This is a genomic window from Comamonas faecalis, from assembly GCF_039538025.1.
GTDB lineage: Bacteria > Pseudomonadota > Gammaproteobacteria > Burkholderiales > Burkholderiaceae_C > Comamonas_C > Comamonas_C faecalis.
The window spans coordinates 1-52573 of the sequence record NZ_BAABBP010000027.1; the positions used below are offsets into that span (position 1 = coordinate 1).

Here is a 52573-nt window from a genome sequence, read left to right on the forward strand (position 1 = left end):
GAAGACTTGCTTGCGCGTCTTGCGCGTGCTCAGGTTCAGGGCGAGGCTGGTTTGCTTCATGGATGAGGAGAATGCCAGCGGTGGCTGACAGCTACCAGACAGGCGGGGAGGTTTTGCAGGATTTCCCTAATGCATTGATTGTTAATGAATAAAGCCTCCCGCACCTTCGAATACCCAATTTCCCGGATGATCCGCAAGTGCTTGATTTACAAGACCCTGTGTCGCACCCTACAAAAAAGGGTCAAAACCACGGCACCGTCGCCTCATGCGCTAGCCCGTAGGCATTGAACGCTCCGGACACGTGCTGGGGCAACAGCGGCCCGTGCTCCACACATAGACAGAACGGCTGCCCGGTGCTGCTGCTGCGCAATTGCACGAACGGCAGATCCGGGCGGCGCTCCGCGCTGTCGGGAATCGCGGCTGCAGCCTGCTCGGCGGTTTCGTTTTTGCGTAGCATCCGGCGGCGACGCAGGCGGTTAGCGTTGGTCTTGAACTGGCGGCGGCGCACGGTGCGATGTAGGGCATCGGTGGGCACCGGACGCAGCGCAGTCACCCGGGTATGGTCACGCATGCCTTTGAGCCAGTCCCGCGCCATCAAGCGTTGCAGCACCTCGGGGGTACCGTGTAGACGCAGTACGGTTCCCAGGGTACGGCGGGCCAGCGGCTGGCTGATGTGCTGCGGGTAGCTCACGCCAATATCGGTGTGTTGCCCTTGTACCAAAGCCCGGTGCAGTTTAGCTACCAGCGCACCTAGCAGATGGGCCTGGCTGAACTCGGGGTCGGGCAGCAGGGTGATGTCGATGTAGTGCGTGGTCATGGTCATCAGCTCGCATCGCCAAATACGCCGCCACGGATGAGCACGGCCATTACGAAATGCTGCTGTTCGACGGGTGGCACTTGATCCTTGAGCAGCCAGTTGTCCAGCAAGGTGTAGAAGTCCAGCTTCTGCTTGGGCTGACGATAGGCTTTGCCCTGGGTGGTGACGGAGCCATAGGGCTCAACAGCAATCGGGCCTAGTTCGTCGGCGCCTTCGTACCAGGTGTCGATGGTGCGGATGGCATTGCCAATTTTTTGCGAGTGGATGGCCGCCACATCGTTCACGTGGTACAGCGTCTTGCTCTTGCCGGCGTTGCCCTTGTCCAGGATTAGTTCTTGCGATGGAAACACCTCTTGCCCTGCACCCTGGCGCACAAAAGCCGTTACCCGGAGCAGCACATGCTCTGCGCCGCCCAACCCAGTGGCGATGGTCTGTCCCAGTTTTGCCAAGTCATTGGATTCACTATTGATAGCGCCTATCGCCCGTGTATTGAGCGCCAGGGCATCAAAAGACCAGGAATGCACGGCCTTGCCGCCCTGCATTTGTTCGATGGTCACCTCCACGCTTTCAGCCCCCACGCGGTTGCGCCAGAGGAAGCGGCCATTGGCCAGGTTGGCGGCGTAGCGCCGGGCCAGTTCGGCAAAGCCGTGCTGCTGCACATAACCCTGCACGGTGGCCAGCAGCTTGGCCTGGTAGGCCGCGCTGTTGCAGGCCGACGGCGTGCCCGCGCCGCCCAGCACGCGCAGCGTGAACTGCACCTTGAGTGTGTCGGCCTGCGGCGGCAGCGCGGCCACGTCGACGGTTTGCAGATTGGGGTTCTCGATAGCAGCGTCGAGCTTGGCCGGATCCTGGTCTTTGGCCTTGAGCCGGTTGCTGATGGTGCCGCGCACGGACTTCGGCTGGATGCTCACGGGCAGCCAGGCATGCGACTGGGCGCGGTCTTCCCAGTGGCCGGCGTGGAACACGGCGTCAGAGGGATCGAGCTTGCGCTCGAAGGCCAGGACGGAAGCGGTGGTGAGTTTGTCGGTCATGGTGTCAATCCTTGAAAAATAGGGCACGAAACAGGTAGGAGGTGTCAGGTGTAGTCATAGGCATCGGCGTCATCCCAGTCGTCGGCGGTGTCGCTATCGCTGCCTGACTGTGGGCTGGATCGGTAGCCATTGCGGCAGCGGTACAGGCCCTGGGTTTCATTGGTTTCGGCTTGCCACAGCAGCTCGGTCAGGTTGTTCAGCCGGTGCGGGCTGACCCATTCGCCCAGCGAATAGACCGATTCCACGAAGCGCAGTGGCACAGAGGCATCGCGGGCGTTGCGCACCGTGCCTGCGGGATGGGCCTGCGGGGTCAGAGCCGCGTAACCCACCGGAATGGGCACGACCCAACCGCTGCCCTTGGGGCGCAGCGGGTCGCCCCAGGCCACCTTGCCATCGGGCGCGGGGGTATCGTTTGCGCTGGGCAGGGGCTGGTGGTTGAACCGGGCGGCATCCAGCCAGGCATCGAGCAGCGTGGCGTCGGGCGGGGTGGTGCGCAGGTGACGCAGGCGCTCGGCCAGCAGGTCATCGCGCCCCACCAGCACAAAGCCCGGAAGCCATTGCCGGCGCCATTGGCGGAATTCTGCGGCAGCAGCCTCGGCGTCGTTGGGCACGATGGCCATCCACGGCCGCACCCGCTTGCCCGGTATGGAGCGCGAGGGCAGCACGCTGCCGCCGGCCACGCGCATACCGGCCAGCGTGTCGCCTGCGATCTGCGCCCAACTAGCCAGCTGGGCATCGTTGCCCTGCACCAGAGTCGCCGGTGTGTCTGGGCGGCGCTTTTCCGACACGGCCAGCACCAGGGTGATTTCCAGGTGCATACGGCCTTCTTCGACGATGGCGGCAGTGCTGCCGTTCTTGTCCACCGGGTTGCGCGTCAGGTTGAAGCTGCGCACATAGCCTTGCGTGACCTGCTCCTGGTGGTGGTGGCACACCACGCCCACGGCCTGCAGCCGCAGAGGGACACCTGCTTGGGTCAGCTTGCGCTCCAGCGCCCACATCAATCCGGTGAAGGCGGTGATGGACGGAAAACCGTGCGTGAGTGGGCTGGCGATGGCGTTGGCGTTCTGGATACGCAGGCGAGGCAGTACAAGGATGGCTTGAGGATGTTGCTGGTTCATGGGTTCTCCTCGCGCAGTGCGGCCAACTCCGCATGGGTTTTGCGTATGGGGATGTAGTGCGGTGCATCCAGCTTGTCACGCAGTTCGCATAGCTGTTGCTTGAAGCCGTCCTCGTCGGTCAGCAGCACTTTTTTCCACTCACGGGCTTCGGCATCGCCCACGGGCAGCTTGCCACGTAGCTGTTCGTTGAGCCAGCGGGCGAAGGCCTTGCCGATTTCTACGGGCCAGTCCATTTGAAGCCATAGCCCTGCAAACTCGAATTCTTCCGGCAATTCCGCACGCAAAGGGTCTAGCCAGAGTTTTTGGTCAGGGTCGAGCTTTTCAAACCGTTCGTCGTCGCGGCTCCATCCTGGAGGCAGCAACTGCTGCAACTCGGCGGCCAGCGACACCAGTTCGTCCAACAGCGTATCCAGCAGGGCTTCGCGGCGCTGGCGCGTGGCCAGGTTCGGCTCGGGATCCGATTCCAGAAATTGCCGCAACATCTGCACCGTGCGGCGCACTTCGGGGCGGGCGATGAACAGGCGGTCAAATACCGACGTGGCGTGCACCGGCAGGCGTACCGCGCTGGTTCGCCATTGCGGCGGCAGCGATGAGAGCAGGTAATTCATACCCCGGCGCTCACTGTTGAGCTGGCTGATGTTTTGCGGCTTCGTTCCACCCATTTGCTGAACAGCCAGGTTCGGGTAGTGATGAAACACGCCGTCATGCGCCTTGCGCTCACGCCGGGCCTGGCGGGCCGCCTTGTTGGTATCGCCAAAGCGGTCTTCCTGCACCTGCGCATGTACCGCATGGGCCAGCGATGTGGCGTACAAGGGGGCCAGCAGGGTGTAGTCCGCATCTGCGCAAGCGTCGTCGCCGGTCAGCCAGTACAACTGTTTGGCCAGGGTGTGGCTGCTGGGTTCGCCCGCACGTGGCTGGGTCAGCGAAACAAAAGCATCTCGTAGCGCCCGGGCTTGCGCCGGATCGGTGTGCAGCGCGGCCAGGGCATCGGCATCCTGCGCCAGCAGGGCTGCAAGCAGGCTGCGTCCGTTCACCTCCAGCTTCAGGAATTTGTATACATCCAGCGCGGCGGCGTTGCCCACCACATCGCCCACGAATTGCTCGCCCAGTGCGTGGCTGCCCAGTTCGGTCAGCACCGGCTGGCTGGCGGGTTCCACGTAGAGGTTGGTGCCTCGTGCGTCAGGGTGAATGGGTTTGAGAGAGTGGGTGACGGCCTGGATTTGGGTCACTCGACGGGATGCGTCGGCAATCCATGTGACCGGATCGTGCTGCGCGAGGAGTTCAGGACGTTTGGGGTCGTCATCCTTGAGCTTTTCGAGCTTCGCTTTCAAGCGCTCGTTGATGAAAGTCGCAATTACGTCTTTCCAGGAAATTTCGATTTCAAGTGATGATGCCATTGCTCCTCCTTTGTGTACTTGATAATAACGTGCCATGATATGCGTAGCTGGGAATGCCTTATGTCGAATAGACAGCTCAGAAGATGATGTGCGTCGCTGATTCGTGCACATTCCATGGACTGCCGCACAGGCAGCATACCGAATATCGGTAAACGCTATACAATCTCCCTTATCCCATGGCGATCGCTTCTTTCAAGTGCCAGGAAACGCAGCGTTTGTTTACCAGCGGCAAGAGTCGGCGCTTTGCCAACATCCTCAGTGTGGCGGAGCGCAAGCTGGCGCAGCTGGATGCAGCGGCCACCCTGGATTTCTTACGCAGCCCGCCGGGCAACCGGCTGGAGTTGCTCAGCGGAGATCGCCAGGGCCAGCACAGCATCCGCATCAACGCTCAATGGCGCGTGTGCTTTGTCTGGACGGAAAAAGGCGTGGCTGACGTGGAAATCGTGGATTACCACTGAGGCGTTCAGGCTTTGCTGGCTGCCGTACAGGCAGCTCAAAGTAAGGAGAAAGAGATGTTTAAAAGTGGCATGCGCCCCGTCCATCCCGGCGAGGTGCTGCGCGAGGACTACCTCAAACCCATGGACATGAGCGCCAACGCCCTGGCCCGGCAGTTGCACGTGCCGGCCTCGCGCATCAACGACATCGTGCTGGAGCGGCGCGGCGTCACGGCCGATACTGCCTTGCGCCTGAGCCGCTTCTTCGGCGGCGATGCGCAGTCGTGGCTGAACCTGCAAACGGCCTACGACCTGCGCGTGGCGGAGTTGGACGAGGCGTTGCAGACGGCAGTGATGGCGGTGCATCCCATGGCGCTGCAACCAGCCTGACAGACTTACTTCTTGACGGTGAAGCCCAACGATTCGTGGAACAGCCAGCCATCACGGTGGGAGGGCAGGCTGGCGATGGCATAGCGTTGGGCGCATTGCTGCAGCGATAGCCCCTGCGCTTGCGCCAGGGTGAGCAATTCATCCATCAGGCTCACGGGTGGCCAGGGCGAAACACTTGGTGATTTCAGCCGCGCCTCGGGTATTGCGTGGCACAGGCTTTCGTGCACGGACACATACAGCTTGTCGCCACGGCGTGTCCCGTCCTCTACGCGGTGCAGCCGCAGCGTTTCTTCATCTTCGTCAGGCAGTACCACCACATCTTCGCGCGGCATGTCGTCGTGGCGGAAGCGCTGGTATTGCGGCAGCAGGCCGGTGAGCCACAGAGCTCGAGGGTGATCAGGATCCGGCTCATACCAATGCAGGGTTGCATTACGTTTGACAGTGGTGATGAAAGTCCCTTGCTTGGTTCTCACCAGCATGGCGTCTTGCATGCGTGCCAACTCCAAGTCCAGTAGATAGTGCTCCGGCTTTAGGGGAGCTTTTGATCCGATACGTGGGCGGGCATCTATCGGTGTTGAGCCACGTCCCAACTCTGGAAAAAGGAGGGAGACCTGATGTGTTTCCAGGCCAAAACGCCATCCGTAGTCATGGGGGCCAGGATCGGAGGGTTTGGGTTTTACGCCGAGAAGTTTTTCCTCAAACCCCGGCTTGCAAAACGCCGCCTTGCCGGGGTGTTCATAGTGCCGCAAATTACTGTCCAGCACCACCATGTTGACCCCGTCCACCGCCCCGGGCCGATGCCGTCGCACGCGCCCGGCGAGCTGGATGAGCGAGCGCATGGACGAAGGTTCGACCACGGCCCAGTCGTAGTCGTGGTCGCGGCCCACTTCGGTGACGGGGCTGCCCAGCACGATGAACAGATGGTGGGGTTCGGGGTGGGCGTCGATCAGCGCACGCAAGGCCGGGCGCTGCAGCGCCGGGTCATGGTTGTCTTTGCTGCGACGATTGAGCAGGGTGTCGAGCTGCTGTTCGATGGCCGAGCGCAGCAGCAGCGGGTATTGCGAGTGGTACACGCACAGGTGAATGCGCACGCCGGGCGCAGGTGCTCCCTGCTGGTAGATGGCCAGCGCCACATCGAACAGCGGCGCGATATTGGCCATGCGGATAAGGCCCAGGCTGACGTGCTTGCCGCTGGCGGAGTCGGTGCTGTGGTTTTGCGGCTGCTGGTGCAGTTGCCATGCCTGTTCCAGCACCACGCGGGCAAAATCCTGGCGCCGCTCGGTTTCTTTCATGCCGTGCCAGGTGTCGGGCAAGGTGGCAATCCGGGCCAGTCGGCGCACTTCGGCCTGTGCCAGCCGGGTGACGCGCTTTTGCACGTACTGCGTGTGGGCGGTGCGAAAGGTAGGGCCATCGGCACAGTCCTGCGCGGTTTGGTGAAACTCGTCTACCCATAGGCAGCAGATGTTGACGGGTTCGTTGGGCCGTTCGCTGCGGTGCTGCTGGCACACGGCCCGCCCGGCGCGGTAGGCGAGGAACAGGCCTTCCACCAGCGCGGGCGGCAAGGTGGCCGACGAGAGCAGGACGCGGCTGCCCAGCAGGCCGGCCCAATGCACCAGCCGGGTGAGGGCGGGCAGGTCGGCCATGCCGAAGTCGTCCGGTTCGTCCAGCACCAGGTCACCGCTCAAGAGGCGCAGCATGGGTGCAATCTGGCGGCCACCGCGCAGGCTTTCGGTGGCGGGCGTGAGGTGATCCACGGTGCAGACCAGCAGGGGCGCGGCGATCAGGGCGCGGGCCTTGGCATCCTGCGTCAGGCGCTGCAGCAGCGGGTGCTGGTCGTTGCCTTCGTAGAGCACGGTGCCTGCTTCGTCCAGCAGTTCCTGGCGCGAGGCGGAGCCGGTGGCTTCGGCCTGCTGCTCCCAATACTCGAACAATGCACGGCTGGCGGCGCCACCGACCTGGATGGCAAGCTGGTCTTCGCCCAGACCCAGATCGCTCTGAAAGCTGCGCCCGGTTTGCAGCGTCAGCGTGCGCAGGCCGATGGCAAACGCGCAGCGCATTCCCGTGGCCGGGTCGGCCAGCGCGTTCATCACGCGGGCGTTGGCCAGCGTCTTGCCGCAGCCGGTGGAGGCCATGTTGACGATGAAGGCCCCCTGCGTGGCGGCCCGGGGGCGCAGGCTGGTGGCCAGGTCAGCCGCCTTGTCCTGCCAGGCAAAGCGGGTGTCAAAGCTGCGCTTCTTGAGAGGCTTGTGGTTTTTCAGGGCGGGCAGGCTTTGCGCCAGGCTGGGCAGGGAATGCGCCACCAGCGTGGCGTGGGCCTGTACGCCCAGCAGGTGTTCGTCCAGGGTTTGGTTAAAAATCGGGCCTTGGCGCTTTTCAGGAAAGCGCTGGTAGCTATCGTTTTTGATAGTGTTGGCAGCCAGTGGATAGCCTGCGTTGAGAAAAGGCTGGCGGCGTGCCTTGTCCGTGATGCTGGAATAGTGGTGGTCGGCCAGCATCAGGCACAGGCGCGAGACGTGCATGGCAAACGGGTCATGCAGCACTGATTCTTGGCCTGGGGCTTGGGACAGTTCCAGCAGTTTGCGGGCGTAGCGGGCGGCCTGTTTGCGCCACGCGGGCATGGCGACGGGCAGGCCGTGGGGGAAGTGCCAGTGCGCTTGTACCGTAGCGGGGTCTGCGCGCTCGCGCGGTTCGTTCCAGTCGGCGCTGATGCGGGCCAGAACGCCATCCAGCTCGTTGGCATTGACGAAGCGGGGATGGGCGCCAAAGCGTCGCCACTGTGCGCGGGATTCGTCCATGTCTTCGTCGCAACTGCCATCCGGCCGCTGGACGGGCAGGCAGGGCAGGCGGTGGTGGGTGAACACCAGCCAGGCCACGGCCTGGGCCAGCGGCGGCAGTCGGGCAAACGGCAGGTGCCGTGCGGCCCGGGGTTCATCCAGCCCGTCACGCAGCAGGCGCCCGTTTGCATGATCCAGCCACAGCGCTTCAAAGGCTTGTGCATCCGTGCCCGGTTCGGCACAGGCGGCCAGCCGTTGCAGCCAGCCTGCATCGTCGTCACTGCCCACAAAGGCCTGGAACAGCCGCACCGACACCCATTCATGTCGATAGTGGTTGCGTTCGCGCAGGCCGGGGTTGCGCAGCCGGTTCTGGAATGCCTGGGTGGCCTTGCCCAGGTCGTGCAGCAAGGCGGCCAGCGCGGCCAGGGCCGTCATCAGCGGCAGGCGGTGCCAGGCGTTTTCATCTTCCGTGCGCAGCACGTTGCGGGCAGTGGTGTTGGTGGGGACGGCGCCCTGGTCGTTGAACTGGCGGGCATCGCCCACCACCCACAGCAGCTCGCTGTGGTCGCGTCCGCGAATCCAGTGGCAGGCCACCGCCGTGTTCTTGCGGGCGCTTTGGCGCAGCAGGCGGCGCACGGTGTCCAGCCCGGCCTGGGTGATGGGCGTTTGCCAGGTGCGCTCGCCCCGGCGTTCGGCAAACTGGTCGAGGGTGCGGCGCGTTTCGGTCAGCGCATTCTTGGTGCATTGGGCAACGAACAGCACGTTCATGCGCCGCCCTCCTGCGATGGCGGCGGCTGTTGCGCCAGCCGGGCGGTCTGCACGGCGATGTCCTTGAGCGTGTCGATCATGAAGTCCAGCGATTCACTTTGCGTCAATGCCTCGATGCACTGGCGGCGAAACTGCTGCTCGTCATCGCCGCGCATGGCCGACAGGAAAGCCTGCGGCAGGATGGCCGCGTCCTTGACCAGATCGGCCGCATCGAACACCAGCCCGCCGCGCCGCGTTTTGCCGTGCAGCACCGCCAGACCGTGCGGCAGGCCCAGCACCCAGGTGGCTGTGGCGCCCAGGCCGTAGGCCAGGTAGTTGCCGTGGTCGAGAAAGCGGTTGGCGTCATCGGTGCCCGTGCCGCGCTTGGCGCGGGTGAATTCGCCGTAGCCCACGGTATCGACGGCCAGCTTGAACAGCGCCTTGGTGAGCTGCGCCTCGTCGGTCAGCAGCGCCGTCACATCGGGGGCGCTGGCGATGCGTGGCGTGAACTGTTGCACCAGCGCCTGCAGGCGGGCCGGATCGACGGCGAAACCGGCCTCGCGCAGGGCTCGGGTGTTCCATGCAGCCAGCAGGCGTTGCAGCCGCCGGGTTTGTAGCTGTCGGGCAGCGTGCAGGCGCAGTGCGTCGTCAAACCAGAACTGCACCCAGGCCTGCAGATATTCGGTAGGGCGGTACTCACTTTGCGGCGCAAGCCAGGCGACTTCCACGTCCACTTCGTTGGCAGCAAACAGCGGCGTGCCGCCCCCGCCGCAAAAGCCCACCAGCACCCCCGCCCTGGCCAGTTCGCGCATGGCCGCCTGGGTGATGGAAGTGCCCGTGCCCAGCAGAATGCTGGCGGTGTTGGCGATGGGGATGTTCCAGTACAGGCTTTTCTTGCCCGCATCGGTCACGTACTCGACGCGGCCGCCATTGACGAGCACGCGACAGTGCTCCAGGTAATAAATGTTGGCCCGCTTGGAGTGGAGAATACTTTTGAGATCGTTGTTGTCTATGCTTCTCGACCGGGCCATTGCCATCCCTTTGAGCCGTGCGTGAACACTGATGAGATCATTGAGGCTTGTGATGGTCTCAGTCTGAGATCTGCAATGCAACTCTTGGCGTGTGGCCGGCGGCAATGACGGCGACGATTGTCGGCTTGGGGATGTCGCGTCTACGAGGCCGATTGGCTATGCTTGTGCCGCGCGGATGGCAGTGAGCGAATATGAAAAAGCCCTGAAATCTTGCGATTTCAGGGCTTGTCATATGGCGCGGCTGGCAGGAATCGAACCCACGACCCCTTGGTTCGTAGCCAAGTACTCTATCCATCTGAGCTACAGCCGCGAAGCTTTGAATTGTAGCATGAAAAAATGGTGCAATTCAAAAAACTTCGATTTGTTTTGCTGGTTGTACACCGCGCTGCAAATCGAAGTTGCGCATTGTACTTTATGTCTGGCGCAGTTTTGAGAATTATTTTTGATGATCAGCGGGTGTAGCCGCGGCACACGCCTGCATTGGGCAGGCCCTTGCATTCGCGCAGCAGGCGGCGCTCGCGCTGGGCTGGCGTTTCTTCGGAACTACTGCCCTCGCGGCGGATTTTGACGGTCTTGGGTTTGGTGGCGGTGCTTTGTGTGCTGGCTTTGGGTGTCTTGCTTTTGCTGGGGGTGGCTGCGGCCTGGGCGGGGAGAGCGAACACCAGGCAGAGCGCTGCTGCGATGAGCCAGGTTGTTGTGTAGTGCGGTGGTGGCATGGCGCGCGGTGTGATGGGGGTTTTGGAGTGAACCATCCTGGTTGGTGGCGGGCTCGGCCGCAATCCATGAACGTACGCCTGGGGTTTTTCGAGGCAGTCCGCTATAATTGCGCGGTTTTGCATGGTGCAGGACGCACGCCGCGGGTCGTTCCAGCCGGTGGCGCAAGTAACCAGGGGCTGCCGGTGCATTGGCCGCAAGGCTTGACAGGCACCTGTTCGCAAGCTCCTATTTTTCAGGAAAAAACATGATCGCATCTTCCGTCAAGGCCGAGGTTGTCAAGGCCAACCAGCGCGCCGCCAATGATACTGGCAGCCCTGAAGTGCAGGTGGCTTTGCTCACCGCGCGCATCAACGAACTGACTCCCCACTTCAAGCAGCATGCCAAGGATCACCATGGTCGTCGCGGCCTGCTGCGCATGGTGAGCCGTCGCCGCAAGCTGCTGGACTACCTCAAGGCCAAGGACGCCGATCGCTACACCGCGCTGATCGCCAAGCTGGGTCTGCGCAAATAAGCGTAGGGCACGCCCGCAACGCCTGAGTTAGCCCGCTAGCTCAGGCGTTTTTTACTTCAACCACTGGAGGAGAACAGAGCGAAGCTGTGTCATTCCAGGCACGCGTTGGCATGCCGCTGCGGCGGCCGTCAGCGCTGGGCTGGAATGGCATCGCGATCTGTTGCGCCTCCGATCCGGGCCGCCGTAGTACGGGCGGCCGATGTTTCAGGAGCACACAATGACGATGTTCAACAAAGTCACCAAGACCTTCCAATGGGGTCAGCACACCGTGACCATGGAAACCGGCGAAGTCGCCCGCCAGGCTGGCGGCGCCGTGCTGGTCAATATCGATGACACCGTGGTGCTTGCCACCGTGGTGGCAAGCAAGAACGCCAAGCCGGGTCAGGACTTCTTCCCGCTGACGGTGGACTACATCGAGAAGACTTACGCCGCCGGCAAGATCCCCGGCAGCTTCTTCAAGCGCGAGGCCAAGCCCAGCGAATTGGAGACGCTGACGTCCCGCTTGATCGACCGTCCGATCCGCCCGCTGTTCCCCGAGGGCTTCTACAACGAAGTGCACGTGGTCATCCACACCATCTCGCTGAACCCCGAGGTGGACGCCGACATCGCAGCCATGATCGGCGTCTCCGCCGCGCTGTCCGTTTCCGGCATCCCGTTCAACGGCCCGATCGGCGCCGCGCGCGTGGGTTACATCAACGGTGAATACGTGCTCAACCCGGGCCAGACCCAGCGCAAGAGCAGCCAGATGGATCTGGTCGTCGCCGGCACCGAGGCCGCCGTGCTGATGGTCGAATCCGAAGCGCAGCAGCTGCCCGAAGACGTGATGCTGGGCGCTGTGGTCTATGGCCACGAGCAAAGCCAGATCGCCATCAATGCCATCCATGAATTGGTGCGCGAAGCCGGCAAGCCGGTGTGGGACTGGCAGCCCGAAGTCAAGGATGAAGCCTTGATCGCCAAGGTCACCGAGCTGGGTGAAGAAAAACTGCGTGCTGCCTACCACAACCGCAACAAGCAAGTGCGCACCCAGGCCTGCCGCGAAGCCTACGCTTCTGTCAAGGCAGCGCTGGCCGAGCAAGGCGTGGCGTTCGACGGCGTGAAGGTGGACAACATGCTGTTCGACATCGAAGCGCGCATCGTGCGCTCGCAAATCCTCGCTGGCGAGCCGCGCATCGACGGCCGCGACACGCGCACCGTGCGCCCGATCGAAATCCGCAACAGCGTTCTGCCGCGTACTCATGGCTCGGCGCTGTTCACGCGCGGCGAGACGCAGGCGCTGGTCGTGTCGACGCTGGGCACCGAGCGCGACGCGCAGCGCATCGACGCGCTGGCCGGCGAGTTCGAGGATCGCTTCCTGTTCCACTACAACATGCCTCCCTTTGCCACCGGCGAAGTGGGCCGCATGGGCTCGACCAAGCGCCGCGAAGTCGGCCACGGCCGCCTGGCCAAGCGCGCGCTCATCGCCTGCCTGCCGAGCAAGGAAGAGTTCCCCTACACCATCCGCGTGGTGTCGGAGATCACCGAGTCCAACGGTTCCTCGTCGATGGCCTCCGTCTGCGGCGGCTGCCTGTCGATGATGGACGCCGGCGTGCCGATGAAGGCGCACGTGGCCGGTATCGCCATGGGCCTGATCAAGGAAGACAACAAGTTCGCCGTGCTGACCGACATCCTGGGTGATGAGGATCACCTGGGCGACATGGACTTCAAGGTCGCCGGCACGACGGCCGGTATCACCGCGTTGCAGATGGACATCAAGATCCAGGGCATCACCAAGGAAATCATGCAGGTGGCGCTGGCCCAGGCCAAGGAAGCGCGCATGCACATCCTCTCCAAGATGCAGGAAGCCATGGGCGAGGCCAAGGCCGAGATCTCCAGCTTCGCGCCCAAGCTGTTCACCATGAAGATCAACCCCGAGAAGATCCGCGACGTGATCGGCAAGGGCGGCGCCACCATCCGCGCGCTGACCGATGAAACCGGTTGCCAGATCAACATTGAGGAAGACGGCACCATCACCATCGCCGCGACTGAAGCCGCCAAGGCCGACGAGGCCCGCCGCCGCATCGAGGAGATCACCGCCGAGGCCGAGGTGGGCCATGTCTACGAAGGCCCGGTCACCAAGATTCTGGACTTTGGCGCACTGGTCAACGTGCTGCCCGGCAAGGACGGCCTGCTGCACATCAGCCAGATCGCCCACGAGCGTGTCGAGAAGGTGTCCGACTACCTGCAGGAAGGCCAGATCGTCCGCGTCAAGGTACTGGAGACCGACGACAAGGGCCGCATCAAGCTGTCGATGAAGGCGCTGACCGAGCGCCCCGCCGGCATGGAGCGCTTTGACCGTGGTGAGCGCAGCGAGCGTGGCGATCGCAGCGACCGTCGCGGCGAACGCCGTGGTGATCGCGAGCGCTCGCACGAAGCGCCGCGCGAGCAAGGCGGCAGTACCGATACCGGCGCCGACCTGGCGCAGGACTGAGGCAGCAGCAGCCGAGCGCGGGCGGCAGCAGCCTCAAGTGCGAGGGTGCCGCCCGGGGCTCGCGAACCCCATCAGGAGTGAAGCGAAGTGATGCAAGCCATTGAGATCACCGCCTTTGGCAAGCCGCGGGTGCTGCAACTGGGTCAGCGCCCGCGTCCCGAGCCGGGTGCGGGCGAACTGCTGATCCGCGTGACCGCCAGCGGCGTCAACCGCCCTGACGTGCTGCAGCGCAAGGGTCACTATGCGCCGCCGCCCGGCACCTCGGATCTGCCGGGCCTGGAGGTTGCGGGCACCATCGTCTCGGGTGACGCCCAGGCCATGGCGCAAACCGGCCTGCAGGTGAGCGACCGCGTGTGCGCGCTGCTCGCCGGTGGCGGTTATGCGCAGTATTGCGTGGCGCCGGTGGGGCAGTGCCTGCCCGTTCCCGAGGGCTTGAGCGACGTACAGGCAGCATCGCTGCCCGAGACCTTCTTCACTGTCTGGAGCAACGTCTTTGACCGCGCGCGCCTGCAGCCGGGCGAGACTCTGCTGATCCAGGGCGGCAGCAGCGGCATTGGCGTGGCTGCCATCCAGCTGGCCAAGGCCTTTGGTGCCCACGTCATCGTCACGGCAGGCAGCGACGACAAGTGCGCCGCCTGCCTGGCGCTGGGCGCCGACCACGCGATCAACTACCGTGAGCAGGACTTCGCCGAGGAGGTGGCGCGCATCACCGAGGGCAGGGGTGTCGACGTCATCCTGGACATGGTCGCCGGCAGCTATGTCGAGCGCGAAGTGCGCTGCCTGGCCGAGGACGGCCGGCTGGTCATCATCGCGGTGCAGGGCGGGCTGCAGTCGCAGTTCGACGCTGGCCTGGTGCTGCGCCGCCGCCTGGTGATTACCGGCTCGACGCTGCGCCCGCGCCCAGTGGCCTTCAAGGCGGCGATTGCGCAGGCGTTGCGCGACAAGGTCTGGCCGCTGCTGGCGGCAGGGCGCATTCGCCCCGTGTTGCACAGCCAGTTTGCCGCGGCCGACGCCGCGCAGGCCCACGCGCTGATGGAAAGCAACGCACACATTGGAAAAATTGTTCTGACATGGACGCCATGACGACACATAGAAAAAAAATCATTGCCGGCAACTGGAAGATGAACGGCAGCCTGCAGGCCAATGCAGCGTTGCTGCAGGCGCTGGCCGCCGGCTTGCAGGTTGCAGCGCCGGCGTGCGCGGTCATCGTGGCCGCACCCGCCGTCTATCTGGCGCAGATCCAGGCGCTGGTCGCGGGCACTCCCATTGCACTGGCTGCGCAGGACGTGTCGGCGCACGACGCGGGGGCGTATACCGGAGAGGTGTCGGCCGCGATGCTGGCCGAATTTGGCGCCAGCCACGCGCTGGCAGGGCACTCCGAGCGGCGCCAGTACCACGGCGAGACCGATGCGGCCGTGGCGGCCAAGGCGGCCGCGGCACTTGCCGGCGGCATCACGCCCATCGTTTGCGTGGGCGAGACGCTGCAAGAGCGCGAGCAGGGCCAGACCGCAGCCGTCGTGGCGCGCCAACTGGCGGCGGTCATCGACCTGCTGGGTGCGCGCACGCGCGACATCGTCGTCGCCTATGAGCCGGTCTGGGCCATTGGCACTGGCCGAACGGCCACGCCAGAGCAGGCGCAGCAAGTGCATGCGGCGCTGCGCGAGCAGTTGCAGCATGCGGACGCGCAAGACGTCTGCATCCTCTATGGCGGCAGCATGAATGCAGCCAACGCGGCGCAATTGCTGGCGCAGCCCGACATCGATGGCGGTCTGGTGGGCGGCGCGTCGCTGAAGGCGCAGGATTTTTTGCAGATTGTTGCGGCGGCACGCACCGCCTGAGCGCCTCCGGGCGACACAGACACTGGAGTAAAAATGAGTGGTTTCGTGAATATCATCCTGGCGGTTCAGATCCTGACCGCCATTGCCATGACCGTGCTGATCCTGGTTCAGCACGGCAAGGGGGCCGACATGGGCGCGGCGTTTGGCAGCGGCAGCGCCGGCAGCCTGTTTGGCTCCAGCGGCAGCGCCAACTTCCTGTCGCGCACCACCGCGGTGCTGGCCACCGTCTTCTTCGCGGCGACGCTGGCACTGGCTTATTTCGGCAACCAGCGCCCGTCCAGCGTGGGCAGCGTGCTGGAGACGCCGGCCGTGGTGGTTCCCGCGGCGCCGGATGCGGCCCCGCCCGCAGCGGGTGCCGATGGCGGCGCACCAGCTCCGGAGGCCGCGCCCGCGGACGACGCTGCGCAAATCCCGACCAAGTGAAGTCGGGCAAGGCCCGGTGGTCGGGAGCAGGCCGGGCGCTGGATAAAAAACACCCTGGCCACCGGTAACCAGGGTTTTCCAAGGTAGAATCCCCGTTTGTTCGGAAAGCCAGAACCTCATAGGCCCTCACGCCATCCGAACTGACACAACAGCCGTCGTGGTGGAATTGGTAGACACGCTATCTTGAGGGGGTAGTGGCGAAAGCTGTGCGAGTTCGAGTCTCGCCGACGGCACCATTCACGTCCTGCCGCCCGTCCAGCCCCTGGTGGGCGAACGCGGCGGCGCTTTGCAGTGAAGTGCACCCGCGATGAGCCTCGAACAATACCTCCCGGTTCTCTTGTTTTTGCTGGTGGGATTCGCCGTCGGCGTTCTCCCGCTGCTGCTGGGCTACGTCCTGGGGCCGAACCGGCCCGACCCCGAGAAGAACTCGCCGTATGAGTGCGGCTTCGAGGCGTTTGACGACGCGCGCATGAAATTCGACGTGCGCTACTACCTGATCGCCATCCTCTTCATTCTTTTCGATCTGGAGATCGCCTTCCTCTTCCCCTGGGCGGTCAGTCTGCAGGACGTTGGCATCACCGGCTTTGTTGCCGTGGTGGTCTTTCTGGCGATTCTCGTCGTGGGCTTTGCCTACGAATGGAAAAAGGGTGCGCTGGATTGGGAATGAGCGGCGCGTACAAGGCGCTGCAGAAGGAAGGACACGATGATTGAAGGCGTGATGAAGGAAGGCTTCATCACCACCAGCTATGACGCGGTGGTGAATTGGGCCAAAACGGGGTCGATCTGGCCCATGACCTTTGGCCTGGCCTGTTGTGCCGTGGAGATGATGCACGCGGCCGCTGCGCGCTACGACCTGGCGCGTTTTGGCGCGGAGGTGTTTCGTGCCTCGCCGCGCCAGTCCGACCTGATGATCGTGGCCGGAACGCTGTGCAACAAGATGGCGCCGGCGCTGCGCAAGGTCTACGACCAGATGGCCGAGCCGCGCTGGGTGATCTCCATGGGTTCATGCGCCAACGGTGGCGGCTATTACCACTACAGCTACTCGGTGGTGCGCGGCTGCGACCGCGTCGTGCCGGTCGACGTCTATGTGCCGGGATGTCCACCGACGGCCGAGGCGCTGATTTACGGGATCATTCAGCTGCAGCAGAAGATCCGCCGTACCAACACCATTGCGCGCGTGTGAGGCCGTTGTCATGAGTGATGTAGCAATCCACCCCGAAGCGCTGCGCGACGCCGTGGCACTGACCCTGGGCGACAAGGCGCTGAACGTGAGTCTGGCCAAGGATGAGCTGACCGTCGTGGTGGCCCCCGAGGTCTACCTGGAGGCCATGGAGCTGTTGCGCGATGCGCCGCAGTGCCGCTTCGAGCAACTGATCGACCTGTGCGGCGTGGACTACAGCACCTACCGCGAAGTGGGCACCGACGGCCCGCGCTATGCGGTGGTCTCGCACCTGCTGTCGGTGTCGCTGAACCAGCGCGTGCGCGTCAAGGTGTTCTGCGCCGACGACGACCTGCCGGTCGTGCCGTCGGTGACTGGTGTCTGGAGCGGTGCCAACTGGTTCGAGCGCGAGGCCTTCGACCTGTACGGCATCGTCTTCGACGGCCACAGCGACCTGCGCCGTATCCTGACCGACTACGGCTTCATCGGCCACCCGTTCCGCAAGGATTTCCCGCTGTCGGGCCATGTAGAGATGCGCTACGACCCCGAGTTGCGCCGCGTGGTCTACGAGCCGGTGACCATCGAGCCGCGCGAAATCACGCCGCGCATCATCCGCGAAGAAGACTACGGAGGCCTGCACGGGTGATCGACCATGGCTGAAATCAAGAACTATTCCCTGAACCTCGGGCCCCAGCACCCGGCGGCACACGGCGTGCTGCGCCTGGTGCTCGAGCTCGACGGCGAGGTCGTGCAGCGTGCCGACCCGCACGTGGGCCTGCTGCACCGCGCCACCGAGAAGCTGGCAGAGAGCAAGACCTACATCCAGTCGCTGCCCTACATGGATCGGCTGGACTATGTCTCGATGATGAGCAACGAGCACGCCTATTGCCTGGCCATCGAGAAGCTGCTGGGCATCGAGGTGCCGATCCGCGCGCAATACATCCGCGTACTGTTCTCCGAGATCACGCGCCTGCTCAACCACCTGATGTGGCTGGGCTCCAATGGCATGGATCTGGGCGCGTCGACGGTGCTGATGTACACCTTCCGCGAGCGCGAGACGCTGTTCGACATGTACGAAGCGGCCTCGGGCGCGCGCATGCATGCGGCCTACTTCCGCCCGGGCGGTGTCTACCGCGACCTGCCCGACACCATGGCGCAGTTCAAGCCCAACAAGCTGCGCAATGCCCGCGCCGTGGATGAGCTCAACCGTAATCGCCAGGGCTCGCTGCTGGACTTCATCGAGGACTTCATCAAGCGCTTCCCGACTTATGTCGACGAGTACGAGACGCTGTTGACCGACAACCGCATCTGGAAGCAGCGCACCGTGGGCATTGGCGTGGTCACGCCCGAGCGCGCGCTCAACCTGAGCATGACCGGCCCGATGCTGCGCGGCTCGGGCATTGCCTGGGATCTGCGCAAGAAGCAGCCCTACGAGGTGTACGACCGCCTGGACTTCGACATTCCGGTGGGCAAGAACGGCGACTGCTACGACCGCTACCTGGTGCGCGTGGCCGAGATGCGCCAGTCGGCGCGCATCATCGAGCAGTGCGTGCAGTGGCTGCGCGCCAACCCCGGGCCTGTCATCATCGACAATTACAAGGTGGCGCCGCCACCACGTGAGCGCATGAAGACCGGCATGGAGGACTTGATCCACCACTTCAAGCTGTTCACCGAGGGTTTCCGCGTGCCCGAGGGCGAGGCCTATGCAGCGGTGGAGCATCCCAAGGGCGAGTTCGGCATTTATCTGGTCAGCGACGGCGCCAACAAACCTTACCGCCTGAAGATCCGCGCTCCCGGCTTTGCCCACCTGGCGGCCTACGACGAGCTGACACGCGGCCACATGATTGCCGACGCCGTGGCCATTATTGGCACGATGGACATCGTGTTCGGGGAGATTGACCGATGATTAGCGAAGCGACCAAAGCGCGTTTTGCCCGCGAGGTGGCCAAGTATCCACCCGAGCGCAAGCAGTCTGCGGTGATGGCGTGTCTGGCCATCGTGCAGCAGGAGCAGGGCTGGATCAGCCAGCAGACCGAGGCCGAAGTGGCCGCCTACCTGGGCATGCCAGAGATTGCGGTGCATGAGGTCACGACCTTCTACAACATGTACAACCAGCACCCGGTCGGCAAGTACAAGCTGGCCGTGTGCACCAACCTGCCGTGCCAGCTGCGCGGCGGCAACGAAGCGCTGCACCGCCTGGAAGAAAAACTGGGCATCAAGATGGGCGACACGACGGCCGACGGCCTGTTCACCCTGCAGCAGTGCGAATGCCTGGGCGCCTGCGCCGACGCGCCGGTGATGCTGGTCAATGACCGCGACATGTGCAGCTTCATGGATGGCGAGCGCCTGGACCAGCTGGTCGACGGCCTGCGCACGGCAAAGGAGCAGGCATGAGCACGATTGCGCAAGTACTGCAGCAGTTCAAGGCCACGGGGCTTGAGAGCTGTTTTCACGACCGCCACATCAATCCGCAGATCTATGCCGACCTGAACGGCAGCAACTGGAGCCTGCAGGATTACGAGGCGCGCGGTGGCTACCAGGCGCTCAAGAAAATTCTGGGCAAGGACGGCGGCGAGGGTATGACCCAGGATCAGGTCATTGCCGCGGTCAAGGAGTCCGGCCTGCGCGGGCGCGGCGGTGCGGGTTTTCCGACGGGGCTGAAGTGGAGCTTCATGCCGCGCCAGTTCCCGGGTCAGAAGCACTTGGCGTGCAACTCGGACGAGGGCGAGCCGGGCACCTGCAAGGACCGCGACATCCTGATGTACAACCCCCACATCGTGATCGAGGGGATGATCATCGGCGCCTACGCGATGGGCATTTCACTGGGCTACAACTACATTCACGGCGAGATCTTCGAAGTCTACGAGCGCTTCGAGGTCGCGCTGCAACAGGCGCGCGACGCAGGCTACCTGGGCGACGACATTCTGGGCAGCGGCTTCAACTTCGAGCTGCACGCGCACCACGGCTTCGGCGCCTACATCTGCGGCGAGGAGACCGCGCTGCTCGAATCGCTCGAAGGCAAGAAGGGCCAGCCGCGCTTCAAGCCGCCGTTCCCGGCCAGCTTCGGCCTGTACGGCAAGCCGACGACGATCAACAACACCGAGACCTTCGCGGCCGTGCCCTGGATCATCCGAAACGGCGGAGCGGCCTACCTGGAGTGCGGCAAGCCCAACAACGGCGGCACCAAGATCTTCTCGGTCTCGGGCGACGTCGAGCGTCCGGGCAATTACGAGGTTCCAATGGGTACGCCCTTCACCACGCTGCTGGAACTGGCCGGCGGGGTGCGCAAGGGCCGCCAGCTCAAGGCGGTGATCCCGGGCGGTTCGTCGTCTCCGGTGCTGCCGGCGGACATCATGAACGAGTGCACGATGGACTACGACAGCATCTCCAAGGCCGGCTCCATGCTGGGCTCGGGGGCCGTGATCGTGATGGACGATTCGCGTGACATGGTCGAATCGCTTCAGCGCCTGTCGTACTTCTACATGCACGAGTCCTGCGGCCAGTGCACGCCCTGCCGCGAGGGCACGGGCTGGCTGTGGCGCATGGTGCACCGCATCCAGCATGGCCAGGGGCGCCCCGAGGACATCGAGAAGCTCGACCAGGTGGCCTTCAACATCATGGGGCGCACGATTTGTGCGCTGGGCGACGCGGCGGCCATGCCGGTGCGCGCCATGATCAAGCACTTCAGGCACGAGTTCGTGGCCAAGATCGAGGCCGCACAAGCTGCCAAGGCAGCCTGAGGCGGGACAAGCATATGGTTGAAATTGAACTGGACGGCAAGAAGGTGGAGATCGCCGAAGGCAGCATGCTGATGCATGCGGCCGAGGAGGCCGGCGTCTACATTCCGCACTTCTGCTATCACAAGAAACTCTCGATTGCCGCCAACTGCCGCATGTGCCTGGTGGACGTCGAGAAGATGCCCAAGCCCATGCCCGCCTGCGCCACGCCGGTGACGCAGGGCATGATCGTGCGCACCAAGACCGACAAGGCGATCAAGGCGCAGGAATCCGTCATGGAGTTCCTGCTGATCAACCATCCGCTGGACTGCCCGGTGTGCGACCAGGGCGGCGAGTGCCAGCTGCAGGATCTGGCCGTCGGCTATGGCGCCTCGGCCTCGCGCTATGGCGAGGAGAAGCGCGTCGTTCTGCGCAAGACCTTCGGCCCGCTGATCTCTGCCGAGGAGATGACGCGCTGCATCCATTGCACGCGCTGCGTCCGCTTTGGCGAGGAGATTGGCGGCATCATGGAGCTGGGCATGGTCAATCGCGGCGAGCATGCCGAGATCGACGTGGTGCATGGCGACTCGGTCGACTCCGAGCTGTCGGGGAACATGATCGACATCTGCCCGGTCGGCGCGCTCACCAGCAAGCCGTTTCGCTTCAGCGCCCGCACCTGGGAACTGTCGCGGCGCAAGAGCATCAGCCCGCACGACTCCACCGGCGCCAACCTCATCGTGCAGGTCAAGAACCACAAGGTCATGCGCGTCGTGCCGTTCGACAACGAGGACGTCAACGAGTGCTGGATCGCCGACCGCGACCGCTTCTCCTACGAGGCGCTCAACGGCCCCGAGCGCCTGACCCAGCCCATGCTCAAGCAGGGCGGCCAGTGGCAGGAAGTCGATTGGCAGACCGCGCTGGAATACGTGGCCAACGGACTCAAGTGCGTGCGCGAGAAGCACGGCAATAGCGCCATCGGCGCGCTGGTCAGCCCGCACAGCACGCTCGAAGAGCTGTACCTGGCCGGCAAGCTGGTGCGCGGCCTGGGCAGCGACAACATCGACCACCGCCTGCGCCACGCCGAGTTCGCCAAGGCGCAGGGCGTGCGCTGGCTGGGCACGACGATTGCATCGCTCACCAACTTGCAATCGGCGCTGGTCGTCGGCTCCAACATCCGCAAAGACCATCCGCTGTTCGCCCAGCGCATCCGCCAGGCCACACGCCATGGCGCGACTGTCGCAGCAATCAGCACCGTGGCTTACGACTGGGCCATGCCGGTGGCACACCAACTGCTCGCACCCGCCAATGGTTGGGCCGATGCGCTGGCCCAGGTTGCAGCCGCCGTGGCCGAGACCAAGGGCGTTGCCGCTCCCGCAGCGGTGGCGCAGGTCGGCGAGAAGGCGCGAGCCATCGCAGCCATGCTGCTGGCCGGCGAGCGCAAGGCCATACTGCTGGGCAACGCGGCCGCGCACCACGCGCACGCATCGACCCTGCTGGCGCTGGCCAACTGGATCGGCGAGCAGACGGGCGCCAGCGTCGGCTACCTGGGTGAGGCGGCCAACACCGTCGGCGCGCAGTACGTAGGCGCGCAGCCCCAGCAAGACGGCCTGCATGCGGCTCAGATGCTGGCCGGCGGCCTGAAGGCGGCGCTGCTGCTCAATACTGAGCCCGAGTTCGACTCGGCCGCTGGTGCCGCCGCGGCCCAGGGGCTGGGCGAGGTCGACATGGTGGTCACGCTCAGCCCGTTCAAGGCCAACATGGAATTCAGCGACGTGCTGCTGCCGATCGCGCCGTTCACCGAGACCTCGGGCAGCTTCGTCAACGCCGAAGGCCGCATCCAGAGCTTCCACGCCGTGGTCAAGCCGCTGGGCGAGACGCGCCCGGCCTGGAAGGTGCTGCGCGTGCTGGCCAATCTGATGCAGCTCGACGGCATGGATTTCGATGACTCGCAGCAGGTGCTTGCCGCCGCCACCGGCCAACCGGCCGAGGCGTTGGCCTGGCTGCCCGCACAGACGCTCAGCAACGCCAGCGGCGCCGCACTGACCGCCCAGCCCGGCGATTGCGCCGAGCCGGTGTCGGCCAGCATCTACCAGCTCGACGGCCTGGTGCGCCGCTCACCGGCATTGCAACTGACGGCCGACGCTCGCGCCGCACGTGAAGGAGGCGCTGCATGATCGACGCGCTGTACAACGGCGGCCTGGAACTGGTCGCCGCACCCTGGTGGGCGGGCGTGGCCTGGCCGGTCATCTGGAACCTGATCAAGATCATCTGCGTGGTCGCTCCGCTGATGCTGGCGATTGCCTATCTGACGCTGTGGGAGCGCAAGCTGCTGGGCTGGATGCAGGTGAGACCCGGCCCCAACCGCGTCGGCCCCTGGGGCCTGCTGCAGCCGATCGCCGATGGCCTGAAGCTGCTGACCAAGGAGCTGATCCAGCCGACGGCCGCGGCCAAGGGGCTGTTCATCCTCGGGCCGATCATGGCCATCATGCCGGCGCTGGCCGCCTGGGTGGTGATTCCATTCGGGCCGCAGGTGGCGGTGGCCGACATCAACGCCGGCCTGCTCTTGATCATGGCGATCGCGGGCATCGAGGTCTACGGCGTCATCATTGCCGGCTGGGCGTCCAACTCCAAGTACGCCTTCCTGGGCGCGCTGCGCGCCTCGGCGCAGATGGTCAGCTACGAAATCGCGATGGGCTTTTGCTTCCTGGTCGTCGTCATGGTCTCGGGCAGCCTGAACCTGACCGAGATCGTGATGGTGCAAAGCCGCGGCACCATGACCGACGTGGGCCTGGGCTTTCTGTCGTGGAACTGGCTGCCGCTGCTGCCCATCTTCATCGTCTACCTGGTTTCCGCGGTGGCCGAGGTCAACCGCCATCCGTTCGACATGGTCGAGGGCGAGTCCGAGATCGTCGCAGGCCACATGGTCGAATACTCGGGCATGGGCTTTGCCATCTTCTTCCTGGCCGAGTACGCCGCGATGTGGCTGGTCTCCATCCTGGCCGTGATCATGTTCCTGGGCGGCTGGCTGTCGCCGATCGGCGCCCTGGACTTCATCCCCGGCTGGATCTGGCTGGGTATCAAGACAGCCTTCGTGGTGTCCATGTTCATCTGGATCCGCGCTACCTTCCCGCGCTTTCGCTATGACCAGATCATGCGTCTGGGCTGGAAGATCTTCATCCCGGTCACGCTGGTGTGGCTCTTGATCGTGGGCGGCTGGCTGCTGTCGCCCCTGAACATCTGGAAATAAGCGGGGTCACCGATGTCTGTTGCTGCTCCTGCATCCTTTTCGCTGAAGGATTTCTTCAAAAGCTTTCTGCTCTGGGAACTGGCCAAGGGCATGGTGCTGACCGGGCGTTACGCCTTCGCGCGCCACGTCACGATCAACTACCCCGAGGAGAAGACCCCGCTGTCGCCGCGTTTTCGCGGCCTGCATGCGCTGCGCCGCTACGAGAACGGCGAGGAGCGCTGCATTGCCTGCAAGCTGTGCGAGGCCGTGTGCCCGGCGCAGGCGATCACGATCGAGTCGACCCAGCGCGAGGACGGCACGCGCCGCACCACGCGCTACGACATCGACCTGACCAAGTGCATCTTCTGCGGCTTCTGCGAGGAGAGCTGCCCGACCGACTCCATCGTCGAGACGCACATCTTCGAATACCACGGCGAGAAGCGCGGCGACCTGTACTTCACCAAGGACATGCTGCTGGCCGTGGGCGACCGCTACGAAGACGAGATCGCCAAGGCCCGGGCGGCCGACGCGAAATACCGCTGATCCGGCGATTGCCCGTTCCGATTTTTTGAAAAGACCCGCTCCATGGACGTCAAGACCGGTTTCTTCTACCTGTTCTCGGTGGTGCTGCTGTACGCGGCCTTCCGGGTCATCACGGCGCGCAATCCCGTGCACGCCGTGCTCCACCTGATCCTCGCCTTCACCCAGGCCTCGGGCCTGTGGCTGCTGCTGGAGGCGGAGTTTCTGGCCATCGTGCTGGCGCTCGTCTACCTGGGCGCGGTGATGGTGTTGTTCATGTTCGTCGTGATGATGCTGGACATTCGCATCGACACGATTCGCCAGGGTTTCTGGCGCCATTTCCCGCTGGCGGCGCTCATCGGCGCGGTGGTGGCGTTCGAGATGGCGGCGGTGCTGATGGCCGGCTTTCGCGGCATGGACGATCCCAAGGCGCTGGCGACCATGGTCGACGCAGCCGGACAGGTGATTCCCTATTCGAACACCCAGGCGCTGGGCCGGCTGATGTACACGCAGTACCTGTACCCGGTGGAGATCGCCGCGGTGATTCTGCTGGTGGCGATGATTGCGGCCATTGCGCTGACGCTGCGCAAGCGCAAGGACTCCAAGGCCATCGACGCCAGCGACGCGGTGCGCGTGCGCGCCGAGGAGCGTTTCGAGCTGGTCAGCATGAAAGCCACTCAGCGCGCCGAAGCGCCGCAGCAAGAGGCAGCCGCTGCCGAGGAGAAGAAAGCATGAGCCTGTCCCTGGGACATTATTTGTCGATCGGCGCGATGCTGTTCGCTCTGTCGGTCGTCGGCATTTTTCTGAACCGCAAGAACCTGATCGTCCTGCTGATGGCCATCGAGATGATGCTGCTGGCGGTGAACATCAACTTCGTCGCGTTCTCGCACTATCTGGGTGACATGCACGGCCAGGTCTTCGTGTTCTTCATCCTGACCGTTGCGGCGGCCGAGTCGGCCATTGGCCTGGCCATCCTGGTGCTGCTGTTCCGCAACAAGTCCAGCATCAACGCGCAAGACCTCAACACCCTCAAGGGGTGAGGGCCCACCGTTACTTGCAAGGTTCACAAGAATGAGTCAAACCCTTTCTGCTTCGACCCTGCTGGTGGTGCCGCTGGCGCCACTGGCGGGTTCCCTGCTGGCCGGCCTGTTCGGCACGGCCTTTGGCGGCAACTGGTTCGGCCGCCGCGCATCGCACACAGTGGCCATCCTGGGTGTGCTGGCGTCGTTCATCGTCTCTGCCATGGTGCTGTACGGCGTAGCCGTCGACGGCGCGCGCTTCAATGACACCATCTACGCCTGGATGACCGTCGGAAGCCTGAAGATGGAGATCGGCTTCCTGATCGACAGCCTGACCGCGATGATGATGTGCGTGGTGACCTTCGTGTCGCTGATGGTGCACATCTACACCATCGGCTACATGGAAGAGGACGAGGGGTACAACCGCTTCTTCTCCTACATTTCGCTATTCACCTTCTCGATGCTGATGCTCGTGATGAGCAACAACATGCTCCAGTTGTTCATCGGCTGGGAACTGGTGGGCCTGGTGTCCTATCTCTTGATCGGCTTCTGGTACAAAAAATCGACCGCCATTTTCGCCAACCTCAAGGCCTTTCTGGTCAACCGCGTGGGCGACTTCGGCTTCATCCTGGGCATCGGCCTGCTGGCGGCCTACGCTGGAAGTTTCGACTACGCCGAGATCTTTGCGCAGCGCGAAGGCCTGGCACAAATCCTCTTCCCCGGCACCGACTGGATGATGCTCACGGTGGCCTGCATCTGCCTGTTCATCGGCGCCATGGGCAAGAGCGCGCAGTTTCCGCTGCACGTGTGGCTACCCGACTCGATGGAAGGTCCGACGCCGATCTCCGCGCTGATCCACGCCGCGACGATGGTGACGGCCGGCATCTTCATGGTGGCGCGCATGTCGCCGGTGTTCGAGCTGACCGACGCGGCGCTAAACTTTGTGCTGGTCATCGGCGCGATCACCGCGCTGTTCATGGGCTTTCTGGGCATCATCCAGAACGACATCAAGCGCGTCATTGCCTACTCGACGCTGTCGCAGCTGGGCTACATGACGGTGGCGCTGGGCGCGTCGGCCTACTCGGTGGCGGTGTTCCACCTGATGACGCACGCTTTCTTCAAGGCGCTGCTGTTCCTGGGCGCGGGCTCGGTCATCATTGGCATGCACCACAACCAGGACATCCGCTGGATGGGCGGCCTGCGCAAATACATGCCAATCACCTGGATCACCACGCTGCTGGGTTCGATGGCGCTGATCGCCACGCCTTTCTTCTCGGGTTTTTATTCCAAGGACAGCATCATCGAGGCGGTGCACGCCAGCACGCTGCCGGCGGCCGGTTTTGCGCACTTCGCGGTGCTCGCCGGCGTGTTCGTCACGGCGCTGTACTCGTTCCGCATGTACTTCCTGGTGTTCCATGGCCCCGAGCGCTATGACCAGAACCCGGACGCCGGCCACGACGTGCAGGAAGAGCCTGACCCGCACCACCACCGCGGCGAGCACAGCAAGCCGCACGAGTCGCCCTGGGTGGTGACGGTGCCGCTCATCTTGCTGGCGATTCCTTCGGTCGTGATCGGTTTCATGTACGTCACGCCCATGCTGCATGGCGACTTCTTCAAGGACGTGATCTTCGTCGACCACGCCCGCCATGCCGCCATGACCTTCCTGGGCGAGGAGTTCCACGGCCCGCTGGCCATGGCGCTGCACAGTGTGCAGACCGCACCGTTCTGGCTGTCGCTGGCCGGCGTGCTGGTGGCCTACTACATGTACCTGGTCAACCCGGCGGTGCCGGCGGCGCTCAAGCGCATGTTCAGCCCCATCTACACCTTGCTGGACAACAAGTACTACATGGACTGGTTCAACGAGAACGTCGTGGCGCTGGGCGCGCGCGGCCTGGGCATTGCGCTGTGGAAGGGCGCCGACCAGGGCCTGATCGACGGCGCGGTGGTCAACGGCTCGTGGAAGCTGGTGGCGCGCATCTCGGCCGTGCTGCGCCGTGCGCAGTCAGGCCTGCTGTACCACTACGCGCTCTTGATGATTCTGGGCCTGTTCGCCCTGATGACGTATTTCGTGTGGCTCAACAAGTAGGAGTAAAAAACAAATGGGTTTGTTGAGTCTTGCCATTTGGACGCCCATCGTTTTTGGCGTCGCGCTGCTGGCTTTCGGCAGTGACAAGCACGCGGGTGCCGCGCGCTGGATCGCCCTGGTGGGCGCGCTGCTGGGCCTGCTGGTCACGCTGCCGGTCATCAGCGGTTTCGACACCAGCACCGCCGCGATGCAGTTCGTCGAGAAGGCGAGCTGGATCACGCGCTTCAACATGCACTACCACCTGGGGGTGGACGGCATCTCGATGTGGTTCGTGCCGCTGACCGCGTTCATCACCGTGGTCGTCGTGCTGGCCTCGTGGGAGTCGATCACCGAGCGCGTCTACCAGTACATGGCCGCGTTCCTGATCCTGTCGGGCCTGATGGTCGGCGTGTTCAGCGCGCTCGACGGCATGCTGTTCTACGTGTTCTTCGAGGCCACGCTGATCCCGATGTACCTGATCATCGGCATGTGGGGCGGGCCGCGAAAAATCTACGCTGCGTTCAAGTTCTTCCTGTACACGCTGCTCGGTTCGCTGCTGACGCTGATCGCCTTCATCTACCTGTACAACCAGGCGGGCGGCAGCTTCGACATCCAGGCCTGGCACCAGCTGCCGCTGCCGGGCACCGCGCAGACACTGCTGTTCTTCGCGCTGTTCGCCGCGTTTGCTGTGAAGGTGCCGATGTGGCCGGTGCACACCTGGCTGCCCGACGTGCACGTCGAGGCGCCCACCGGCGGCTCCGTCGTGCTGGCGGCCATCATGCTCAAGCTCGGCGCCTACGGCTTCGTGCGCTTCTCGCTGCCGATCGCGCCCGACGCGGCGCACGAGTGGGCCTGGCTGATGATCACTTTCTCTCTGATCGCGGTGATCTACGTCGGCCTGGTGGCCATCGTGCAGAAAGACATGAAGAAGCTGGTCGCCTACTCGTCGGTGGCGCACATGGGCTTCGTCACGCTGGGCTTCTTCATCTTCAACGACCTGGGCGTCTCCGGCGGCCTGGCGCAGATGATTGCCCACGGCTTCGTCTCGGGCGCGATGTTCCTGTGCATTGGCGTGCTCTACGACCGCCTGCACACCCGCGAGATCGCCGACTACGGCGGCGTGGTCAACTCCATGCCCAAGTTCTCGGCGTTTGCGCTGCTGTTCTTCATGGCCAACTGCGGCCTGCCCGCCACGGCCGGTTTCATCGGCGAGTGGATGGTCATCATCGCCTCGGTGCGCTACGACTTCTGGGTCGGCATGGGCGCCGCCTGGGCGCTGATCCTGGGCGCCAGCTACTCGCTGTGGATGTACAAGCGCGTCTACCTGGGCGCCATCACCAACGAGAAGGTGCGCGGCATGCGCGACATCAACGCCCGTGAATTCCTGGTGCTGGGGGTGCTAGCGATTGCGGTGCTCTTCATGGGCATCTACCCCAAGCCCTTCACCGACGTGATGGACGTCTCGGTGGCGCAGCTGCTGCAGCATGTGGCGCAGTCCAAGCTCCCCTGACCCGACAAGCGAAGCGAGAGATACAAGATGATTGACAACATCAGCTGGCTGGCGATTTACCCCGAGATCGTGCTGCTGGTCATGGCCTGTGTGATCGCCCTGGTCGACCTGGGCGTCAAGAGCGCGCACCGCACCACCACTTACGTGCTGACCATGCTCACGCTGGCCGTCGTGGCCGCGCTGCAGGCCATGTACGCCAGCGGCGGCAACACCTTCTACGGCTGGGGCAACATGGTGGTGAGCGACGCCATGGGCAACTGGCTCAAGTGCTTTGCCACGCTGTCGGTGATGGTGACGCTGGTCTACGGCCGCCACTACGCGCACGACCGCGAGATGCTGCGCGGCGGCGAGCTGTTCACGCTGACCATGCTGGCGCTGCTGGGCGTGTGCGTGCTGATCTCGGCCAACAACTTCCTGGTGATCTACCTGGGGCTGGAGCTGCTCACGCTGTCGAGCTATGCGCTGGTCGCGCTGCGCCGCGACGACGCCACGGCCACCGAGGCGGCGATGAAGTACTTCGTGCTCGGTGCGATGGCCAGCGGCTTCCTGCTGTACGGCCTGTCGATGATCTACGGCGCCACCGGCTCGCTGGACATCGGCGAGGTCTTCAAGGCGATCAACGAGGGCCAGATCCGCCACCAGGTGCTGGTGTTCGGCGTGGTCTTCATCGTGGCCGGCCTGGCGTTCAAGTTTGGCGCCGTGCCGTTTCACATGTGGATTCCGGACGTCTACCAGGGCGCGCCCACGGTCATCACGCTGTTCATCGGCTCGGCGCCCAAGTTCGCGGCGTTCGGCATGACGATGCGCCTGCTGGTCGACGGCATGCTGGCGTTGGCCATCGACTGGCAGCAGATGCTGGCCGTGCTGGCCTTCTTCTCGCTGTTGGTGGGCAACATCGCCGGTGTGCTGCAGACCAACCTGAAGCGCATGCTGGCGTACTCGACCATCTCGCACATGGGCTTTCTGTTCCTGGGCCTGCTGTCGGGCGTGGTCGACGGCCAGATGGACGCGCACGCCGCGCAGAACGCCTACAGCTCGGCCATGTTCTATCTGGCCACCTACGTGCTGACCGTGCTGCCCGCCTTCGGCATGATCACGCTGCTGGCGCGCCAGGGTTTCGAGAGCGAGGAGATCGCCGATCTGGCCGGCCTGAACCGCCGCAGCCCGCTGTATGCCGGCGTGATGGCCGTGTGCATGTTCTCGCTGGCCGGCATTCCGCCACTGGTGGGCTTCTACGCCAAGCTGGCGGTGCTGCAGGCGCTGATTGCTTCGGGCTCTGGCCTGCACGTGGCGCTGGCCGTGTTCGCGGTCGTGATGTCGCTGATCGGCGCCTTCTACTACATCCGCGTGGTCAAGGTCATGTACTTCGACGCACCGCTGACGGTCACCAAGACCGCCGCGCCGCTGGACATTCGCGTGGTGCTGTCGGCCAACGGGCTGCTGGTGCTGGCACTGGGCGTGCTGCCGGGCGGGCTGATGGCGCTGTGCGCCGATGCCATCGGGCGGGCGCTGGCTTCGTGACCGCAAGCCGATGACGCAAGGTGCAGCCATCTGGCTGGTGATCGTGGCGGCCTTGGTGGCCGCCAACCTGCCTTTCATGACCGAACGCTGGTTTCTCGTCGGCCCCCGCGTGCGCGCGGTCAAGCCGCTGGGGCTGCGTCTGGTCGAACTGATCGTGCTGTACTTCATCGTCGGCGCGCTTGCTTTGTTCATCGAGCGCAAGGTCGGCCAGAACGCGCCCCAGGGCTGGGAGTTCTACGCCATCACCGGAACCTTGTTTCTGACGCTGGCGTTTCCCGGATTCGTCTACCGTTACCTGATGCGCTCATCGTCGCTGAGAGAGAACGACTAAGGTCGCCATGAAGGTGCTCGATCTGCAGTGCGGCCCCGCAGGTCACCGCTTCGAGGGCTGGTTCTCCAGCGAAGACGACTTCCAGAACCAGCTTGGCCGTGGCCTGGTGCAATGCCCGATCTGCGCCAGCAGCGCAGTGCAAAAAATGCCCAGCGCGCCACGCCTGAATCTGGGTACCTCCGCGCAGGAGGCGGGCAGGCCGCCCGCGGTGCAGGCCTCGCAACCCGCGCCGGCGGCGACATCCGCCGTCATGGCCAATCCGCAGCTGCAGGCCGCCTGGCTGGAGTTGGCGCGCAACATCGTCGCGCGCACCGAAGACGTGGGCGAGCGCTTTGCCGAGGAGGCGCGGCGCATGCACTACGGCGAAATCGACGAACGCGCGATCCGCGGGCAGGCCACGGCCCGGGAGACCGCGCAACTGCTCGACGAAGGCATTGAGGTACTGCCGCTGCTATTGCCCCCTGCGGCCAAGGAGACCCTGCAGTGATTCGCAAATGACAAACGCCCCTGGTTCAGGGGCGTTTTTGCGTGGTGCGTGTATTTACAGCCCGCCCATCGCCAGGTATTTCATCACCATGTACTCGTCCAGCCCGTGGCGCGAGCCCTCGCGGCCGATGCCCGAGTACTTGACGCCGCCAAACGGTGCCACTTCGGTGGAGATGGCGCCGGTGTTGATGCCGACCATGCCGTATTCGAGTTGGCGCGATACGCGCCAGACGCGCGCGTGATCCCTGGAATAGAAGTAGGCTGCCAGGCCGAACGGTGTGTCGTTGGCCAGGCGCACGGCGTCTGCTTCGCTCTCGAAACGCTGCAGCGGCGCCACAGGGCCGAAGATTTCCTCGCGCATCACCGCCATGTCGTCGCGCACGTCGGTGAGCACCGTGGGCTGGAACCAGGTGCCGCCCAGCGCATGGCGGGCGCCGCCGGTGATGGCCTTGGCGCCGCGGCCCACCGCGTCCTGCACCAGGTGGTCGACCTTGTCGATGGCCGCCTGGTCGATCAGCGGGCCTTGCACCACGCCGGCGTCCATGCCGTTGCCGACGGACAGCTCGCCCACGGCCTCGGCCAGCTTTTGGGCAAAGCGGTCGTAGATGCCGGCCTGCACCAGGAAGCGGTTGGAGCACACGCAGGTCTGGCCGGCGTTGCGGTACTTGGAGGCAATGGCGCCGGCCACCGCCGCGTCCAGGTCGGCGTCGTCGAAGACGATGAACGGCGCGTTGCCGCCCAGCTCCAGCGAGAGTTTTTTCAGCGTGCCCGCGCACTGCTGCATCAGCAACTGGCCGACCTCGGTCGATCCGGTGAAGGTGAGTTTGCGCACCGTGGGGCTGGCGGTCATCGCGCCGCCGATGGCCGCCGCACGCCCGGTGATGACGCTGAACACCCCCGCGGGCACGCCGGCGCGCTCGGCCAGCTCGGCCAGCGCCAGCGCCGACAGCGGCGTCTGCTCGGCTGGCTTGACGACGATGGTGCAGCCCGCGGCCAGCGCCGGCGCCACCTTGCGCGTGATCATGGCCGAGGGAAAATTCCACGGCGTGATCGCTGCGCACACGCCGATGGGCTCCTTGGTGACGACGATCTGGCGATCCTTGAACGGCGAGGGGATGACCTCGCCATAGGCGCGCTTGGCCTCCTCGGCATACCACTCGATGTAGGCGGCGGCGTAGGCAATCTCGCCCCTGGACTCGGCCAGTGGCTTGCCCTGCTCGCAGGTCATCAGCGTGGCCAGGTCGTCCTGGTGCTCCATCATCAGGTCGAACCAGCGGCGCAGGATGCGGCTGCGCTCGGCCGCCGTGGTCTCGCGCCAGTGCACCAGCGCGCGCTCGGCGGCGGCGATGGCACGCTCGGTCTCGGCCGCGCCGCAACGCGGCACGGTGGCGATCTCGGCGCCGGTGGCCGGGTCGGTCACGGCGATGGTGTCGCCGTCGTCCGCGTCCACCCAGGCGCCGTCGATGTAGCAGGCCTGGCGCAGCAGGGCGGGGTCTTTCAAGGTTGGCATGAAACGGTTCTCCAGAATGTTGCTCATCAATAGGCGGCGCCGTCGGTCGCATTGTCCTGGCCGCTGAATCGGGCGGCCAGCTGGCAGGCGGCGTTGCGCAGCAGCAGGGTGTCGACCCCCACGAGCAGAAAGCATGCGCCCAGGCTCTGGTACTGCGTCGCGGTCTGCGGATCTGCCGAAAATACACCGGCCGCCTTGCCAGCGGCGGCGACGCGGGCAAGGCCATCGGCAACGGCCGCCTTCACGTCCGTATGGCCCGGGTTGCCCAAGTGGCCCATCGAGGCGGCCAGATCCGACGGGCCGATGAAGATACCGTCCACGCCGGGCACGGCGGCAATCGCCTCGATCTGCGTGAGCGCCTGTGCCGACTCGACCTGCACCAGCAGGCACATCTGGTCGTTGGCCTGCGCAAAATAATCGGCCACGCCGTTCCAGTGCGCAGCGCGCGCCATCGCGGTGCCAACGCCGCGGATGCCTTCGGGTGGGTAGCGCATTGCGCGCACCAGCTGCTGCGCCTGTCCGGCGCTTTCCACCATGGGCACGAGCAGTGTCTGCACGCCCACGTCCAGCAGCTGCTTGATGCGCGCGCTGTCGTGGTCGGGCGTGCGCACCGCCACGCGCTCGGCGTACGGCGCCAGCGCCTGCAGCTGCGCCAGGATGGTGCGCAGGTCGTTGGGGCCGTGCTCGCCGTCGATCAGCAGCCAGTCGAAGCCGCAGCCGGCCAGCACCTCGGCGCTGTAGGCGTTCGCCAGGCCGAGGAACAGGCCGATCTGCGTGCTGCGCTGCGCCAGTGCCTGCTTGAATGCGTTGGTGCGCATCTGCATGTAGTGCTCTCCTTGGAGTCAGATGAAGTGCGCGCTGATGCAGCCCAGTGGCCCGTAGTCCACGTGGATGGTGTCTCCACGTGCCACGCGCACCGGGCGCGTGAACGAGCCGGCCAGGATTATCTGCCCCCGCTCCAGCGCCACGCCGTGCGGCGCGAACTTGCGCGACAGCCAGACGATGCCGTTGGCAGGGTGGTTGAGCACGCCGGCGGCAACGCCCGTCTCCTCGATGCAGCCATTCTTGTACAGCAGCGCGCAAACCCAGCGCAGATCGACTTCCTGCGGCTTGACGGGACGCCCGCCCAGGATGATGCCGACGTTGGCGGCGTTGTCCGAAATCGTGTCCATCACCTTGCGCGGGCGCCCGGTCTCCGGGTCGACGCGCTGGCAGCGCGCGTCGATGATCTCGACGGCCGGCACCACGTAATCGGTGGCAGACAGCACGTCGAAGATCGTGACCTGCCCGCCTTCCAGGCGGTCTTTCAGGATGAAGGCCAGTTCGACCTCGACCATCGGGTCTATGAAGCGCTCCATCGGAATCCGCCCCGCGTCGGGGTAGAGCATTTCGTCGAACAGTGTGCCGAAATCGGGTTCGTCGATTTGCGAGGATTGCTGCATGGCGCGCGAGGTCAGGCCAATTTTGTGACCTATGACTTTCTGGCCATCGGCGCGCTTGAGGTCGCACCACGCTTTCTGAATGGCATACGCGTCATCAACGGTGATCTCGGGGTGGTCGAGCGAAATCTGACGCACCTGCTGGCGGGTTTTTTCGGCCTGGTGCAGCCGCTGGGCTGCTGCGGCAATCGTGGAGGGGGACAGCATGGCTTACTCGCTTGGGTTGTCAGGCGCCGGCTTTTTTGTAGCGCTGATGGATGTTGTTGTGCTTCCAGGTGCCGGCCTCGCTGAACTCGACGAGTTCAAGCGACAGCGCCAGACCGCGCTGCTGGGCCTGGGCAGCAAAATGGCGCTGCATCAGCCCGAACAGTGCGTCGCCGGCGACGCGCTTGACCGCGTCACTGCGGCCCGCACCAATCTTGAGCGTGGCGTGGATGAAGGCGTCGCTCGGGTGGCTGCCGTCGGCGATGCACCAGTCGCGCAGCCAGTGCACGCGCGAGCGGATGCCGCCGATGGGAAACACCCCGCCTTGGTCGATGAGCACCTGGTTGGATTGGCGCAGCAGGCCGGCGATGTCGGTCTGTGATGTGTCCAGGTTGTCGGTCATTTCATAAATCAGGTGGGGCATGGCGTGGCTCCGATGGAAGAGTGCGCGGGAAGGGGCCGCTCCCGCGCACCGTGCCGGGTCAGTGTGCTCAGATGGGGAAGATGGCGTTGATTTGGCCTGTGCCTGACGAGCCGAAATAAGGAGTGACGACCTCTGCCTTGCCCCGGTACTCGTCCCAGCCGAGCACGCCCAGCAGCATGGCCGTGTCGTGCATCATCCCTTCGCCATGGCATTTGACGGCGTACTCGGGCAGCATGCCGCAAAACTGCTTCCAATCGCCCGCTTCCCACATGCGCACGACTTCATGGTCGACGCTCTCCAGGAAGGGATCCCAGACCTTGTGGAAGTACTGCTCGGACACCCCGTTTTGTGCAAAACGGTGTGACAGCGAGCCACTGGCCAGGACGGCGACGGTGCCGTCGAAGTCTTCTTCGATGGCGCGGCGCACTGCGCGACCCAGTTCCACCGAGTCCGGGATGTTGTGCACCGTGCACAGCGCAGCGACGGAAACGACCTTGAAGGTTTTGTCGTCATTCATGTAGCGCATCGGCACCAGCGTGCCGTATTCCAGAGCCAGGCTGGTGTTGTCGTGCGCGCGGGTATGCACGCCCGCCTCGGTGGCGCGCTTGGCAATGGCGTGGCCCAGTTCGGGGCGGCCATCGTAGGAAAACGGCAGGTTTTTGATGAAGTGCGGCAGTTCGTTGGAGGTGTAAATGCCCTCCCAGTGCGGCGCGCAATTGATGTGGTAGCCCGAGTTGACCAGCCAGTGCGTGTCGAACACGACGATGGTGTCGACGCCTGCGGCGTGCATGCGCCGGGCGATCTCCTTGTGACCGTCGATGGCCGCTTGGCGGCAGCCTTTGTGCGGCCCATCCATCTCCGACAGATACATCGAAGGCACGTGGGTGATCTTGGCTGCGAGTGCGAGTTTTCCCATGGTTGTCTCCTGGAGGAATGGTGTGTGTGACACCGGGCTGAAAAATTAGTCGATGGTGATACCGGCCTGGTGGATCACCTGGGCATAGCGCTCGGTTTCGCTGCGCAGGAACTCGGCGAATTGTTCGGGCGTGCCGCTCTTGGCCGTGATGCCGCCCTTTTTGAAGGCGTCCATCACGGTCTGGGTCTGCATGGCCTGGTTCACCGCGGCGTTCACGCGTGTGGTGATGGCGTCGGACAGCTGCGCCGGGGCGAGCAGTCCGTTCCATGAGTTGGAGACCACGGGCACGCCCTGTTCCGTGAGGGTGGGGATTTGCGGCGCGTACTGCGAGCGCTCGGCCGTCGCCATGCCGATGGCCACCAGCTTGCCCGACTCCACGTGCGAGCGGAATTCAGGCCAGTTGCCGAACATCATCGATACCTGGCCACCCAAAAGATCCGATAGTGCCGGCGCCTGGCCCTTGTAGGGCACGTGCACGATGTCCACGCCCAGTGCGCTCTTGAGCATTTCGCCGGCCAGGTGGGCCGAGGTGCCGTTGCCGAACGAGGCATAACTGAGCGGCTTGCCCGACTTGGCCTGTGTCGCGATGTCGGCCACTGTCGTCAGACCGCTGCCCGGGTGCGTGGCGAGCACGTGCTCGGACAGCCCCATGAGCGCCACCGGGCGCAGGTCGGTTGCGCCGTAGGGGAGCTTCTTGATCAAGGTGTAGTTGGCCGTGAAGCTGTTGGCCACGGTGACGAAGCTGTAACCGTCGGGGGCGGACTTGGCCACGTGGTCGACGCCAATGACGGTGCCCGCCCCTGGCTTGTTTTCGATCACGATGGTCTGGGCAAGTGTCTTGCTCGCCTCGGCCGCCACCAGGCGGCTGACGAAGTCCGTCGTGCCGCCCGGGGTGAACGGCACGATGATGCGAATGGGGCGGGTCGGCCATTCTTGTGCGTGAGCGTGCAAAAAAGGCAGGCTGGGCAGGGTAGTCAGCGCAGCGGCTTGGATGAAGTGACGGCGTTGCATGGTCGGGGCCTTTCAATGCGAGCGCGAGGCTCAGTCCTTGATTTGCGTGACGCCGGTGCCGGTCACGGAAAAGCGCATCAAGTCCTCGCCGACGACGAGCGGGCCGTCGTAGGTTTGGCGCGTTTGCACAATGATTTCCTCGGGCGATGCCGGTGGAACGCCCTTGGCGGGATTGGCTGGAATCACGATGTGGCTGTAGACCGCCAGCTTGGGGCGGGCGGCGGCAAACAGGCGGCCGGCCTCGATAGGCCAGGTGTGGTGATCCAGGATGGCGCGGTAGGCAGGAAAGTCGCGCAGCACCTTTTCTGGGTCGCCCGAGACGGTGGCCACCTCGTGCACGACGAGGTCTGCACCGGTGGCTTCTTTTTGCACGCGCTCGCTGTAGCGGGTATCACCTGAGAGCACGACCGAGTGGCCGCGGTAGTCGATGCGGTAGCCAAACGCCGGCCTGATCTTGTCGCCATGGTCGACCTCGAAGGCGCTGACCTTGACGCCGTCGTGCTCATACACCACGCCTTCGGCGATGTCCTTGGCGTCAAATTCGGCGCCTGCCAGCGGATAGCCCTCGTCGGCAAAACGGATGCGTCTGTCCTCGGCAAACGCCTGGTAGAGGTTTTGCGCCATGGCCTCGGTGCCCTGCGGACCATACAGGCGCAGCGGCTGCTTGCGCCCGCCATAGGGCGTGCCCAGCCAGCCGGTCAGGTACAGATCGGGCAGGCCATTGATGTGATCCGAGTGCATGTGCGTGATGAAGTGCGCATGGATGCTGCCCATCGGCACTTTGAGCTGGTACAGGGCGACGGTGTTGCCGCGCCCCATGTCGAACAACAGGCGCTGGCCGCCTGCCTCCACCAGCGTGCTGGGGCCGTTGCGGTCGGGGGCCGGGCGGGGCGACCCCGTGCCCAGCAGCGTCACGCGCATCAGCTCCTCGGCCTGGACTCCGCCGGCCATGGCCAGGGCGGCCGCAAGGGCCAGGGCGCGCAGGTGCGCAGGGCGCAGAAAACGTTTCATGACTTGTCTCCTTGGTCTCTGGTGTTGATTGCCGCGGGGTCAGACGCCCCAGCGCGGAATGTGGTGGTTGCCGTAGGACACGGCAATGTTCTTGGCCTCGCAGAACACTTCGTAGCTGTAGTGGTTGCCCTCGCGGCCGGTGCCCGAGGCCTTGGAGCCGCCAAAGGGCTGGCGCAGGTCGCGCACGTTCTGGCTGTTGACGAAGGTCATGCCCGACTCGATGGCCTTGGCCAGGCGCAGGGCGCGGCCGGTGTTGTTGGTCCACAGGTAGGACGACAGGCCGTAGATGGTGTCGTTGGCGATGCGTACCGCGTCTTCTTCGGTCTTGAACGGGATGATGCAGGGCACGGGGCCGAAGATTTCGTCCTGCGCGATGCCCATCTTGTTGTCCACGTCGGCGAACACCGTGGGCTGCACCCAGAAGCCCTTCCTGAACTTCTCGTCCACGTCGGGCGTGCCACCGCCAAAGACCAGCTTGGCGCCTTCCTGCTGGCCGAGTTCGATGTAGTGGCGCACCTTGGCCAGGTGGGCGGCCGAGATCATCGGGCCGATGATGGTGTTCGGATCCATCGGGTCGCCGACGGTGATTTTTGCGGCGCGGGTGGCGAAGTCGGCGACGAATCTGTCGTAGATGCCGGCCTGCACGATGATGCGTGAGCCGGCGGTGCAGCGCTCGCCGTTATTTGAAAAAATCATGAACACGGCGGCGTCCAGGGCACGCTCGTAGTCGGCGTCGTCAAAGATGATGAAGGGCGACTTGCCGCCCAGTTCCATGCTGAATTTCTTCAGGCCGGCGCTCTTGACGATGCGGTTGCCCGTTGCCGTCGAGCCGGTAAACGAGATGGAGCGTACGTCGGGGTGCGACACCAGCGCCTCCCCGGCTGTCTTGCCATAGCCTTGTACGACGTTGAGCACGCCTGCGGGAATGCCCGCTTCGAGCGCCAGCTCGCCCAGGCGGTTGGCAGTGAGCGGCGACAGTTCGGACATCTTGAGCACCGCCGTGTTGCCGAACGCGATGCACGGTGCGGTCTTCCAGGTGCTGGTCATGAAGGGCACGTTCCATGGCGAGATCAGTGCGCACACGCCAACGGGCTGCCACAGTGTGTAGTTCAGGTGCCCGGTGTCGCTGTCGTAGGTCTCGCCGTGCATGTGCTGGATGTGCTCGGCAAAGTAGTTGAAGTTGTCGGCCGCGCGCGGCACCAGCACGCGCTTGGTCTGGCCCGTCACCTGGCCGGTGTCCTCGGTTTCCAGGTCGGCAATCTCGCTGACGTTGGCGGCAATCAGCTCGCCGAGCTTTTTCACCAGGCGCGCGCGCTCCTTGAGCGGCGTGGCCGCCCACTTGGGAAAAGCAGCCTTGGCGGCGGCCACGGCGGCGTTGATTTCGTCGGCGCCGCCGCTGGCGACCTCGGCAATCACCTGGCCGGTCGCCGGGTTGATGGTCTCGAAGGTCTCGGCGCTGGCGACCTTCTGGCCGTTGATGATGTGCTCGATCATGGGGATGCTCCTTGTTCAGGCGATGTTCAAAAGAGTGGCGTCGCTGGCAATGGTGTTGACCAGGCAGCCAATGCCTTCGATCTCGGTCTCGACGGTGTCGCCCGCCTTGACGTCGGCCAGGCCCTCGGGCGTGCCCGTCAGGATGACGTCGCCCGGCGAGAGCGTCATGAACGACGACAGGTAGGCGATCAGGCTGGCCACGTCAAAGATCATGTCGGCCGTCGTGCCGCGCTGCGTGGTCTGGCCGTTGATGCGAGTGGTCAGCTCAAGCGCCTGTGGGTTGGGCACGTCGGCGGCATCAACCATCCAGGGGCCCAGCGGCGTGCAGCCATCGCGGTTCTTCACGCGCAGGTTGGGGCGGTAGAAGTTCTCCAGGTAGTCGCGGATGGCGTAGTCGTTGGCCACGCTGTAGCCGGCCACGTGTGCCAGCGCGTCTTCCTTGGCGACGTTGCGGCAGGTCTTGCCGATCACCACGGCCAGCTCGCATTCGTAGTGCATATAGGTGGCGTCCTGCGGGCGCAGCGTGCGTGCGCGGTGGCCGGTGATGGTGTTGGGGCCTTTCAGAAACACCAGCGGCACTTCGGGCGCCTTGAAGGCCAGCTCCCTGGCGTGGTCGGCGTAGTTCAGGCCGAGCGCAAACACCGTGCCCACCTGCACCGGCGCCAGCCAATGGCAGGCCGCCTCGTCCAGCAGCTGGCCCGAGGGCAGGCGCACGCGGCCGTCCTCGGCCTGGGTGACGGCAACGATGGAGCCGTTGAGATAAATGCGGCCGTGCTTCATGCCTGACCTCCTTGCTTGATTTCGAACTGCAGTGCACCGAGGGCGCCGGCGTCGATGCGAATGTGCTGACCGGCGCGCGCCTGCGGTGCCTGGTAGCGCACGCCAACAAGCAATACGTCGCCGGGGCAGAGCGTCATCCAGCTGCTTACTTCGCTGAGCAGTTGCGCCGGGCCGCGCAGCAACTCGGACAGCGCGAAGCGCTCGACGCTCTGGCCGTCGATGCTGGTTTCGAGCGCGAGCGCCGCCATGTCGCACAGCGGCTGCGGCGCGCCCAGTACGAGCGACTGGTCGAAGCACTTCTCGCGAATCGCCGGGCGGTAGTAGCTTGCGTGCGGCAGGCTCAGATCGGCCGCCAGTACCAGGGCGCCGACGTGCGAGAGTGCAGACTCGGGGGCAACGCGCGCCGCCGGCTGGGCAATCACTAGGCCGATGGTGGCGCCCACCTCGACGCTGGACGCGCCCTCGGGCAGGGCAATCGCTGCCCCGGCGGTGGCGCGCGTGTTGGCCGGCTTGATGTAGAGCACGGGCGCCTTGGGTGCGCCCTTGTAGGGGGCGTCGTCGAGCGAGCCGATGCGCTCGCGCGAGATGGCGTCGTTGAGGACGACGCCGTAGACCGTGCCACGGGCCTGTTGCAATGTCATGTCAGTGACCTCCGGTAAGGGGTTTCAGCGCAGCAGCGCAAGAGTGAGGATGGGGAAGAAGACCAGCAGGACGATGCGTGCGAAGTCCGACGCCAGGAAGGGCATCACTCCGATTGCGGTGTCCTTGAGCGGCACGTCACGGGCCAGCTTGTTGATGACGTACAGGTTCATGCCTACGGGTGGCGTGACCAGGCCAATCTCGACGACCATCAGCGACAGAATGCCGAACCAGATGGATTTGTCTTGCAGCGACATGCCGAAGAAGTCCAGTCCCATGACCATGGGGTAGAAGATCGGGATGGTCAGCAAAATCATGGCCAGTGAGTCCATGACACAGCCCAGCAACACGTAGATGCCCAGGATGGCGAAGAGCACGAGCAGCGGCGACAAGCCACTGTTGACCACAAAGTCGGCCAGCTCATTGGGCATTTGCGACAGCGCCAGGCTGGAATTGAGCAGGTCGGCGCCGATCAGGATCATGAAGATCATGCCGGTGGCGTGGGCCGTGCCGTAAATGCTCAGCAGCGTCCCCTTGAGGCGCAGGCCGCCGGTGATCACGGCCAAAATGCCGCAGGCTGCCGCACCGATCGACGCGGCCTCGGTTGGGTTGGCCCAGCCATCGTAGATACCGACGATGACGACGATGAACACCAGCACCACCGGAATGATGCGCACCTGCGCCTTGAGGGCTTCCTTGAGCGGAACCTTGGGGCCGGCGGGGCCGGCCGAGGGGTCGCGGCGCACCTGGATCAGGATGACGATGACATAGCCCAGCGCGGCGATGACGCCCGGAATGACGGCGGCCATGAACAGCTTGCCGATCGACTCCTGCACCAGCACTGCGTAGATGATGAGCGGCACCGACGGCGGAATCATGATGCCCAGCGTGCCCGACGCGGCCAGCGTGGCGGTGGCGAGCTTGCCCGAGTAGCCGTTCTCGCGCAGCTCGGGCAGCGCCACCTGGCCCATGGTTGCGGCCGTGGCCAGCGACGAGCCGCAGATGGCGCCGAACGCCGCGCAGGCGGCGGTGGCGGCCATGGCCAGGCCGCCGCGCCAGTGGCCAATGAGCGCCCCAGCGGCCTTGAACAGCGCGCGCGACAGGCCGCCGTGGGTGGCGAACTGGCCCATCAAAATGAACAGGGGGATGACGGCCAGGTCATAGTTGGAGGCGCGCGCATACACTAGGTTGTTCAGGGTGAACAGCAGGCTGTTGGCGTCACCGTGGTTCATCACCAGGTAGATGCCGGCACCTGTGACCAGCATGGCCAGGGCGATGTGCACGCGAATGACCAGCATCAGCAGCAGGCAAGCGAATCCGATCAGGCCAATGGCGGTTCCGCTCATCGTGTCTCTCCTGCGGTGGGGATGGAGGGGGTGGTGGGGCGGTGCAGCATCGACCAGCCGCGATAGAACGCGCAAATGGCCATGAGCAACAGGCTGGGCAGCAGCAGTGCGGTGGGAATCCAGATCGGTAGGTCGACGAGCGGTGTCGTCTCCTGCGTCTCCATGCTGTCAAACACCGACAGCGTCGTGCGCCACAGCAAGACAGCGCTGGCTGCGGCCAGCAGCAGCTCGGTCACGCCATCGAGTGGGCGGCGAATGGATTCGCGCAGCCCGGTGGTGAAAAAGTCCACCTTGATGTGCTCGCCAAGCATGGTGCAGTAAGGCAGAAAAGCCGTGGCCGCCACCGCTGTGCCTGCTTGCATCAGCTCGATGTCGCCATTGACCGAGCCAAAGCCGAGCTTGCGCCCGACGATGGACACCAGCGACATGGCGATCAGCGCGAGAAACATCAAACCACCGGCGACGGCCAAGACCTTGCTGATGCCGATCAGGTAGTACTCGGTCTGGTTGTGCTCCACCAGATCCTTGGGAATGCCCATGGGGTCGCGCATGTCGCTCTCCTGTACCAGTGGGGCTTAGTTCGTGCCGGCCAGTGTGCGTGCTTCGTCAAGCAGTTTTTTGCCGTCGATCTTCTTGCCTGCCATCTGCTTGATCCAGTCGTCCTCGACACCGCGTGCCGCTTGCTTGAGTGCATCGGTCTGCGCCGGGTCAAGCGTGATGACCTCGTTGCCTTGTTCCTGGATGCGCTTGAGCGTGTCCTCGTTGACCGATTGCCAGACTGCACCAAAGCGCTCGACCAGTGCATCCCCGGTGGTTTTGTCGACGATGGCCTTCAGGTCGGCAGGCAGGCTGTCGTATTTGCGCTGGTTCATCAGCACGGTGAGCACGGTGGCAGAGGGATAGGCCATGCCGGCGGCTGGCTGGGTGTGGTATTTGGTGACTTCCGACAGCTTGGTCGGATAGAGCAGCTCCCAGGCGGTGAGCGCGCCGTCGACCACGCCCTTGGCGATCGCCTCGGTCACCTGCGCTGGAGGCATGGCCACGGGCGATCCACCCAGTGCCTGCAGTGTTTTTGCGCCCATGCGCGTGGAGGTGCGCAGTTTCAGCCCATTGATGTCGGGCAGGCTGCGAACCGCCTTCTTGGCGGTGTGAAACGCCTGGCCGCCGTCGGTATGAAATGCCAGCACCTTGTAGGCTGCGAACTCCTTTTGCGCATGCGCCTGGTAGAACTTCCAGACGGCGCGTGAGCTCGAGACGGGGTCCTTGACGACAAAGGGCAGCTCAAATGTCTCGATGAGGGGGAAGCGTCCGGCCGAATAGCCCGGCGCAGTCCACACCACGTCGGCAATGCCGTTCTTGGCCTGGTCGGCCAGTTGCGCGGGCGTGCCGCCCAACTGCATCGCAGGGTAGAACTGGCATTGGATGCGCCCTTGCGATTCCTTGTTCATCTCGGCACACCATGGCTCGAGCACCTGCTGCTGCGCCGGTGCCGCCGAAGGCAGAAAGTGGGCGATCTTGAGTGTGACCTCCTGTGCCGCCACGGGAAGGGCGGCTGGGACGAGGGCGGCCAGGACGGCGCTCAGAGCGAGGGTGCGGACTTTCATGATGGGCTCCTTTGAAAAATTAGTCATTAACATATTAGTATTTTAATTGAAATACTAATATCTTCGTGAGTCAAGCCAAGAGGAAATAGGGTTTGCCCCAGGTTTTTGGCGGACTGGAGGCGGTCATGAGGCTTGGCGGCGCTTGAAGGGCGTGCAAATCCCAGAGACAGGCTGGCCAAGGAGAAACAAAGAGCGCACAAGAGTCGCGCCATGAGCTTGTATGGCGCGCCAGGCATACGCTTGCAATCGTTGGGTTAAATAACTAAGATATTAGTGATATTGAAAGCGTGCCCATTGACGTGGTGCACTCACACGAGGAGGCGTCATGACGCAAGAATTCACCCACCGCAATCTGCCTCAACTGTTCTTGCGCGCGCGCGAGGAGTTGTTGCGCCACTTTCGTCCCATCCTGACCCACCATGGTCTGACCGAACAGCAGTGGCGCATCCTGCGCACGCTCAGCGAGCACGGACAGCTCGAACCGCGCGAAATTTGCGAGATCTGTCAGATCCTGAGTCCCAGCATGTCGGGCTTGCTCTCGCGCATGGAAGACCTGGGCTTGGTGACGCGCACGCGCATGGAGGAAGACCAGCGCCGCATGTGGGTGCGGCCGACCGACAAATCTGTTGCCTTGGTTGCGGCGATCGCGCCGCTGATTGAGCAGCAGTATCAGTTGCTCGAGCAGGCGTACGGCAAGACGTTGATCAACGAAATGTATGCGGCCATGGATCGCTTTTTCTCTGCGCAGCGCCAGCCGGTCGCGAGTGTGGTGCTGCCTGGGCGCCGCAGGTCGCGTGCGGCAACGCGCCCCAGCGGTGGCGTCTGAACAAGAAGCGCCGTTCTTGCGGACTGGAGCGAGTCAGGATCCATGACTGACGGATTCTTGATCGGCCTTCGAGCATGGCTTTATTTGCCCTGATGGTTGGACTGAAACTGCAGCGCCGCCAGCCGCGCGTAGCTGCCGCCGGCGGCCATCAGCGCCTCGTGCGTGCCTTGCTCGACGATGCGCCCGCCGTCGAGCACGACGATGCGCGTGGCGTGGCGCACCGTGGCCAGGCGGTGGGCGATGACCAGCGTGATGCGGGCGTTGGCGCCTGTGTTCAGCGCCGCGTCGAGCGCCTGCTGCACCGCACGCTCGCTGTGCGCGTCCAGCGCGCTGGTGGCCTCGTCCAGCAGCAGGATGGGCGCGTTCTTGAGCAGCGCGCGCGCAATCGCAATGCGCTGGCGCTGGCCGCCCGACAGGCGCACGCCGTGCTCGCCCAGAAAGGTGTCGTAGCCCTGGGGCAGGGCGCGGATGAAGTCGTCGGCAAACGCGGCCTGCGCCGCGGCGTGCACTTCGTCGTCGCTGGCGCCGGGGCGGCCGTAGCGGATGTTCTCACGCGCGCTCGTCGAGAAGACCACTGCGTCTTGCGCGACGACTGCCATCTGCGCGCGCAACTGAGCCAGATCCAGCGTGCGCAGGTCGCGCCCACCCAGCAGAATGCGCCCCTGCTGCACGTCATAGAAGCGTTGCAGCAGCTGGAACAGCGTGGATTTGCCGGCGCCGCTGGCGCCGACCAGCGCCACGGTCTCGCCGGCGCGCAGCTGCAGGCCGATGCCCGCCAGCGCCGCTTTGTCCGGGCGCGACGGGTAGTGAAAACCCACGTCGTCGAACACCAGTTCCAGCGCGCCGCCGGCCTGCAGCGGCTGGGCGCCGGCCGGCGTCTGCACCGGCGAGTGCGCGTGCAGCAGCTCCATGAGCCGCTCCATGGCGCCGGCGGCGCGCAGCACGTCGCCGTAGACCTCGCCGAGCACCGCGACGGCGCCCGCCAGGAACATCGCGTAGACGACGGTCTGGCCCAGCTGCCCGGCCGACATGTCTCCGTCGATCACCGCCATGCTGCCGCGGTACAGCCCCCACAGCAGCAGCGCCGCGTTGGCGATGATGATGAAGGCCACCAGCGCCGCGCGGGCGCTGCTGCGGCGCACGGCGGTGCGAAATGCCTGCTCGGTGGCGCCGGCAAAGCGGCTCGCTTCGCGCGGCTCGGCGGTGTAGGACTGCACCGTGGGCATGGCGGCCAGCACTTCGGCTGCAATCGCGCTGGTGTCGGCCACGCGGTCCTGGCTGGCGCGCGAGAGGCGGCGCACGCTGCGCCCAATCCACATCGCCGGCAGCACGACCAGCGCGACCGCGGCCAGCACGACCGACATGATCAGCGGATTGGTCCACACCAGCATGGCCAGCGCGCCGATGGCCATCACCGCGTTGCGCAGTCCCATCGACAGCGAGGAGCCGACGACGGTCTGCACCAATGTGGTGTCGGCCGTCAGGCGCGAGAGCACCTCGCCGGTCTGTGTGGTCTCGAAGAACTGTGGGCTCTGGCGCAGCACGTGGGCGTAGACGGCGGCGCGCAGGTCGGCGGTGATGCGCTCGCCCAGCCAGCTCATCAGGTAGTAGCGCAGCGCGGTGAAGACGCCCAGCAGCACGGCGACGGCGAACATCAGCCCGAAGTGCACGCGCAGCGTGATGGCGCGGATGCTGCCGTGCTGCAGCAGGCCGTCGTCGACCAGCTGGCGCAGCACCAGCGGAAAGACCAGCGTGGCCAGGGCGGCGAGCAGCAAGAAGACGACGGCCAGTGCGATGCGGCCGCGGTAGGGGTGCACAAACGGCAGCAGGGCACGCAGGGCGCCCGGTGCTGCCGTGGGCGGCGTGGCGGGTGAAGAAGTAGGGCGGTGGCGGGCGGCTGTGGTCATGCACCGCAGTGTAGGAGCGCGCAGCGGTTGCGCCCGCCTACGTATTCACTTTTGGGAATGGCGCAGCCCAGCGCCTCGGCTCACCATGGAGCCAGATGCTTTGCTAGTTCCTGCCATGAGCCACTACCCCTTGTTCCTCTCGCTCAGTCTGATCACGGTGCTGATGCCAGGGTCGGCCGTGCTCATGACCCTGAGCACGGCGCTGACCCGCGATCGCAAGGCGTCGGTGTACGCCATCGCCGGACTGATTTGCGGCTCCTGCATAACGTGCGCCGCCGCGATGCTGGGTGGCGCCGCTTTGCTCGCATCGGTCGAGGCATCGGCGCTGCGCGCGCTGGAACTGGCCTCGGTTGGGGTTCTGGCTTATCTGGCTGTTCGCGCCTGGCGTGCCGCGCCGCTGCCGGCCATGCAGGATCAGCCACAAAGGCGAGTACTGCGCCGCATTTTTGTGAGTGGACTGATGCTGCAGTGCGTCAACCCCTATTTGTTGGTGTACGTGATGGCGACCTGGCCGCAATTTCTTGATCGGGCGCAGCCGTTGCCGCTGCAATTGCTTGCGCTGCTGGGCCTGCACGCCCTGGTCACCCTCGGCGTACACAGCGGCTATGCGGCGCTGGCGCATCGTGCGTGCCGCTGGCTGGGCGGCCGAGGCGGTGCGCTGCAGATGCGCCGGTTTGGCGCGCTGGCCTACCTGGGCTTTGGCGCCAGCCTCGCCCTGCGCCTGGTCGGTGGCTGAGCGCTGGCCCGCACGGCGCGCGTGATTGCCGGAGAACCACTGTCCTATCATCCCCACGCATTCCGCTCTATCGCGTCGCTATGCCGTCCGCTGCCCCGCCCCGTCTCACTGCCGCCGCGCGCAGGCGTGGGCCGTTGTGGTCGCATCTGCGCCAGATCCCCGTCGTCAGCGACGACCCGATCGAACAGCAAAAGCTGGAGCGCCAGGTGGCCACCCTCCTGATGGAAGGGGTTCGAACCTCCATACGCGCGACATTGCTGGCGGTGTGGCTGGTGGCTGGCCTGTTGACCGCCTTCGTCAATTGGCGGTGGGCCTGGGGGCCGGCGCTCGCCATCAGCGCGCTGGCCATCGAACGCTGGCTCTTTCAGCGTCGTATCTCGGCACAGCTGGCGCCAGGCTGCAGCCTGCAGGCCACCTGGCCCTTTGCCCTGTTATGGCGCATGGCCCTGACGGGCATTGCGTTTGGTACCTGGACGCACGGGCCCATCACCTCGCCTGACCCGCTGGCCACCCTGTACGCTCTTTCGCTGGCGGTCATCGTCTCGGCGGTGGTCATGACGCAGTACTGCCTGTGGCAGCCGGCGGTCTGGGCCATCACCACGCCGCTGATGCTCGGCCTGGCGATTCAGCTGCTGTGGATCGGCCAGCACACACCGGGGTTTGGGCATGCCGTCATCGCCGCCTTCATGGTGATTTTGTGGCTGGTGCTGCTGCGTGCCACACAGCGTTTTTCGCACGCCATGCAGTTGCTCGGCGCCGCGCTGAGCGAGCAACTGGCCGGTACGCACCAGGCGCCGCTGATGCGGCAGATGAACACCGGGGTCGCCCAATTTTCCGAGCTGGTGGACGAAATCATGGATCTGGCGCACATCGATGCCCAGGCCGTCCAAGCCGACCTGATGCCGGTGCCCCTGCGCGCCATGCTGGCGCGCGCAGAGGCGGCGTTTCGCCCCACCGCGCACGAGCGCGGCCTGGCGTTGTGGCTGCGCACGCCCCGGCACGACGCCGTGCCCGCCGTACTGGCTGATCCCGCCCTGCTGTGGCGCGTGCTGGGCAACCTGCTGTCCAACGCCCTGCGCTACACCCCGACGGGCGGCGTCATGCTGGCCGTGCGCCGCGCCCACACCACCGGCGGCTTGCCCGCCTGGCGTTTCGAGGTGCGGGACAGTGGCCCCGGCATTGCCGAGCCCCATCGCGCCGCCGTGTTCGACGAGTTCTACCGCGCGCATGACGACGACCGCACCCATCTGGACAAAGGCCACGGCCTGGGCCTGGCCGTGGCCCAGCGCATGGCTGGCCTGATGGACACGCGTGTGCTCTTGCACCCAGCCAGCGCGCGCGGTCGCGGCTCGGTGTTCTCCATCACCTTGCCACGTGCCGACCTCACCACCGCCGCGACCGCCGAACCCGCGCAAGCGGCACCTTCGCAGCACGTCATGCTGCCGTCCGGCCTGCATATTTTGGTGATCGACGATGACCCGGCCGCGCGGCTTGCCCTGGGCACCCTGCTGCAGGGCTGGGGCGTGCAGGCAACGGTCCGCGCTGGCCTGGAGCAGGCGAAGGCGGCCCTGCCGGCGCCCTGCCTTGCCGGCGCCCCGCAGGTGCACGGCCTCATCACCGACCATTGGCTGGGGCAGGGCAGGCGATCGCACGAGGTGCTCGATTGGGCGCAGCAGCGCTGGCCCGGCTTGCCCGTTGCGGTTGTCAGCGGCGGCGCAGGCAGCCAAGACATACAGGCCATCACCCAGCGGGGCGCCTGTTTCTGGCGCAAACCCCTCAAGCCCGACACCCTGCACGCTTGGTTGACCCAACTGTCCCGTTTGTAAGGATGCAAATCATGGACGCCATGCACACCACGGCAACCCGCATTCTGCTGGCCGACGACCACGAAATCGTGCGGGCCGGCCTGGCCGCGCAGCTGGGCCTGCTGGGCTGCTACGAGTTCATTCATGCCTGGAGCCTGACCAGCCTCTTGCACGCCACCACGCAGCCACCGGGCTGCCACCTCGCCATCGTCGACGTCTACATGCCGGGCATGGGCGCCGGGCAGGGCCTGGCCAGCCTGTGCGCAGCCCAGCCCGATCTGCCGGTCATCATCCTCAGCGGCGCCAGCACCCTGCCGCACGCCAGCCAGTGGCAGCGCTGGCCCAGCGTGCGCGCCATCCTGCACAAATCCGGCCCGTTGGATGGGCTGCGCGCGGCCATTGATCTGGCCCTAGCCGGCAGGGCGACGTCGCCCGCCTCCATCGCACTGCCCGCATCCGACGTCTGGGGCCATGCCGACGCACTGGCTGCCTTGTCGCCCCGCATCGTGCGCGTGGCGCGCCTGGCCGCGCAGGGCCTGTCCAATGCGCAGATCGCGGGCGAGCTGGGGCTGTCCGAAGGCTCGGTCAAGCAGTACCTCAAGCAAGCCTTCCGCGAACTTGGCGTGATGAACCGCACCCAGCTTTCCTTGCTGCTGAACACCGCAGCTATGCCCTAGTGCAGTGTTTGGATGCTTGATGCGACAAATAAAACCGATGGATTTTTGGTCTGAGCAAGGCGTAAGCCACAGCGATAGCCGTAGCTATCGCAAAGCCGTATGAGCCATATCAGCTGACCTTGAAGCCGGTCTCCGCGACGATGCGCTTCCAGCGCGCGTTGTCCGCGGCGATCAGCTTGCCGAACTCCTCGGGCGAGGTGCGCTTGGGCAGGTAGTCGTAGGAGCGCAGCTTGTCGAGCACGTCGGGCATCTGCATGACCTTGTCCATCTGCTGCGCCAGGTAGCCGACGATCTCCTTGGGCGTGCCCTTGGGCGCCAGCAGACCGGCCCAGGAGGCGAAGTCCATGCCCTTGATGCCCAGCTCGGTGAGCGTGGGCACGTCGGGGAACGACGCGGCGCGTTCGTGCGAGAACACGGCCAGCGCCTTGACGCGGCCGGCGCGGATCATCTCCACCGAGGCGAACGAGTCGAGCGAGAAGTCCACCTCGCCCGCGACCACGGCCTGCATCTGCGGCGCCGTGCCCTTGTATTGCACGTTGATCGTCTCAGGCGCGCCAATGACGCGTTTGAACTCCTCGCTCATCAGGTTGATCATGCTGCTGCCCGAGGACATGGACAGCGGCTTGGGCCCGCGCGCCAGCGCGATCAGCTCCTGCATGTTGCTGACCGGCAGGCCTTCGCGCGCGATGACGATGAAGCTCACGTCGCAGATGTGGGTGATGGGCTCGAAGCTGTCCAGCGCCTCGTACTTGGCCGCCTTGTAGATCACGGGGCTGAGCGTCTGCGCGCCAGCGGTGTTGAGCAGCAGCGTGTAGCCGTCGGGCGTGGCGCGGGCGACCTGTTCGGTGCCTATCATGCCGCCGGCCCCGCCCTTGTTCTCGACGATGAAGGACTGGCCGCACAGCTCGGTCATCTTCTGCAGCACCAGGCGCGCGACAACGTCGGTCGTGCCGCCGGCGGCAAAGGGCACGATCACGCGCACGGGCTTGGTCGGATAGGCCGCCTGGGCCCAGCTGGCGTGCGGCGCGGCCAATGCGGCGGCGCCGCCCAGTCCGGTGGCCAGCCATTGGCGTCGGGTCATTGATTGCATGTCTGTCTCCTTGTGTGTGGTGATTCGTCGTTTCGGCGCCGCCCTATCGCGGTCCGGCTGCGCCATGGTGCGGTGCCCGGCCATTCTGGGCGGCGCGCCATCGGCTGTCCAATCGCTTTCTCCACTGCGGCGATAGGCGCAGCGAATCGTTGCGCCCGGCCGTTCAGTTCTGCGCGGCAAAGGCCTCGCGCAGCTCGCGCTTGAGCACCTTGCCAATCGCGCTGCGCGGCAGCTCCGGCGTGAAGCGCAGGTCTGCCAGGCGCTGCGTCTTGCCCACGCGCTGGTTGAACCAGTCGCGCAGCTCGTCCGCGCTGGTGGCGCCGCCCGCGCGGAGCACGACGAAGGCCACCGGCGTCTCGCCCCACTGCTCGGACGGCACGCCGACGACCGCCACGTCGGCCACGGCCGGGTGCTCGCGCAGTTGCGCCTCCAGGTCGCTGGGGTAGATGTTGAAGCCGCCGCTGATGATCATGTCCTTGCGCCGGTCGAGCAGCGTGAGAAAACCGTCGGCGTCGAAGCGCCCCACGTCGCCGGTGCGGATGAAGCGCTTGCCCGCGGCGTCGAACCACTCGACCTCGCGCGTCTTGTCGGACTGGCCGTGGTAGCCGTTCATCATGCTTGGCGAATGGCCGACCACCTCGCCGGTCTCGCCCGGCGCCACCTCGCGCCCGTCCTCGTCGATCAGGCGGATGTCATGGCCTGGCGCAGGGTGGCCCACGGTGTGCAGCTTGTCCGGGTGCAAGTGCGCGTCCAGGATGCAGGTGCCGCCGCCCTCGGTCATGCCGTAGAGCTCGGTCAGGCGCCCGGGCATGCGCGCCAGCACCTCGGCCTTGAGCGCGGCGTGGAAGGGCGCGCTGGTGCAGAACTTCTGCGTGAGCGCCGACAGGTCGAAGTCGCCGAACTGCGCCAGCGCCATCAGACGCTGGTATTGCACCGGCACCAGCATGGTGTGGGTGATGCGCAGCTGCGCGGCCAGCTGCAGGTAAGCGAGGGCGCCGAACTTGCGCATCAGCACCACGGTGCCGCCATAGGCCAGCGTGGGGAAGAAGATCACCAGCGTGGTGTTGGAGTACAGCGGCGTGGACAGCAGCGTGCGCCCGTCGGGCCCGTAACCATACTGCGCGCCGCGGCGTACATGGGCCCAGCGCATGCCGTGCGACTGTACGATGCCCTTTGGAACGCCGGTCGTGCCCGACGAATAGATGATGTTGAACGCATCGCCCGGCTGCACCGCCACCGGTTGCGGCTGGCTGCCGGCCGGTGCCAGCCAGTCGTCCCAGCCCTGGCCGGGCGCACCCGGCTCCAATGCCACGCAGGGCAGCTGTGCCGCAGCTTGCACCAGCGCCGGCGCGGCGGCGTCGACGAAGACCAGGCGCGGCTGCGCGTCACCCAGCATGCTGGCCAGCGCCTCGGGTGACGATGACGGCGCCATCGGCGCCACCACCACGCCCGCGCGCAGCGCCCCCAGGAACAGTGCGCCCATGCGCACCGAATTGAGCGCGCAGATGGCAACCACATCGCCCTGGCGCACGCCGGCGCGCTGCAGCGTGGCGGCCACGCGATCCATCAGCGCGTCGAGCTGGGCGTAGCTCAGCTGCGCGTGCTCGTCCTGCAGCGCCGGGTGAGTGGGCTGGTTGCGGGCGTGGTGGCGTATGCACGCGGCGACGGTGTCGAATTCGGCCTGCATGGTGTTTTGTCTCCTGGCGTGGTGGGCGTCGGCTTGGAATGGTCAGAGCTTGGCGGCCATCTCCGGCACGGCCGCAAACAAATCCGCCTCCAACCCATAGTCGGCCACGCCAAAGATCGGCGCCTCCGCGTCCTTGTTGATCGCAACGATCACCTTGCTGTCCTTCATCCCCGCCAGGTGCTGGATCGCACCCGAGATGCCGCAGGCAATGTACAGCTGG

General features: G+C 65.0%; 51 protein-coding genes and 2 tRNA genes. 28 read left to right on the plus strand and 25 right to left on the minus strand.

The annotated features are described in order from the left end of the window. Window positions 1-241: 241 nt before the first annotated feature. From cas6f to csy1, 4 genes are read right to left on the minus strand one after another with little or no spacing between them, the layout of a single operon-like run. Entirely contained in the window at window positions 242-817 is a 576-nt protein-coding gene (cas6f, locus tag ABD767_RS13350) for a type I-F CRISPR-associated endoribonuclease Cas6/Csy4 (protein WP_103045043.1), read from the minus strand. A gap of 5 nt (window positions 818-822) precedes the next feature. After that, window positions 823-1848, minus strand: a complete 1026-nt coding sequence (csy3, locus tag ABD767_RS13355) for a type I-F CRISPR-associated protein Csy3 (RefSeq protein WP_103045040.1) — start codon at window positions 1846-1848, stop codon at window positions 823-825. Window positions 1849-1892: 44 nt separating this feature from the next. Next, complete coding sequence (gene csy2, locus ABD767_RS13360; RefSeq protein ID WP_103045039.1) at window positions 1893-2966, minus strand: type I-F CRISPR-associated protein Csy2; 1074 nt, start codon at window positions 2964-2966, stop codon at window positions 1893-1895. After that, window positions 2963-4363 carry a type I-F CRISPR-associated protein Csy1 gene (gene csy1, locus ABD767_RS13365; protein WP_103045038.1) on the minus strand — a complete coding sequence of 467 codons (1401 nt, stop codon included), beginning with the start codon at window positions 4361-4363 and terminating at the stop codon, window positions 2963-2965. The genes csy2 and csy1 overlap by 4 nt, the downstream gene beginning before the upstream one ends. 176 nt (window positions 4364-4539) lie before the next feature. Between csy1 and ABD767_RS13370 the strand changes: the two genes are divergently transcribed. Then, window positions 4540-4821, plus strand: coding sequence for a type II toxin-antitoxin system RelE/ParE family toxin (locus tag ABD767_RS13370; protein WP_103035997.1), 282 nt, complete (start codon window positions 4540-4542; stop codon window positions 4819-4821). Between the two features lie 54 nt (window positions 4822-4875). Continuing rightward, window positions 4876-5187, plus strand: coding sequence for a HigA family addiction module antitoxin (locus ABD767_RS13375; protein ID WP_103035996.1), 312 nt, complete (start codon window positions 4876-4878; stop codon window positions 5185-5187). 5 nt (window positions 5188-5192) lie between these two features. Here the strand turns inward: ABD767_RS13375 and cas3f are convergent, their stop codons facing one another. From cas3f to ABD767_RS13395, 4 genes are all read right to left on the minus strand, one after another. Continuing rightward, window positions 5193-8729, minus strand: a complete 3537-nt coding sequence (gene cas3f / locus ABD767_RS13380) for a type I-F CRISPR-associated helicase Cas3f (RefSeq protein WP_103045037.1) — start codon at window positions 8727-8729, stop codon at window positions 5193-5195. Beyond that, entirely contained in the window at window positions 8726-9739 is a 1014-nt protein-coding gene (cas1f, locus tag ABD767_RS13385) for a type I-F CRISPR-associated endonuclease Cas1f (RefSeq protein WP_103045042.1), read from the minus strand. The genes cas3f and cas1f overlap by 4 nt, the downstream gene beginning before the upstream one ends. Window positions 9740-9972: 233 nt before the next feature. Beyond that, window positions 9973-10049, minus strand: a tRNA-Arg gene (locus tag ABD767_RS13390). Between the two features lie 139 nt (window positions 10050-10188). Continuing rightward, window positions 10189-10578 carry a hypothetical protein gene (locus ABD767_RS13395; RefSeq protein WP_344869790.1) on the minus strand — a complete coding sequence of 130 codons (390 nt, stop codon included), beginning with the start codon at window positions 10576-10578 and terminating at the stop codon, window positions 10189-10191. Between the two features lie 122 nt (window positions 10579-10700). Here ABD767_RS13395 and rpsO point away from each other — a divergent pair, with 122 nt between their 5' ends. From rpsO to ABD767_RS13505, 22 genes are all read left to right on the plus strand, one after another. Next, entirely contained in the window at window positions 10701-10967 is a 267-nt protein-coding gene (rpsO, locus tag ABD767_RS13400; protein WP_091567899.1) for a 30S ribosomal protein S15, read from the plus strand. A 217-nt stretch (window positions 10968-11184) separates the two neighbouring features. Continuing rightward, window positions 11185-13434, plus strand: a complete 2250-nt coding sequence (pnp, locus tag ABD767_RS13405) for a polyribonucleotide nucleotidyltransferase (RefSeq protein WP_103045036.1) — start codon at window positions 11185-11187, stop codon at window positions 13432-13434. A 90-nt stretch (window positions 13435-13524) separates the two neighbouring features. After that, window positions 13525-14517 (plus strand): zinc-binding dehydrogenase, encoded by a 993-nt coding sequence (locus tag ABD767_RS13410; protein ID WP_103045035.1) that lies wholly within the window; start codon window positions 13525-13527, stop codon window positions 14515-14517. Beyond that, window positions 14505-15272, plus strand: a complete 768-nt coding sequence (tpiA, locus tag ABD767_RS13415) for a triose-phosphate isomerase (RefSeq protein WP_103045034.1) — start codon at window positions 14505-14507, stop codon at window positions 15270-15272. Before ABD767_RS13410 ends, tpiA begins: the two co-directional genes overlap by 13 nt. A gap of 33 nt (window positions 15273-15305) precedes the next feature. After that, window positions 15306-15695, plus strand: a complete 390-nt coding sequence (secG, locus tag ABD767_RS13420; RefSeq protein WP_103045033.1) for a preprotein translocase subunit SecG — start codon at window positions 15306-15308, stop codon at window positions 15693-15695. A 151-nt stretch (window positions 15696-15846) separates the two neighbouring features. Continuing rightward, window positions 15847-15931: transfer RNA gene (locus ABD767_RS13425), tRNA-Leu, on the plus strand. Between the two features lie 71 nt (window positions 15932-16002). Continuing rightward, window positions 16003-16362, plus strand: coding sequence for an NADH-quinone oxidoreductase subunit A (locus ABD767_RS13430; RefSeq protein WP_103045032.1), 360 nt, complete (start codon window positions 16003-16005; stop codon window positions 16360-16362). 36 nt (window positions 16363-16398) lie between these two features. Beyond that, on the plus strand, window positions 16399-16878 hold the full coding sequence (locus tag ABD767_RS13435) for an NADH-quinone oxidoreductase subunit NuoB (protein ID WP_103045031.1): 480 nt from the start codon (window positions 16399-16401) through the stop codon (window positions 16876-16878). A 10-nt stretch (window positions 16879-16888) separates the two neighbouring features. After that, window positions 16889-17500, plus strand: a complete 612-nt coding sequence (locus tag ABD767_RS13440) for an NADH-quinone oxidoreductase subunit C (protein WP_103045030.1) — start codon at window positions 16889-16891, stop codon at window positions 17498-17500. Between the two features lie 6 nt (window positions 17501-17506). Further along, a complete protein-coding gene (locus ABD767_RS13445; protein WP_103045029.1) occupies window positions 17507-18760 on the plus strand; it encodes an NADH-quinone oxidoreductase subunit D in 1254 nt (417 codons plus the stop codon). Next, window positions 18757-19248, plus strand: a complete 492-nt coding sequence (gene nuoE, locus ABD767_RS13450; protein WP_103045028.1) for an NADH-quinone oxidoreductase subunit NuoE — start codon at window positions 18757-18759, stop codon at window positions 19246-19248. The genes ABD767_RS13445 and nuoE overlap by 4 nt, the downstream gene beginning before the upstream one ends. Continuing rightward, the gene (gene nuoF, locus ABD767_RS13455) at window positions 19245-20594 is read left to right on the plus strand and encodes an NADH-quinone oxidoreductase subunit NuoF (RefSeq protein WP_103045027.1); all 1350 of its coding nucleotides are present in this window, start codon (window positions 19245-19247) and stop codon (window positions 20592-20594) included. Before nuoE ends, nuoF begins: the two co-directional genes overlap by 4 nt. 14 nt (window positions 20595-20608) lie before the next feature. After that, window positions 20609-22744 (plus strand): NADH-quinone oxidoreductase subunit NuoG, encoded by a 2136-nt coding sequence (gene nuoG / locus ABD767_RS13460; RefSeq protein ID WP_103045026.1) that lies wholly within the window; start codon window positions 20609-20611, stop codon window positions 22742-22744. Beyond that, on the plus strand, window positions 22741-23817 hold the full coding sequence (gene nuoH, locus ABD767_RS13465; protein WP_103045025.1) for an NADH-quinone oxidoreductase subunit NuoH: 1077 nt from the start codon (window positions 22741-22743) through the stop codon (window positions 23815-23817). The genes nuoG and nuoH overlap by 4 nt, the downstream gene beginning before the upstream one ends. A 12-nt stretch (window positions 23818-23829) precedes the next feature. Further along, entirely contained in the window at window positions 23830-24339 is a 510-nt protein-coding gene (gene nuoI / locus ABD767_RS13470; RefSeq protein WP_103045024.1) for an NADH-quinone oxidoreductase subunit NuoI, read from the plus strand. Between the two features lie 42 nt (window positions 24340-24381). Then, window positions 24382-25050: an NADH-quinone oxidoreductase subunit J gene (locus ABD767_RS13475; protein WP_103045023.1), complete on the plus strand. Its 669-nt coding sequence runs from the start codon at window positions 24382-24384 to the stop codon at window positions 25048-25050. Further along, entirely contained in the window at window positions 25047-25355 is a 309-nt protein-coding gene (nuoK, locus tag ABD767_RS13480) for an NADH-quinone oxidoreductase subunit NuoK (protein ID WP_103045022.1), read from the plus strand. Before ABD767_RS13475 ends, nuoK begins: the two co-directional genes overlap by 4 nt. Before the next feature lie 31 nt (window positions 25356-25386). Next, window positions 25387-27420, plus strand: coding sequence for an NADH-quinone oxidoreductase subunit L (nuoL, locus tag ABD767_RS13485; RefSeq protein ID WP_103045021.1), 2034 nt, complete (start codon window positions 25387-25389; stop codon window positions 27418-27420). A 13-nt stretch (window positions 27421-27433) separates the two neighbouring features. Beyond that, window positions 27434-28909 (plus strand): NADH-quinone oxidoreductase subunit M, encoded by a 1476-nt coding sequence (locus ABD767_RS13490; RefSeq protein ID WP_344869792.1) that lies wholly within the window; start codon window positions 27434-27436, stop codon window positions 28907-28909. Window positions 28910-28936: 27 nt separating this feature from the next. Next, on the plus strand, window positions 28937-30430 hold the full coding sequence (gene nuoN / locus ABD767_RS13495) for an NADH-quinone oxidoreductase subunit NuoN (protein WP_103045349.1): 1494 nt from the start codon (window positions 28937-28939) through the stop codon (window positions 30428-30430). A 10-nt stretch (window positions 30431-30440) separates the two neighbouring features. Further along, on the plus strand, window positions 30441-30761 hold the full coding sequence (locus tag ABD767_RS13500; RefSeq protein ID WP_103045348.1) for a DUF2818 family protein: 321 nt from the start codon (window positions 30441-30443) through the stop codon (window positions 30759-30761). A 7-nt stretch (window positions 30762-30768) separates the two neighbouring features. Next, the gene (locus ABD767_RS13505; protein ID WP_103045347.1) at window positions 30769-31248 is read left to right on the plus strand and encodes a DUF1178 family protein; all 480 of its coding nucleotides are present in this window, start codon (window positions 30769-30771) and stop codon (window positions 31246-31248) included. 54 nt (window positions 31249-31302) lie between these two features. Here the strand turns inward: ABD767_RS13505 and ABD767_RS13510 are convergent, their stop codons facing one another. From ABD767_RS13510 to ABD767_RS13570, 13 genes are all read right to left on the minus strand, one after another. Continuing rightward, entirely contained in the window at window positions 31303-32757 is a 1455-nt protein-coding gene (locus ABD767_RS13510) for a succinate-semialdehyde dehydrogenase (RefSeq protein ID WP_103045351.1), read from the minus strand. A 26-nt stretch (window positions 32758-32783) separates the two neighbouring features. Continuing rightward, a complete protein-coding gene (locus ABD767_RS13515) occupies window positions 32784-33581 on the minus strand; it encodes an aldolase/citrate lyase family protein (RefSeq protein WP_103045346.1) in 798 nt (265 codons plus the stop codon). A gap of 18 nt (window positions 33582-33599) precedes the next feature. Beyond that, entirely contained in the window at window positions 33600-34403 is an 804-nt protein-coding gene (gene hpaH, locus ABD767_RS13520; RefSeq protein WP_103045345.1) for a 2-oxo-hept-4-ene-1,7-dioate hydratase, read from the minus strand. Between the two features lie 19 nt (window positions 34404-34422). Next, a complete protein-coding gene (locus ABD767_RS13525; RefSeq protein ID WP_103045344.1) occupies window positions 34423-34824 on the minus strand; it encodes a 5-carboxymethyl-2-hydroxymuconate Delta-isomerase in 402 nt (133 codons plus the stop codon). 67 nt (window positions 34825-34891) lie between these two features. Continuing rightward, on the minus strand, window positions 34892-35740 hold the full coding sequence (hpaD, locus tag ABD767_RS13530) for a 3,4-dihydroxyphenylacetate 2,3-dioxygenase (RefSeq protein WP_103045343.1): 849 nt from the start codon (window positions 35738-35740) through the stop codon (window positions 34892-34894). 45 nt (window positions 35741-35785) lie between these two features. Beyond that, a complete protein-coding gene (locus ABD767_RS13535; protein WP_103045342.1) occupies window positions 35786-36751 on the minus strand; it encodes a tripartite tricarboxylate transporter substrate-binding protein in 966 nt (321 codons plus the stop codon). 30 nt (window positions 36752-36781) lie between these two features. Next, window positions 36782-37762 carry an MBL fold metallo-hydrolase gene (locus ABD767_RS13540; RefSeq protein WP_344869794.1) on the minus strand — a complete coding sequence of 327 codons (981 nt, stop codon included), beginning with the start codon at window positions 37760-37762 and terminating at the stop codon, window positions 36782-36784. Window positions 37763-37801: 39 nt separating this feature from the next. After that, on the minus strand, window positions 37802-39256 hold the full coding sequence (hpaE, locus tag ABD767_RS13545) for a 5-carboxymethyl-2-hydroxymuconate semialdehyde dehydrogenase (protein WP_103045341.1): 1455 nt from the start codon (window positions 39254-39256) through the stop codon (window positions 37802-37804). Window positions 39257-39271: 15 nt separating this feature from the next. Then, window positions 39272-40036, minus strand: a complete 765-nt coding sequence (locus tag ABD767_RS13550; RefSeq protein WP_103045340.1) for a fumarylacetoacetate hydrolase family protein — start codon at window positions 40034-40036, stop codon at window positions 39272-39274. Further along, a complete protein-coding gene (locus tag ABD767_RS13555) occupies window positions 40033-40677 on the minus strand; it encodes a fumarylacetoacetate hydrolase family protein (protein WP_103045339.1) in 645 nt (214 codons plus the stop codon). The genes ABD767_RS13550 and ABD767_RS13555 overlap by 4 nt, the downstream gene beginning before the upstream one ends. A gap of 24 nt (window positions 40678-40701) precedes the next feature. Beyond that, the gene (locus ABD767_RS13560; protein WP_103045338.1) at window positions 40702-42021 is read right to left on the minus strand and encodes a TRAP transporter large permease subunit; all 1320 of its coding nucleotides are present in this window, start codon (window positions 42019-42021) and stop codon (window positions 40702-40704) included. Then, a complete protein-coding gene (locus ABD767_RS13565) occupies window positions 42018-42572 on the minus strand; it encodes a TRAP transporter small permease subunit (protein WP_103045337.1) in 555 nt (184 codons plus the stop codon). Before ABD767_RS13565 ends, ABD767_RS13560 begins: the two co-directional genes overlap by 4 nt. A 24-nt stretch (window positions 42573-42596) precedes the next feature. Beyond that, window positions 42597-43625 carry a TRAP transporter substrate-binding protein DctP gene (locus ABD767_RS13570; protein ID WP_103045336.1) on the minus strand — a complete coding sequence of 343 codons (1029 nt, stop codon included), beginning with the start codon at window positions 43623-43625 and terminating at the stop codon, window positions 42597-42599. Window positions 43626-43950: 325 nt separating this feature from the next. On the opposite strand from ABD767_RS13570, the gene hpaR reads away from it, so the two are divergent. Continuing rightward, window positions 43951-44451, plus strand: coding sequence for a homoprotocatechuate degradation operon regulator HpaR (gene hpaR, locus ABD767_RS13575; protein WP_103045335.1), 501 nt, complete (start codon window positions 43951-43953; stop codon window positions 44449-44451). A gap of 80 nt (window positions 44452-44531) precedes the next feature. On the opposite strand, the gene ABD767_RS13580 is transcribed toward hpaR, so the two are convergent. Then, window positions 44532-46358, minus strand: a complete 1827-nt coding sequence (locus ABD767_RS13580) for an ABC transporter transmembrane domain-containing protein (RefSeq protein WP_103045334.1) — start codon at window positions 46356-46358, stop codon at window positions 44532-44534. A 115-nt stretch (window positions 46359-46473) separates the two neighbouring features. Between ABD767_RS13580 and ABD767_RS13585 the strand changes: the two genes are divergently transcribed. The 3 genes from ABD767_RS13585 (at window position 46474) to ABD767_RS13595 (ending at window position 49576) form a co-directional block, all read left to right on the plus strand. Further along, window positions 46474-47094: a LysE family translocator gene (locus ABD767_RS13585; RefSeq protein WP_344869796.1), complete on the plus strand. Its 621-nt coding sequence runs from the start codon at window positions 46474-46476 to the stop codon at window positions 47092-47094. A 134-nt stretch (window positions 47095-47228) separates the two neighbouring features. Continuing rightward, a complete protein-coding gene (locus tag ABD767_RS13590) occupies window positions 47229-48920 on the plus strand; it encodes an ATP-binding response regulator (RefSeq protein ID WP_344869797.1) in 1692 nt (563 codons plus the stop codon). A gap of 11 nt (window positions 48921-48931) precedes the next feature. Next, entirely contained in the window at window positions 48932-49576 is a 645-nt protein-coding gene (locus tag ABD767_RS13595; protein ID WP_344869798.1) for a response regulator transcription factor, read from the plus strand. 109 nt (window positions 49577-49685) lie between these two features. Here ABD767_RS13595 and ABD767_RS13600 read toward each other — a convergent pair whose 3' ends face one another. From ABD767_RS13600 to ABD767_RS13610, 3 genes are all read right to left on the minus strand, one after another. Further along, the gene (locus ABD767_RS13600; protein WP_103045330.1) at window positions 49686-50666 is read right to left on the minus strand and encodes a tripartite tricarboxylate transporter substrate-binding protein; all 981 of its coding nucleotides are present in this window, start codon (window positions 50664-50666) and stop codon (window positions 49686-49688) included. Between the two features lie 163 nt (window positions 50667-50829). After that, window positions 50830-52353: an AMP-binding protein gene (locus tag ABD767_RS13605; RefSeq protein WP_103045329.1), complete on the minus strand. Its 1524-nt coding sequence runs from the start codon at window positions 52351-52353 to the stop codon at window positions 50830-50832. Between the two features lie 42 nt (window positions 52354-52395). Next, window positions 52396-52573 (minus strand): FAD-binding protein (locus tag ABD767_RS13610; protein WP_344869799.1); only part of this gene is annotated, 178 nt, incomplete at its 5' end.

Coding starts and splice junctions, on each gene's coding strand:
- ABD767_RS13515 (WP_103045346.1), bottom strand. CDS start 33,581: ATGCAGATGCGCACCAACGCATTCAAGCAGGCACTGGCGCAGCGCAGC.
- cas1f (WP_103045042.1), bottom strand. CDS start 9,739: ATGGCCCGGTCGAGAAGCATAGACAACAACGATCTCAAAAGTATTCTC.
- nuoH (WP_103045025.1), top strand. CDS start 22,741: ATGATCGACGCGCTGTACAACGGCGGCCTGGAACTGGTCGCCGCACCC.
- ABD767_RS13565 (WP_103045337.1), bottom strand. CDS start 42,572: ATGCGCGACCCCATGGGCATTCCCAAGGATCTGGTGGAGCACAACCAG.
- ABD767_RS13600 (WP_103045330.1), bottom strand. CDS start 50,666: ATGCAATCAATGACCCGACGCCAATGGCTGGCCACCGGACTGGGCGGC.
- ABD767_RS13440 (WP_103045030.1), top strand. CDS start 16,889: ATGAGTGATGTAGCAATCCACCCCGAAGCGCTGCGCGACGCCGTGGCA.
- secG (WP_103045033.1), top strand. CDS start 15,306: ATGAGTGGTTTCGTGAATATCATCCTGGCGGTTCAGATCCTGACCGCC.
- ABD767_RS13585 (WP_344869796.1), top strand. CDS start 46,474: ATGAGCCACTACCCCTTGTTCCTCTCGCTCAGTCTGATCACGGTGCTG.
- ABD767_RS13595 (WP_344869798.1), top strand. CDS start 48,932: ATGGACGCCATGCACACCACGGCAACCCGCATTCTGCTGGCCGACGAC.
- tpiA (WP_103045034.1), top strand. CDS start 14,505: ATGGACGCCATGACGACACATAGAAAAAAAATCATTGCCGGCAACTGG.
- ABD767_RS13410 (WP_103045035.1), top strand. CDS start 13,525: ATGCAAGCCATTGAGATCACCGCCTTTGGCAAGCCGCGGGTGCTGCAA.
- nuoN (WP_103045349.1), top strand. CDS start 28,937: ATGATTGACAACATCAGCTGGCTGGCGATTTACCCCGAGATCGTGCTG.
- rpsO (WP_091567899.1), top strand. CDS start 10,701: ATGATCGCATCTTCCGTCAAGGCCGAGGTTGTCAAGGCCAACCAGCGC.
- nuoG (WP_103045026.1), top strand. CDS start 20,609: ATGGTTGAAATTGAACTGGACGGCAAGAAGGTGGAGATCGCCGAAGGC.
- hpaE (WP_103045341.1), bottom strand. CDS start 39,256: ATGATCGAGCACATCATCAACGGCCAGAAGGTCGCCAGCGCCGAGACC.
- csy3 (WP_103045040.1), bottom strand. CDS start 1,848: ATGACCGACAAACTCACCACCGCTTCCGTCCTGGCCTTCGAGCGCAAG.
- ABD767_RS13505 (WP_103045347.1), top strand. CDS start 30,769: ATGAAGGTGCTCGATCTGCAGTGCGGCCCCGCAGGTCACCGCTTCGAG.
- ABD767_RS13550 (WP_103045340.1), bottom strand. CDS start 40,036: ATGAAGCACGGCCGCATTTATCTCAACGGCTCCATCGTTGCCGTCACC.
- ABD767_RS13445 (WP_103045029.1), top strand. CDS start 17,507: ATGGCTGAAATCAAGAACTATTCCCTGAACCTCGGGCCCCAGCACCCG.
- ABD767_RS13540 (WP_344869794.1), bottom strand. CDS start 37,762: ATGAAACGTTTTCTGCGCCCTGCGCACCTGCGCGCCCTGGCCCTTGCG.
- hpaH (WP_103045345.1), bottom strand. CDS start 34,403: ATGCTGTCCCCCTCCACGATTGCCGCAGCAGCCCAGCGGCTGCACCAG.
- ABD767_RS13490 (WP_344869792.1), top strand. CDS start 27,434: ATGGGTTTGTTGAGTCTTGCCATTTGGACGCCCATCGTTTTTGGCGTC.
- hpaD (WP_103045343.1), bottom strand. CDS start 35,740: ATGGGAAAACTCGCACTCGCAGCCAAGATCACCCACGTGCCTTCGATG.
- ABD767_RS13535 (WP_103045342.1), bottom strand. CDS start 36,751: ATGCAACGCCGTCACTTCATCCAAGCCGCTGCGCTGACTACCCTGCCC.
- ABD767_RS13395 (WP_344869790.1), bottom strand. CDS start 10,578: ATGCAAAACCGCGCAATTATAGCGGACTGCCTCGAAAAACCCCAGGCG.
- nuoL (WP_103045021.1), top strand. CDS start 25,387: ATGAGTCAAACCCTTTCTGCTTCGACCCTGCTGGTGGTGCCGCTGGCG.
- ABD767_RS13430 (WP_103045032.1), top strand. CDS start 16,003: ATGAGCCTCGAACAATACCTCCCGGTTCTCTTGTTTTTGCTGGTGGGA.
- ABD767_RS13580 (WP_103045334.1), bottom strand. CDS start 46,358: ATGACCACAGCCGCCCGCCACCGCCCTACTTCTTCACCCGCCACGCCG.
- csy1 (WP_103045038.1), bottom strand. CDS start 4,363: ATGGCATCATCACTTGAAATCGAAATTTCCTGGAAAGACGTAATTGCG.
- ABD767_RS13560 (WP_103045338.1), bottom strand. CDS start 42,021: ATGAGCGGAACCGCCATTGGCCTGATCGGATTCGCTTGCCTGCTGCTG.
- cas6f (WP_103045043.1), bottom strand. CDS start 817: ATGACCACGCACTACATCGACATCACCCTGCTGCCCGACCCCGAGTTC.
- ABD767_RS13500 (WP_103045348.1), top strand. CDS start 30,441: ATGACGCAAGGTGCAGCCATCTGGCTGGTGATCGTGGCGGCCTTGGTG.
- ABD767_RS13435 (WP_103045031.1), top strand. CDS start 16,399: ATGATTGAAGGCGTGATGAAGGAAGGCTTCATCACCACCAGCTATGAC.
- ABD767_RS13510 (WP_103045351.1), bottom strand. CDS start 32,757: ATGCCAACCTTGAAAGACCCCGCCCTGCTGCGCCAGGCCTGCTACATC.
- nuoE (WP_103045028.1), top strand. CDS start 18,757: ATGATTAGCGAAGCGACCAAAGCGCGTTTTGCCCGCGAGGTGGCCAAG.
- ABD767_RS13370 (WP_103035997.1), top strand. CDS start 4,540: ATGGCGATCGCTTCTTTCAAGTGCCAGGAAACGCAGCGTTTGTTTACC.
- pnp (WP_103045036.1), top strand. CDS start 11,185: ATGACGATGTTCAACAAAGTCACCAAGACCTTCCAATGGGGTCAGCAC.
- csy2 (WP_103045039.1), bottom strand. CDS start 2,966: ATGAACCAGCAACATCCTCAAGCCATCCTTGTACTGCCTCGCCTGCGT.
- ABD767_RS13525 (WP_103045344.1), bottom strand. CDS start 34,824: ATGCCCCACCTGATTTATGAAATGACCGACAACCTGGACACATCACAG.
- ABD767_RS13570 (WP_103045336.1), bottom strand. CDS start 43,625: ATGAAAGTCCGCACCCTCGCTCTGAGCGCCGTCCTGGCCGCCCTCGTC.
- nuoK (WP_103045022.1), top strand. CDS start 25,047: ATGAGCCTGTCCCTGGGACATTATTTGTCGATCGGCGCGATGCTGTTC.
- ABD767_RS13375 (WP_103035996.1), top strand. CDS start 4,876: ATGTTTAAAAGTGGCATGCGCCCCGTCCATCCCGGCGAGGTGCTGCGC.
- ABD767_RS13555 (WP_103045339.1), bottom strand. CDS start 40,677: ATGACATTGCAACAGGCCCGTGGCACGGTCTACGGCGTCGTCCTCAAC.
- nuoI (WP_103045024.1), top strand. CDS start 23,830: ATGTCTGTTGCTGCTCCTGCATCCTTTTCGCTGAAGGATTTCTTCAAA.
- ABD767_RS13475 (WP_103045023.1), top strand. CDS start 24,382: ATGGACGTCAAGACCGGTTTCTTCTACCTGTTCTCGGTGGTGCTGCTG.
- ABD767_RS13605 (WP_103045329.1), bottom strand. CDS start 52,353: ATGCAGGCCGAATTCGACACCGTCGCCGCGTGCATACGCCACCACGCC.
- cas3f (WP_103045037.1), bottom strand. CDS start 8,729: ATGAACGTGCTGTTCGTTGCCCAATGCACCAAGAATGCGCTGACCGAA.
- hpaR (WP_103045335.1), top strand. CDS start 43,951: ATGACGCAAGAATTCACCCACCGCAATCTGCCTCAACTGTTCTTGCGC.
- nuoF (WP_103045027.1), top strand. CDS start 19,245: ATGAGCACGATTGCGCAAGTACTGCAGCAGTTCAAGGCCACGGGGCTT.